The sequence below is a fragment of the Ensifer sp. Root31 genome (assembly GCF_001424825.1).
In the GTDB taxonomy this organism is placed as follows: Bacteria; Pseudomonadota; Alphaproteobacteria; order Rhizobiales; family Rhizobiaceae; genus Ensifer; species Ensifer canadensis.
In genome coordinates this window covers 282152-338369 of record NZ_LMCO01000001.1, presented here as the reverse complement: position 1 = coordinate 338369, position 56218 = coordinate 282152, and the positions used below count along the sequence as shown (strand labels likewise).

The following is a 56218-nucleotide window of genomic DNA, read 5'->3' as shown; positions in this document are numbered from 1 at the left end:
ACAGAAAGGCGGCCGTGTGCCGCGAACTGACCAAGACCTTCGAGGAATTCCGCCGTGGCACGCTCGGCGAACTCAAGGCGTTTTACGACGATGCCGGCGCGGTCAAGGGCGAGATCGTGTTCGTGATCGGCCCGCCGGACGCGCCGCCGGAACCGGAGGCCGCCGACGTTGATGCGCTGTTGACGCGGCTCATCGCCGATATGTCGACCGGCAAGGCGGCGACCGAGGCAGCAAAGCAGACGGGCCTTCCGCGCAAGGAGCTTTACGACCGGCTGCTGGAACTCAAGGGCCGCCATGGCGACTGAAGGGCCGATCGACGCAGGCTTGGGGCTCAGAGGCGCGGTCGGTTCGCCGAGTATCGCGCGGCCCTCTGCCTGATCGTCAAAGGGTACCGCATCGTCGCCATGCGTCATCGCACCAAACTGGGCGAAATCGACATCATTGCGCGGCGGGGTGATCTCATCGCCTGCGTCGAGGTCAAGGCCCGGCGCTCGGCCGACGACGGGGTCTTCGCCGTCACCGGAACGGCGCAGCACCGCATTCGCGCGGCCAGCGATCTCTGGCTCGCACGCCAACCCGATTTCGCCAGGCTTTCCGTCCGTTACGATATCATCACGGTGACACCCTGGCGCTGGCCGCGACACCTGCCCGATGCGTTCTGAACCGGCGCGGGATGAGGGAAAATGATTGCGGTGTTCCGCCCGCATCCCGTCTTGGAACAGATTCGCGAATTTGTAATCGTCCCGACATAAAAGCGTTACCGGCCTGTCATTGAAGGCCACTAGTCCACTGCCATCCGCAACTCGGTGGAGAGGACCAGTCATGTTCAAGAAAATTTCACTCGCAGCTTTCACCCTTGCTTTTTCGGCAACCTCGTCGCTAGCCGCAACCAATATTACCTGGTGGCACGGCATGGCCGGCCGCAACGGCGAGGTCATCAACGAGATCTCGCAGAAGTTCAACGAAGCCCAGAGCGCCTGCGCGCTGACCCCGGTTTCGAAGGGCACCTATGAGGAAGCGCTCGCTTCCGGCATCGCCGCATTCCGCTCTGGCGAACAGCCGAACATTCTGCAGGTCTTCGACGCCGGTGCAGCGACCATCATCAACGCCAAGGGCGCCGTCGTTCCCGCCGAAGATCTGATCATCAAGGCCGGCCACAACTTCGACCGCAATGCCTTCATCGACGGCGTGCGCTACTTCTACGCCGATAGCGAAGGCAAGTTCGTCGGCATGCCGTTCAACTCGTCGGCCCCGATCATGTACGTGAACGACGAAGCCCTGAAAAAGGCCGGCGTCGAAGCACCGAAGACCTGGGAGGAGTTCGAGGCTGCAGCACCGAAGCTGAAAGCCGCCGGCTACATCCCGCTCGTCCAGTCGCAGCTCACCTGGCAGTTCACCGAGAACTTCTTCTCGCGCAACAACATCCAGTTCGCCACCAACAACAACGGCTACGACAGCGTCGCCGACACCAAGCTCAAGGTCACCGATCCGAACCTGGTCATGATGTTCGACAAGCTCAAGGCCTGGAAGGACGAAGGTTACTTCGCCTTTTACGGCGCCGGCTGGAACGACAACCAGAAGGTCTTCGAAGAAGGCAAGGCTGCATTCTGGATCGGTTCGTCCGGTTCGTTCGGCGGCCTGCAGAAGACGGCGCAGATGCCGTTCTCGGCGACGTTCCTGCCCTACTGGAACGCAATCGAGGGTGCCGGCACTAACTCCTTCATCGGCGGCGCGGCACTGTTTGCCATGTCGGGCAAGTCGGACGAGGAAAATAAGTGCGTCGCCGACTTCTTCCAGTTCCTGACCTCGCCTGAAATCCAATACTTCTACCACAAGGCAACCGGCTACGTGGCCATCACCAAGGCAGCCTACGAGCTTGCCCAGAAGGACGGCTACTACAAGGAAAAGCCGGTCGCGGAAGTCGGCATCAAGCAGCTGATGCTGCCGGCCGGCGACTGGTCGAAGGGCTACCGCCTCGGCTTCTACCCGCAGATCCGCGAGATCATGGAACGCGAATACGGCCGCATCTTCTCCGGTGAAACCACGGTCAAGGACGCCTTCGACACGATCGAGAAGGACGGCAACGAGCTGCTCGCCCGCTTCGCCAAGACGGCTGGCTGATCTCGATGACCTCTGGAACGGAAAGCCTCCCCGCACCGCGGGGAGGGACGGGAACGGACGGGCGTCGCTTCGGCGCCCTCCGGCTGTTCGGCGGCAAACCGAAGGACGGCGACGCGACTGCCAAGCGCGTGCAGTTCTCCTCGCCTTACCTGCCCTACCTCTTTCTCGCGCCGCAGCTGGCGATCATCTTCGTGTTCTTCTACTGGCCGTCGATCCAGGCGATCCAGTCGTCCTTTTATCTGGAAGACCCGTTCGGCTTCGGCTCGACCTTCGTCGGCATGGCGAACTACACCGACGTGCTGAAGTCGGGCGAATATCTGGGCATCTCGCGCTTCACGGCGATCTTCACCACGCTCGTCACCTTCTTCGCGCTGTCGATCGGCCTGTTGCTCGCCGTCAAGGCGGATGGGGTCATCCGCGGCAACGCCACCTACAAGACGCTGCTCATCTGGGTCTATGCGATCGCGCCCCCGGTTGCCGGCCTCATCGGCATGATGTTCTTCGACCAGCATATCGGCCCGATCGTCGAGCTTGCCCGCTGGTTCGGCTGGGATATCAAGGTCGGTCTCAACTATTTCGATACGGCTTTTTCGATGATCGTCGTCTCGGTCTGGAAGCAGATCCCTTACAACTTCATCTTTTTCCTCTCCGGCCTGCAGGGTATTCCGGTCGCGGTGCGCGAGGCGGCGGCCATGGATTGCCGCTCGGGCTTCCGCCGCTTCTGGACCGTGATCCTGCCGCTGCTCGCGCCGACCGCCTTCTTCCTTCTGATCATCAATGTCACCTACGCACTGTTCGACACCTTCGGCGTCATCGACGTCATGGTGAAAGACAAGGCGGCGAACAATCCGATCACCCTTGTCTACAAGGTCTACATGGACGGTTTCCGCGGCAACGACCTTGGCGGCTCCTCGGCGCAGTCGGTCATCCTGATGCTCATCGTCTTCGTGCTCACCATCTTCCAGTTCCGCTTCATCGAGCGGCGCGTGCACTACAATTGAGGCGGGGCCGATGTATCGCACCAAGTTTTTCGACCACGTCATCCTCCTCACCGGCGTCTTCATCATGGTGGCACCGGTCGTGGTCGCCTTCATGACGTCGACGCACGAGGCGGCGGATATCCACCGCAACGGCCTCAGCCTCAGCTGGGGCGGCCATTTCGTCGAGACCTACGAGACGGTGCTCACCCGCAAGGGCGGCTTCACCGGCAAGATCACCGGCCTCAACATGATGATGAACTCGATGATCCTCGGCCTCGGCTTCGCGCTCGGCAAGATCGTCTTGTCGATGCTGGCCGCCTATGCGATCGTCTATTTCCGCTTCCGGCTCGCGACCTTCTTCTTCTGGATCATCTTCACGACGCTGCTCCTGCCGCTCGAAGTGCGCATTCTTCCCTCCTACGAGGTGATGAACACGCTGAAGCTGACCAACACCTATACCGGCCTGATCGTGCCGCTGCTCGCGTCGGCGACGGGTACCTTCTATTTCCGTCAGTTCTTCAAGTCGGTGCCGGACGAATTGCTCGAGGCAGCGCGCATCGATGGCGCCGGCCCGTTCAAGTTCTTCATCGACGTGCTGGTGCCGCTGTCGCGCACCATGATGGCGGCGATCTTCATCATCATGTTCGTCTATGGTTGGAACCAGTATCTCTGGCCGACATTGATGACCACGGACGAAGGTTTCTTCACGCTGGTGCGCGGCATCAAGCAGATCCTGCTCGTCTGGGTCGGCTCGAACATCCCCGATTACAACGAGGCCTTTGCTCTGGCGATCCTTGCCATGCTGCCGCCGGTCCTGATCGTGGTGATCTTCCAGCGCTGGTTCATCAAGGGCCTGACGGAAAGCGACAAGTAGACAAAGGAGAGGCGAAGCCGTCTTCGCCGCTTCCTCAAACCGCAATTTACCAACGGAGGCAGCCATGGCGGCCATCACCATCGCCGAGGTCTCGAAGATCTATACCGGCAACGTCGAGGCGGTAAAGTCCGTCTCGATCGATATCGAGGACGGCGAGTTCATCGTGCTTGTCGGCCCGTCCGGCTGCGGCAAGTCCACGCTTCTGCGCATGGTCGCAGGCCTTGAAGGCATCTCGAAAGGCACGGTCAAGATTGGCCCACGCGTCATCAACGAGGTCGATCCGGCTGAGCGCGACATCGCCATGGTTTTCCAGAACTATGCGCTCTATCCGCATATGACGGTCTACCAGAACCTCGCCTACGGTCTGAAGAACCGCAAGACGCCGAAAGCCGAGATCGACGCCCGTGTAGCGGAAGCCGCGCGCATGCTGGAGATCGAGCCCTATCTCGACCGCAAGCCGCGTGCGCTTTCCGGTGGCCAGCGTCAGCGTGTGGCCATGGGCCGCGCCATCGTGCGCAAGCCGGCAGCCTTCCTTTTCGACGAGCCGTTGTCCAACCTCGACGCCAAGCTGCGCGTTTCCATGCGTGGCGAGATCAAGCGGCTGCAGAAGCGCCTCGGCACCACATCGCTTTATGTCACGCACGACCAGCTCGAGGCGATGACGCTGGCCGATCGGCTTGTGGTGTTCAACGGTGGCCGGATCGAGCAGATCGGCCGCCCGCTCGATGTCTACCATCGCCCGGCCTCGACCTTCGTCGCGAGCTTCATCGGCTCGCCCGCCATGAACCTGATCAAGGGCCGCATCGAAGGCTCGCGCCTTTCTGTCGGCACCTACAGGATCGAGCTTGGCGACAGTGCGCCGGTCGAAGGGCCGGTCACCGTCGGCCTGCGCGCCGAGGACCTGCGGCTTGCCGCCGTCGGCGAGGATGCGATGCTGTTTCAGGTCGACTATGTCGAGGAACTCGGCGCGCAACGCCTCGTCCACGGCACCATCGAGGATCAGGCGCTGACCGTGGCGCTTTCTCCCGAAATTCCCTTGTCCGGCGATCTTGCTGTCACGATTGCAACGGGCCGCCTGCATTTCTTCTCGCCCGAGAACGGCAAGCGACTGGAGCGCGGAACGTCTTTCGCCAATACTGCCGAAAGCGCTCGTCCCGTCAGCCTGGAGCCGGCATTGTGATCGAAAAGACTGTCATCAGCCTCACCGTGCCCTCGCAGGAAACCCGCGCCGGTTTCACGGCGATTGAACGTTCGATCGCAGCCCATGATGCCGTGATGGCAGCACTTCCCGAGATGAACAGCATCGAGATCGGCGGCGCGCCGTCGTCGGGCGAGCCGCTTGCCTTTCCGTTTACCATCGCCGCCTGGAACCTGGAGCGCTGCCTGTTTGCGCCGGAAAGTGCCGCGCATCTGGCGGCAACCGACGCGCCGGTCGTGCTGCTCTCGGAAATGGACAACGGCATGGCCCGCACCGGCCAGCGCCACCCGACCGCGGAGGTCGCAGCCACGCTCCAGATGCAATATGCCTACGGCGTCGAGTTCATCGAGCTCGGCCTCGGTTCCGATACTGAACTGGAATTCTGCAAGGACGACTTCAACGAAAAGGGTTTTCACGGCAATGCGTTGATGGCTGCGGTGCCGCTCGGCCGGCCGTTCATGCTCCGCCTCTGGGGCAAACGGCTGTGGTTCATGGATGGCGGCGATCAGCCGCGCGTCGGCGAACGCTTTGCCATCGGCGCGGTGATCGAGACGCAAGCCGGGCCCTTCGTTGCCGTTTCCACCCATCTCGAAAGCGCCACCACGGCGCCCTATCGCGAGCGCCAGGTGAAGGAACTGATCGAGGCGCTCGATGAAGCCTTCCTGGCCTTGCCTGTGCTGATCGGCGGCGACCTCAACACCGGCAACCACGCTGGCGGTGATTTCGAGGCCGAAGGGCTGTTCACCACGAGCGCTGCGCGCGGCTTCACCCGCCATGGCGGGCCGATCGAGCTGATGACGACCCGCCCCAGCCTGATCACGCGCTGGCCGGAGCGGGCGATGAAACTCGACTGGTTTCTGTCACGGGGCTTGAAGATCGGCGAAAGCGGGATCATTCCTTCGCTCGACGCGGACGGCCGTCCGCTTTCGGATCATGATCTCATCACCTGCGTCATCGAGGGCTTTGAATAGCCTTGCCGCTGAAGCGCTCGATGCTTGGCGCTCGAGCCTTGCCTAAGGCGAGTCCGCATTCTACATGTTGCGGGCATTTCTAGAGCGGGATGAGGAAACGTTTGCTCGGTTCTCCGCCCGCATCTCGCTCTAACGTATTAATATCGATCACGTTTATGACCTTGGATCGGACCGCTCCAAGGTCATCGCGATCTAACGGGGATAGGAAGATGGCGAAAATCGTCAATGTCGGGGTCCAGATGGACCATGTGTCGGGCATCAACATCGCAGGTGATTCCACCTTCGCGATGTGCCTTGAGGCACAGGCCCGCGGCTACCGGCTCTTCCACTACACCCCGGAGAAGCTGTCGCTGCGTGACGGCAAGGTTTTCGCCACTGCGCAGCAGATGACGTTGCGCGACGTCAAGGGCGACCACTTCACGCTCGGCGAGCCGGAACGGCTTGATCTTTCGACCATGGACGTGATCCTGTTGCGCCAGGATCCGCCCTTCGACATGGCCTACATCACCTCGACGCATCTGCTCGAGCGCCTGCATCCGAGGACGCTTGTCGTCAACGACCCGGCCTGGGTGCGCAACTCGCCGGAAAAGATCTTCGTCACCGAATTCGCTGATCTGATGCCGAAGACGCTGATTACCCGCGATGCCGCCGAGATCGCGCGATTCCGCGAGGAAATGGGCGACATCATCCTGAAGCCGCTCTACGGCAATGGCGGCGCTGGTGTGTTTCATTCCGCGCGCGACGATCGCAACATGTCGTCGCTGCTTGAAATGTTCGGCCAGATGTTCCGCGAGCCCTTCATCGCGCAGGAGTATTTGCCGGCGGTGCGCAAGGGCGACAAGCGCATCCTGCTCGTCGACGGCGAGCCGGTCGGCGCCATCAACCGCGTGCCTGCCGAGCACGACGCCCGCTCCAACATGCACGCCGGTGGCCGGCCCGAGCCGACCGAACTGACGGCGCGCGAGAAGGAAATCTGCGCCCGCATCGCACCGGCGCTGAAGGAGCGCGGCTTCCTCTTCGTCGGTATCGACGTCATCGGCGACTACATGACCGAAATCAACGTGACGTCGCCGACCGGCATCCGCGAAGTCAAGAAGTTCGGCGGCGCCGACGTCGCCAGCCTGCTTTGGGACGCGATCGAGCGCAAGCGCGCCTAGCGCAGGCGGCGCACGTGTTAGACGACAGGCGCGCGCTGTAGCCACGAGATGCTACCAGCGCGCAGACGCGCTCTGGCCGATCCCGATCGTGGTGCTGATTGGCTGGCGTCCATCACCGAGCTGTTGCAGACGCTCTATGGGAACAGGCTCCCAGCAATACCGTTCCAAAAAGGCCAGCCGAGCGAGTGCTCCCTGGACCGTGATTGGTTGCTTTGTCAGCCTATGCGCGGGCACCCGCGTCGCGTACCGAAGATGATGCGATTGCGTTCGCCACGGCTGCCGATTCCGCGAATTTCAATAATCTCCTGCGACGTCCGGCCGACGCGTGGATTGCGAAGATACCTTTGGGCTTTGTTAAGCGCCTGGCGCGGTGTGCACTGATAGGCTTCCGGCGGTCGGCGGCGATATTGCTGCTCGCCCCAGCCGTCGTCTTCGTCATAGTACCGGGGCTCGTCATAGTAGCGTGGCTGATCACGGTAGCGCGGGCCACCGCCGTCGATATAAATATCCAGATCCTGGGAAGCTGCCGCTCCTACTACGAAGGTGCACGCGATGGTGGCTATCGCACATGTTTTGATCATCCTGATCATAGGGCTCTCCTTTGACTGCCCGAGCATTTTACCGACGGAATCATGAACGGGAGCAAAACGGTTCACTGGACGACAATCACTCCCTGGCCGGTCGGCAGCGTCAAAATCGCCTGACCGTTTTTCCTCGCAAAGTCGTTCCACATCGCGTTTTGTTCCTCGCTGCCGCGGAACGCATAGTCATCGAGAACGATTGTTGCCCCCAGTACGAGATTGTCCCACACTCGTTCGATGCATTCCTTCTCGTATTGCGCGACGTTCAGGTCGATCGAAAGATAGGCAATGTTTCCGAGCGGAACGCCTTCGAGGGTATCGGGCAGCACGCCGCGAATGAGATGTGCATTGGGGAAAGGTGCAAAGTTGCGCTTCGCGACCTCAAAAACGTCCTCGTAGATGCCGGTGTTTCGCTGCGTTGTCAGGCGGCGTTCCACGTCGGTCATGTGCCCGTGCGGGATGCCGCCGAACGTGTCGAACAGCCAGAATTTGCGATCGAGCGCTTCGAAACCGAGATACCGGCACACCGTCATTGACAGAAGACCGGCGTTCACGCCGAATTCCACAAAGTCGCCTTCCAGGCGAAGCGCCCGCGATGCCGCCCAACAGCACGTGTGCGCGCGCCAGCGAACATCGGGAACGCGGCCGCGCTTCCGCCAGGCCTCCCGGTTGCCTTCCTCGGCAATGGTCCATGCTGCTGCAAACTGCGGCTCGTCCATGAACGACGTGTTCTTGTTCGTCGTCCTGAGGCCGTCAGCGGCATACCCAGGCAGCGTTTTGTCTCCATGTAGAAAGTATCGAGTGCGCTTTTTCAGTTCGCGGATGCCAACCATCATCAATCCCCTCTGGAAACATGAGGACTAAGTAGGCGTTCGAATGGCATCGGCAATCCGCCTGTGGCCGCTTGGATCCAAGTTGAGCGCAAGCGGTTGATACGTTTCGAGACCGATTGCGAACGCGCGCCGATGGCCGGCGGGCGATCTCTGGGTTTCAGCACGTCTGGTGACGGTGGGACGGTCGAGCGATGTGCTGCTCAAGCATCTGCGCGACGCAAGGCGTGATGTTCTGTTATTGTTCTTGTTTTTGTGTGTTTTCCGTGCAAGATTTATCGCTGCAACCACCGGGGTTGCGGCGGCATGGCGGGCCGCCCTGGTCGAAGAGGCGGTCATGGTTGCGCGGGTCAGTACGGTTGCATTCCAGGGTATAGAAGGTGTGCCGGTCGACGTTCAGGTGATGGTTGCACCCGGGCGGGTCGGCATGCAGATCGTTGCCTGCCCGACAAGGCCGTGGCCGAAAGCCGCGAGCGGGTGCAGGCAGCCCTTCATGCGTCTGGTCTAGCGCTGCCAGCCAAGAAAGTCACCGTCAATCTCGCGCCCGCGGATCTGCCCAAGGAAGGCAGCCACTTTGATCTCGCGATCGCGCTAGGGCTGATGGCCGCGCTCGGTGCCATCCCCGGCGACGCGCTGAATGGCTATGTGGTGATCGGCGAGCTCAATCTCGACGGTACGGTCGCGGCCGTCGCCGGCGCGCTGCCGGCCGCAATTGGCGCCAATGCGCTCGGCAAGGGGCTGATCTGTCCGGCCGAAAGCGGTCCGGAGGCCGCCTGGGCCGGCGCCGAGATCGATATTCTTGCACCCCGCAGCCTGATCGCCATCGCCAATCATTTCAGGGGCACGCAGGTGCTCTCCCGGCCGGAGCCTGCCATTCGCGCCGGCGCTACCGATCTGCCTGATCTTGCCGATATCAAGGGACAGGAGAGCGCCAAGCGGGCGCTCGAAGTCGCCGCCGCCGGCAACCACAATCTGCTGATGGTTGGACCGCCGGGCTCGGGCAAATCGATGCTGGCCTCGCGTTTGCCGTCGATCCTGCCGCCCTTGACGCCTGCCGAGCTTCTCGAAGTCTCGATGATCCACTCGATCGCCGGCCAGTTGCCGGGCGGCAAGCTGTCCGACCGGCGGCCGTTCCGCACGCCGCACCATTCCGCCACCATGGCGGCGATGATCGGTGGCGGCTTGCGAGCGAAACCAGGCGAGGCATCGCTCGCCCACAACGGCGTTCTGTTCCTTGACGAGTTTCCCGAGTTCCCCCCGCAGGTGCTTGATGCCCTGCGTCAGCCGCTGGAAACGGCGGAATGCATCATTGCCCGTGCCAACCATCGCGTCACCTATCCCGCCGCGATCCAACTGGTGGCAGCGATGAACCCGTGCCGGTGCGGCATGGCGGGTGAACCCGGCCGCACCTGCGCCCGTGGCCCGCGCTGCATGAGCGATTACCAGGCGCGCATCTCCGGCCCGCTGATGGACCGGATCGATCTGCGCATCGACGTACCGGCTGTCAGCGCCGCAGACCTGATCCGGCCGATGGCGGCAGAGGCCAGTGCTGCTGTGGCAAGACGTGTCGCCCGCGCCCGGCAATTGCAGATCGATCGCTTCGCCGCGCTCGGCAGTCGCGAGCCATCCAGCAACGCCCGCTGCTCGACGGCGATGATCGAACGCATTGCCGAACCGGATGCAGCCGGCCTGCAGTTGCTGCGCGACGCTGCCGAAAAACTGAAGTTCTCAGCGCGCGGCTACCACCGCGTCCTGAAGGTGGCGCGTACGCTCGCAGATCTCGATGGCAGCGCGACCGTCGGCCGGCTGCACTTGGCCGAAGCGATCTCCTACCGCATCGCCGGCGAGCGTCTGCAAGCGGCCGCCTGACGGTCGTTGACGGCGTCGGGCAGTCGCCGTCCGCGTTACCTGCAATTGCGGTTTCGGAAGTCGGCGACTTTGCTTTTGTATGCTGCCGCACAATTCCTGACATGCGCATCGACCCAAGTTGGAAACTAACGGGGCAAGTTTGGAGCCTTGCCGCGTCCACTGGGCGCCATGTCTGACTGGCGGAGTCGCGGCGCTCTGCGGCGATGGTCGTCCTTCGTTGCAGGTTCTCTCGAGTGGTCATTGCAACGCTTCTTCCGCGCTTGCCGTCGGCAATAGGCGGAAACGGTCGAGTGCCCTATCTTGATGACGGCACCGGATACTTGCCGCACTGCTCAATTTGGGAGGTTTGTCATGACGAACGGTTCGCTCAGACGAACGGATAGCGCCGAACGTGTGATCGTGGCGTCCGCGCAGGTGGTTTATCTGGCACTGCTTGATCCGAAAGCCGTGACGCGATGGCTGCCCCCGGAGGGGATGACGGGCCATGTCCATGCATTTGAGGCGAAAGAGGGCGGTCGCTATCGCATGGCGCTCGTCTACGATAAATCCGAACATGGCAATCGCGGCAAGACGTCGGATGAGACCGATATTGTCGAGGGGCGCTTCGTCGAGTTGCGCCCGAATGAACGCGTCGTGCAGCAGGTGGAGTTCGAATCCGAAGATCCGGCATTTGCCGGGATCATGACGATCACCTGGGCACCGGAGACGATATCCGGTGGCACCCGGGTGCGTGTAACCTGCGCGAATGTTCCTGAAGGCATATCGCGGGAGGATCACGAGGCGGGTCTTTCATCGACGCTTGCCAATCTTGCTGGTTTCACCGAGCGAAACCCCAGAGCATAGCTTCCTAAAGCATGTCGCGCAAAAGTGTGCAGCGGTTTTGCGATAACGACATGCGCAAAAACAAGAGCTTAAAGCGCAGAAAGCGAATCTGAAAGATCGCGGCGCGAAAAGCATGTCGCGCAAAGTGTTCAGCGGGTTCGCGATCACGACATGCGCAAAAAACAAGAGCTGAAAGGGCAGCAAGCGAATCCTGGAGATCGTGAAGCGCTTTCGAGCGCTTCGAGAAAAAGTACGAAGCGGAATCTCGTCAGAATTCGTAAAAACAAGAAGATAGAGCGCTTTTGCGCCTCCGTTTAAACCGGGACATTCTCAATGAAGAGAACGGATGCCGGTGTTTCAGGCCAGCGACGTGGTTTGAAGGTCCGGTTTGGCGCACGCGGGGCCGGCGGTGACGCCCGCAGTCCAGCAGTGGGCAACAAAAAAGGGCGCCCGAAGCGCCCTTTCGTTTGCACTTTGCAATGATCGGCTTACGCGCCCAGGCCTTCGAACAGAACCGTCGAAAGGTACCGCTCGGCAAAGGATGGGATGATGACGACGATGTTCTTGCCGGCGTTTTCCGGGCGCTGGCCGATCTCGATGGCGGCGGTGAGGGCCGCACCCGAGGAGATGCCGACCGGCACGCCTTCGAGCCGGGCAACGAGCCGGGCGATCTCGACGGCTTCGCCGCTGTTGACGGTGACGACTTCGTCATAGACGCTGGTGTCGAGGATCGCGGGCGCGAAGCCGGCGCCGATGCCCTGGATCTTGTGTGGGCCAGGGTTTCCGCCCGAAAGCACGGGCGATTCCTCTGGCTCGACGGCGATCACCTTGATCGACGGCTTGCGTGCCTTCAACACTTGGCCGGCGCCAGTGATTGTGCCGCCGGTGCCGATGCCCGAGACGAGGATGTCGACGCTGCCGTCGGTGTCGTTCCAGATCTCCTCGGCCGTCGTCTTGCGGTGGATTTCCGGGTTGGCCGGGTTTTCGAACTGCTGCGGGATGATGGCATACGGCAAGGTCTCGACCAGCTCCTGCGCCTTGGCGATCGCGCCCTTCATGCCCTTGGCGCCCTCGGTCAGTACCAGCTCGGCGCCGAACAGCGCCAGCATCTTGCGGCGCTCGACCGACATGGTTTCCGGCATGGTGAGGATCAGCTTGTAGCCCTTGGCGGCGGCGACGAAGGCGAGCGCAATGCCGGTGTTGCCCGAGGTCGGCTCGACCAGTGTCGTGCGGCCGGGAACGATCTTGCCCTGCGCTTCCAGGCTCTCGATCATGGCAACGCCGATGCGGTCCTTGACCGAAGCGATCGGGTTGAAGAATTCGAGCTTGGCGAGAAGGTTGGCCTTCACGCCCTTTTCCTTGGCAAGCTTGTCGAGCCGCACGATGGGAGTGTCGCCGATCGTTTCCGTGATCGAGGAGTAGACGCGGCCGCGGCCGGGCTTGCGCGTGTCAGGCATTAAGTTTCTCCCTTGGGTGTGACGATTTGGTTGTGACAATAGGGGCCATGCCCGTTCTATTCCAGAACGGTAACCGCGACGCGACGATCAGCCGGAGGAAAAACCACCGGCGGAAGCCCAGTCCGGGGAATGTTTTTTCAGGCGGCGCGGGTAGCGATATAGGCGGCGGTGCCTGCCAGCACGCCAGCGGCAACGCGGTTCAGCGCCAGCAATGCCTTGGGCTGTTTGAGCAGCGTGCGCGCCCGTGCGGCAAGCAGGATATAGGGCAGAAGCACGGTCAGCAGCACGAGGAACGTCGCGATCAAAAGCAGCCCGTATTCGCGCGGCCCGATCACCGCAATGTCGATCAGCGTCGGCACCAGCGCCACATAAAACAGCATTGTCTTCGGGTTGCCGAGCGTGACGAATAGGCCCGAAAGGAACGACATCGACACGCTTGCGGATGTCTTCGCCTTGATGTCCTGCGGCAACAGGCCGGCGGTCCAAAGCTTCCATGCGATGTAGCCGAGGTAGAGCACGCCGGCGAACTTGACGATCAGGAAAGCGGTCGTGAAGGTCTGGGCGATCAGCGCCAGACCGAGCACCACGGCGGTCAGGTAAACCATGTCGCCGAGGATCAGGCCGAGCCCCATGAAGAAGGTCTCGCGAAAGCCGGAGCCGAGCGCTCGCGCAACGAGCGCCGTCACGCCGGGGCCGGGAATGATGGCTGCGATGAAGAGAGCGCCGCTATAGGCAAGCAGGGCTGCAAGCGTCATGATCGTTCCTCCCGGGTGGCGACGCCGCTTTTACCAAAGAGCGTCGAAAATGGAAATCGGGATCGGCGGGCGAGCGGCAATTTCGCGACAAAATTGATCGGGTGACAAGTCTGGCGTTGCCCGGTTTTTGGAGATGCGTAGAGCTTTGGGAAATACTCAATAAAGGCGCGCGTTATGCCCGAGATCCAAAACATCATCGGCTTTGCCCTCATTGCTCTCGGCATGGTGCTGACACCCGGGCCGAACATGATCTACCTGATCTCCCGCTCGATCAGCCAGGGGCCGGCGGCCGGCCTGATCTCGCTTGGCGGCGTCGCGCTCGGTTTCGTCGTCTATATGGTCTCGGCGGCGCTCGGCATCACCGCGCTGCTCTTGGCCGTGCCTTTCGCCTATGATGTCCTGCGGCTCGCCGGTGCCGGATATCTCGTCTATCTCGCCTGGCAGGCGGTCAGGCCCGGCGGGCGCTCGCCGTTCCAGATCAAGAACCTGCCGAAGGACGGTCCGCGCAAGCTGTTCCTGATGGGCTTCCTGACGAGCCTGCTCAACCCGAAGGTGGCCGTGCTCTATCTCTCGCTCCTGCCGCAGTTCATCCGCCCGGAGGCGGGCAATGTGCTGGCGCAGTCGATGATCTTCGGCTCGATCCAGATCGCCACCAGTGTCTCGGTCAACGCGATGATTGCGCTGGCGGCAAGTTCTATCGCCGCCTTCCTGGCCGGGCGTCCCCTGTTCATGGTCGTGCAGCGCTGGGCGATGGGCACGGCACTGTTCGGCTTTGCCCTCAGCATGGCCGCCGAAGCGCGCCGTTGACACATGTCGCGCAAAAGTGGGCAGCGGCTTTGCGATCACGACATGCGCAAAAACCAAAGCTTAAAGCGCAGTCAGCGAATCCTACTGCATGTTTCGTTAAATCCTATTCGATTTAGCGATAAAAACATGCAGCCATTCAAAGTGCTACAGCGACCTTTGCGCGTCTAATAGGACGCGCGGCGCTGTAGAGATCGCGACGCGTTTCAGATAAGCGGCCTCTATCGGGCTTCAGGCAATTCGCTGCCGCGCGCCGCTCTACGGCGACACGCGGCGTGGTCTTTCCTATTCGAACACCGGCCGCATGAAGCTGCGCTCGTAGCTGACGATGCAGCGCGTCTTTTCGCCGAAGGCGAAAGCCTCCAGGCATTCCGGGTCCTTGGCCATTTTCCCGCGATAGACTTCATATTCGGCCAGGCTCGGGAAGGTGAAGAGCGCCAGTGCGATGTTGTTTGCGCCCTCGTGCGGCATGAAATAGCCGTGATGGGTGCCGCCGAGCCGGTTGACGAGCGGTATCCAGAGCTTGGCGTAGTGCTCGAACTCGGCCAGCTTGTAAGGGTCGATAACGTATTTCAGATAGCAGGTGATCATGCGGTTCTCCCTTCGCGTCTCCGCTTGATAGGCGAGGGCAGGCGAAGTTTCCAGCCGAGATTCATGCCGGCTGCGGCGACCAGGATGGCGATCGAACCGAAGATCTGGATCGGCTGCAGCGCATGGCCGAAAGCCAGCCGATCGACGACGATGGCAGCGATCGGGTAGATGAAGGATAGCGCCCCGGTCATGTGCGTCGGCAGCCGCTGGATCGCGCCGTAAAGCAGCACATACATGATGCCGGTATGGATGACGCCGACGGCAATCAGGATCGACCACTGTTCGGCGCCGGAAGGTGCCGGGGCGGCAAGCGCCATCGGCGCCAGCATCAGCGTGCCGGTGACCACCTGGATCAACGCGATCAGATGCGGAGGCGTTCCCTTGAGCAACTTCGTCAACAGGGCCGCGATCGCGTAGAAGAAGGCGGCACCGATCGCAAGCGCGATGCCGATCAGGTAATCCTCCGGCGCAAAGCCGCCGCCGGGCTTGGCTGAAATGATCGCCAGCATGCCGGCAAAGGAGATCGAAAGCCAGAACACCTTGGTCGCGGTGATCTTTTCGCCGAGGAACAAGGCTCCGAGCCCCAAAAGCATGAACGGCTGGGTGTTGTAGACCATCGTCGCGATCGAGATCGAGGCATGCGAATAGGCCGCAAACAGCAAGAGCCAGTTGACGACGATGGCGATGCCGCCGGCAATCGACAGGAGCACCGTCCGCCGGGTGAAATGGCGCCGGTCGAGCAGGCCGAGCATGGCCGCGATCGCCACCAGCGTCACCGCGCCGAATACGCAGCGCCAGAAGACGACGCTCGTCACCGGCTGGCCCGACATCAGCACGAACCAGCCGATCGTGCCCGATATCAGCATGGCCGCCGTCATCTCCGCACTGCCTCTTTTAATGTCTGCGCCCATGGCGATCACTCCTCGGTTGAGGCTCCAAGATTAATCGGCCAGAGCGCAGGTTTATATGGAGGATCGCAGGTGTTTCTGCTATTATACCTCATCATCTAAGATGGTTTCGATCTTTTGGCTTATGAGGTTGCCCATGCTCGATGAACTCGATCGCCGCATTCTGGGTATCCTGGCGGCGAATGCGCGCGTGTCGCTGAAGGAGCTGGCGCAGGAGGTGGGTCTGTCCTCGCCAAGTGCCGCCGAACGTTTGCGCAAACTGGAGGAACGCGGCGTCCTCGACGGCTTCACCATCGCCCTCAATCCGGTGAAGCTTGGTTATCCGCTGCAGGCGATCATCCGCGTGCGGCCGATGCCGGGCATGCTGCATATCGTCGAGAAATTGATCCAGGAGACGCCGCAGATCGTCGAATGCGACAAGGTCACCGGCGACGATTGCTTCATCGCCAAGCTGTTCGTGCGCGATATGGGGGAACTGGACACGCTGCTCGATCGCATCGCCGAGAAGGCGCAGACCAATACGTCGATCGTCAAGTCGACACCGGTCAAGCGGCGCTTGCCGCCGCTTATCTGATCCAACGTTTCGAGATCACGCAATTCCGGACGGAAAACCGCTTCGCACTTTTCCTGGAAATGGTCTAGACGCCCGTGGAGCCGAAGCCACCGGCACCGCGTGCCGTGTCGCTGGCGCTGTCGGCTTCCCGAACGCTCACCTGTGTCACTGGCGCGATCACCATCTGCGCAATGCGCATGCCGCGTTCGATGACGAAGTCCTCGTCGCCGAGGTTGACCAGCAGAACCTTCACCTCGCCGCGATAATCGCTGTCGATCGTGCCCGGAGTGTTGAGGCAGGTGATGCCGTGCTTGAAGGCAAGGCCCGAGCGCGGACGGATCTGCGCCTCATAGCCGGCCGGGATCTCGAAGATGAAGCCGGTCGGCACCAGCGCCCGCTTTCCTGGCGCAAGCGTCATCGGCTCGCCGACTGCCACTGCGGCGCGCAGGTCCATGCCGGCAGCACCCTCGGTCTCATAGGCCGGCAGGTCCAACGCCTCGGCATGCGGCAGGCGGATGAAGGTCAAGGCGGGTTTTGTCTGGGGCGTGTGCATGGTCATCGTTTCATAAGCCGGGCGCTCACTGCGCCGGTCAATTGCATAATGAGGGCTGAGCCTGTAAAGACGCCGCAACTCACAGGAATCTACGACATGGCCGAAAGTCTCGCCGAGGCGGTCTCCCGCCGCCGCACATTTGCGATCATCGCCCACCCGGACGCGGGTAAAACCACACTCACCGAAAAGCTGCTGCTGTTCGGCGGCGCCATCCAACTCGCCGGCGAGGTCAAGGCCAAGAAGGATCGCATCCAGACCCGTTCGGACTGGATGAAGATCGAGCGCGAGCGCGGCATCTCGGTCGTCACCTCGGTGATGACCTTCGAATATGGCGGCAATGTCTTCAACATTCTCGACACCCCCGGTCACGAAGACTTCGCCGACGACACCTACCGCACGCTGACGGCGGTCGATGCGGCGATCATGGTCATCGACGCGGCAAAGGGTATCGAGCCGCGGACGCTGAAGCTGTTCGAAGTCTGCCGCATGCGCGACATCCCGATCATCACCTTCGTCAACAAGATGGACCGCGAGAGCCGTGACCCCTTCGAGATCCTCGATGAAGTCGAAGAAAAGCTGGCGCTCGATTGTGCGCCGGTGACCTGGCCGATCGGTCGCTCCAAGACCTTCTGCGGCTCCTATCACCTTGCCGACAACACCGTGCGCGGTGCCGATACGCAGGAAGTGCTGACCAGGGTCAACGGTCCTGAGATGGTGGCTCACCGCCTGCCGGAAAACGAGCGCGATGCTTTCATCGAAGAGACGTCGCTGGCGATCGAGGCCTGCAAGCCGTTCGACAAGAAAGCCTTCCTTGAAGGTCACCTGACGCCGGTCTTCTTCGGCTCGGCGCTCCGCAACTACGGTGTGCGCGACCTGATCAACGCGCTTGGCGAGATCGCCCCGCCGCCGCGCGACCAGGTTGCCGACACGCGCACGGTGCATGCGACCGACGACAAGATGACCGCCTTTGTCTTCAAGATTCAGGCGAACATGGACCCGAACCACCGCGACCGCATCGCCTTTGCGCGCGTCTGCTCCGGCAAGCTGGAGCGCGGCATGAAGGCGCGGCTGTCGCGCACCGGCAAGCAGCTGGGTCTGAGCGCCCCGCAGTTCTTCTTCGCTTCACAGCGCCAGCTGGCCGACACGGCCTATGCGGGCGATGTCGTCGGCATTCCGAACCACGGAACCCTGCGCATCGGCGACACGCTCACGGAAGGCGAACATCTCGTTTTCCAGGGCGTGCCGAACTTCTCGCCGGAAATCCTGCGCCGCGTGCGACTTGAGGATGCGATGAAGGCCAAGAAGCTGAAGGAAGCCCTGCAGCAGATGGCGGAGGAGGGCGTCGTGCAGCTGTTCTCGCCGGAAGACGGCTCACCGGCGATCGTCGGCGTCGTCGGCGCGCTGCAGCTCGACGTTCTGAAGGAGCGCCTGCAGGCCGAATACGGCCTGCCTGTCTCCTTCGAAATGTCGCGCTTCTCTGTCTGCCGCTGGATTTCGGCCGATCAGCCTGGTGACCTCGACAAGTTCGTCACTGCCCGTCGCGGCGATATCGCCCGCGACCTCGACGGCGACCCGGTGTTCCTGGCGCAGGACAGCTTCTCGCTGCGCTATGAGGCTGAACGTTATCCCGCGATCAAGATGGTCGCGATCAAGGAATATCACGTCGCCAAAGCGGCGTGAGAAGGCGGCGTGAACGATGACACTGTCAGCCGGCGGCGTTCGCCGGCTGACCATCGGCCGATCAGAAGGCCGACATGCGCAGCGCCAGCACCAGCTGCGTCACCCTGAGGGTTATGAAGACGTAGATCGCCAAAAGCAGGATCTGCAGCGCCAGGTGCCGGCGCACCTTCGACAGCCTGTGCAGACCATCCGCCAGGTTGAGCAGAAACAGGACTGTGCCGATGACGGAGACGATGTAGCCCGCCACGGCGATGTTGGGCAGGCCCTTGATCTCCAGGCTGCGGCCATTCTCGATCGCATGCATGCCGGCGGCGATCACCAAGGTCGCCATCACCAGGTTGCGCACATGGCGAAAAATCTCTTCGAGCCCGCCATTATCGAACAGCATTCGCCGCGCCAGACCGAGTTTTGATCGCGTACCTTCAGTCATCATCGCCTCTTGCTCGCCGCATGATCCTTAAATCGGGGTCGAGTTAAAGGCGGAACTTTGCGGCAAATTTAAAGAACGGCAGCATCGCGCCCCTTTTGACGTGGGGCGCTGCAGGCTGCCGGGAGGCTGCGATAGTATGACCGGTGGCCTTGCGTCAAAGACTCTCATGTGTGGCAAAGGCAAACCGCGGCGCCGCTCGGCTGAGCAGCATAGAGGTCGGGCGGACATGCCAGGCGGCGGCGATGGCTTCCTCCAATGCGGCAACGAGTTCGGCCACGTCAGCCGCTGCGGTTTCATGCAGCGCCTCCGCGACGATGAGGGCCGACGTGGTCTGCGGGTGGATCGCCGAATAGCCGCTTTGCCGGTTGGTCCATCGGCGCGCATGGGCGCGTCCCTCCGCATCGCGAAAGATCACTTCATCAGGTTCAGGGTGTTCCGTTTCACCGGAGAAGGTTGCATAGACCTCGTCTCCGCCCGCGCGGGTAACCTCGAGATTGCCGGAGATGCGGGAAACGTCGAAGACGGCGATGGGCATGGCAAAGGCCAGCGACACGGCGTTGCACAGGTCGATCAACGGATGGATCGACGGCAGGTCGCCCTCCTTCCTGAACCGGCGCAGCAAGGCTTCGGACGCGCAGCGATACTGCGTCGGCTTCAGTCCCATCCTGGCGAAGGTGCGGCGCCACGCCTGAATTTCCGCAAGTTCGCCTTCGGCGCGCGTTGCAAGAACGTCCCTGGCGATCGCCTGAAACCGCTCGACGGCATCGGCGACCGAAACGTCGCTGCGAATGCCCTCGACGTGGAGCGCGCCGGCTGCAAGCTCGGGAAAATCACGCCAGATGCTGTCTGAATGCTGGAAATGCATGGGATGCCTCGAAGTGGAAGAGATGATGACGGCGTCAGCTCTGCGTTTGGCCGGCAGTCTTGGGCCGGAAATGCGGCATGGCAAGACTGAGGACGGCGACAAGCACGCAGCCGATGCCGGCGAGCTGGTTGATGCTGACGGGTTCGCCGAGAATGACGAAGGCCAGCAGCACGGCGGAGACGGGTGCAAGAGCGGTGAAAACCGAGGCTTCCGTTCCGCTCACCCTGGCGGATCCTGCGTACCAGAGGATGAAGCCGGCAACGGTCGGGACCAGGGCATAATAAAGCACGGCTGCCAGCGACTGCATCGTGACCCCTTGCTGCGACGGCGCTTCGAACAGAGCGGGCACGATGGCGACGGCAACGCCCATGCCGGCCATGATGGTGGACAAGGCGAGAGGTGCGATCGGCGTTCGGATGCGTTTGTTGATCAGGATGAACAGCCCTTCGCAGATCACCGCGCCGAAGACGAGAGTGATGCCGAGCGGCGAATGGTGTGCACCATCGTCGGGCCGAAGCACGATGGTCAGAACGCCCGCTGCCGCCAGCCCGATCGCGACAAGGGTCGAGCGGCTGGGCCGTTCGCCGAGCAGCAGGATGGCGATTCCGGCAGAGACGACCGGTAGAGTGCCGATAACGACGCCGGCATCCGTCGCCGAACTGTAGCGCAACCCGGCAATCAGAAGTGTCGTGTAGCCGACGCTGCCGGCTCCGGCCTGCAAGAGCAGGATCAGCCACTCGCGCCGCTCCAACCTTGGCCAAGGCGTGCCGGTCAGTCGCACCAAGGTGAAGAACAGCGGAAAGGCGACCGCGAAGCGCAAGGCGGTGGCGCTAAACGGCGGTAAGCCGGAAGCGATCAGCTTGCTGGCAATCACCGTGCTGCCGACCGTGATCATCGCCAGCGAGAGGTAGAGGTATCCCTGAATTTTTTCCGTCATGCGGCCACTCCTGCGTTGGCGCGCAGAAAACCTCATCCGGATCTTTCGGTCTTGAACGGAATTGCAGGCGTTAAGGCGTGGCGAGCAAAACTGTGTAGCGATTCTGCATTGACGACATCCGCGAAAACAAGAACGCAAAGCGCGTCTTCAGGTCAATGGAATGCATCGGCATAGGCGCCCGGCGAAATGCCGTACTTGCGCACGAAGATTCGGGTCATGTGGCTCTGGTCGGCAAAGCCGCCTTCCACTGCCGCCTCGGCAAGCGGCACGCCCCGCGCAATCAGCCGCCGCGCCAGATCGATGCGGCGTTGCACGAGATAGGCATGCGGCGTGAGCCCGAAGGTTTTCGAAAAACCGCGCACCACCTGAAATCGGCTGAGGCCGGTTGCCTGCGCAAGGTCGGACAGGGTGATGGCGACGGTCGGATCGTCGTCGATCAGGCTTTGCGCTCTGCGCATCGCCGACGGCACATGTCCGCCATGCGTTTTCCCCTCACGCACGCGCATCACATCGGCCAGCAGCGTCAGGACGTGCTCCTCGCCCTGCATCCCCGTCCGATCGCCATCGGGTGCGGTGATCGCGCTAAAAAGAGCCTGGAAGTGTTTCGACGTTCGCTCATCATGGAAGGCGGGAGCGGTGAATTCTGCACTTCGCGTCCTGCCCTGGCTGATGTCCTCCATGGCGTCGGCGATTGCGGAAGGCTCGAAATAGAGCATCCGCCAGGACCGTCCCGCATCGCCGATCGGCATGCCGTCATGGACCTCGCCGGGGTTGACCGTGATCATGTCGCCGGCGCCGGCTTCCACCATGCCGCGACCGCTCAGCGATTTCTGGGCGCCCTGGTGGATGAGGCCGATGCCGAATTGCTCATGCGTGTGGCGGGCAAACACGTGCCCCGACGCCGCCTCGACGGCCTCGATGCCGCCAATGCGGCCGGGGAATATCGTGAATCGGCCCTTTGCCATCGCCTCGCCTGGTCGGGCACTGGTGGCCCGTCGGATGTTTCAGTTCTTTCTTACACCGGCCGCGCCTTTCCGGCCATGGCGATCGACTGTAACCGCTGCGACGGCCGCAAGGTCGGCGCGACAATGGGCGCAGGCATGGGCTGATGCTTTTGTCCTTCCGGCGTTGCAATCGACGGCCGCATGCTTAAATTCCGCCGTCGAATGACGATGACGACCGGAGATGTGCCGAATGCTGGACCTGCGCGTTCACTTCCTCGAAGCCGATGGAGCCCTTGCACAATGGCGCGAGCAGATCCTCGCAGACGTGCAAGTGACGGCAGAGCGTGTCGGCGGTCGCGTTTCCGCGGCCGACAGGGCTGCGCCCGTCGATGTCATCGTCGAGCGCCGGCCGGGCGAGACGATTCCGGAGCTTGGGTTGTCGGGTGCCTGCTACCGCCGCGGGCTCGTGACGGTCACGCTCGATCCGGACAATCCCAACTTCGCCGCCAGTCTCGCCAATGGCGAGCTGCGAAAGACGCTCACGCACGAACTTCACCATTCCTTCCGCCACGCGATGTGCGGTTATGGTTTCAGGCTGGGAGAAGTCTTGGTCACCGAGGGCCTGGCGGACGCTTTCGACGCCGAGATCAACGGTGGCGATGGCAATCGCTGGAACCACGCTATCCCTGCCGAAGACTGGTTGGGGGTTATCGAGCAGGCCGAGCTGGAGCTCTGGGCCGACGCCTACAACCACAGCGCCTGGTTCTTCGGCTGGAGCAGCCATGGCAACCCGCTTCCCCGCTGGGCCGGTTATTCGATCGGCTATCATCTCGTCAAAGCCTACCTCGCGGCCAACCCGGACGCGCGTCCGTCGCAGATGACCGGAACCCCGGCACCCGAGGTGATCGGCCAAGCCTGGGCACACTTGAAAATAAGGATGACGGCCGAGGCATGACCGGGATTAATCCCTGTCGTGACCGGGCAGTGCACCGACGTCGTTGATCCAGGGCAGGGCGGACGAGCGCCAGATCTGTGATTTCGGGGTGAGCTCACGGCGCTGGTTGATCGTCCCGAGGCGAATGCCGACCTCTTCGGCGTCCTCGTCCGTGCCGGTGGTGTAAACCGGCGAACCGCAGTTCGGGCAGAAGAACTGCAGCCGCTTGCGGCCGTTCTCTGCGGTCTTGACGTAGAGCTTTGGTTCGCCCCCGGTCAGTCGGAAATTCTCGCGGGCCGTGCCGGCCGACACCCGGTAGGCCGTTCCCGTCAGTTGCTGGCAATCGGTGCAGTGGCAGATCGCGACATCGTCCGGATCGATCTCCGCCTCATAGGTCACGAAGCCGCAATGGCATTGTCCGTCGATCCGCATGGCAAAGCCTCCCTGAAAGACCATAACCTAGAGCGTTTCCGTCCTAAACGGAGTCACGGAAACGCTCCATTTTTCGCATTTCCTGAAGGAAAGCCGCTTCGCACTAACGGCTCTGGGGCGGCCCGCATCCGTCCATCCCAGTGCAACGGTACGGCACGGTGCCGTACGGATCGGCGCACACCTAAGGTCCTGATCGGTAGGTGCGCCACGTCGCTCCTAAACGCCGGTAAACAGCCACTCGTGTTCGCGGGCGTTGTGGAACTTCCAGACCCGCTTCGGCCCGGCCATGACGTTGAGATAATAGACGTCGTAGCCGTGCACGGCCGCAACGGGGTGATATCCCCTCGGCACCAGCGTCACGTCCCCGTCTTCCACCGCCATGGTCTCGTCCAGCGAGCGATCGTCGGTATAGACGCGCTGCACGGCAAATCCCTGCGGCGGGTTCAGGCGGTGATAATAGGTTTCTTCCAGGTAGCTCTCGGCGGGCAGATCGTCCTGGTCGTGCTTGTGCGGCGGGTAGGAAGAGGTGTGTCCGCCCGGCGTGATCACTTCGACCACCAGCAGCGACTGGGCGGAGCTGTCGTCCTCGGGCATGATGTTGGTGACATAGCGGGTGTTGGTGCCCTTGCCGCGGGTCAGCTGCGGGTGTGTTCCCGGCTTGATCACCTTGGCCTTGAAACCCTCGCCCCCCGGGGCCGAGCAGATCGCAAGATCGAGATCGGTCGTCGCCGCCACTTGCCAGCGGCTGCCCTTCGGCACGTAGACGGCATAGGGCTGCCCCTCGAACGGCGTCATGCGCTCACCGAGCTCGCCGAAATCCTCGCCATCGACCGAAACCTTCGCCTTGCCCGAAACCAGCACAAGGCAAATTTCCTTGTCGCCCGCCTCGCCCTGCGTCGTCTCGCCCGGCTTCAGCCGATTGAGCGCGAAACCGACATAGGTCCAGCCGGCGCTTTCGGGTGTGACGTTCTGCATCAGGCCGGACTTGGCCTTCGGTTTGACGAGCAGTTTGGACATTTGGCGGTCTCCTGACTTCTTACTTGGCGGCGGCATTCTTGGCCTGCCCCTCACCCTAGCCCTCTCCCCGCAAGCGGGGAGAGGGGATTCTGGAGTGCGCCTGATCTTCTTCGCCTTACGCTGCGAGGGGGGGCGCGGAGCTAGCGGCATTTCCCTTCTCCGCGCGAGCGGGAGAAGGTGGCGGCAGCCGGATGAGGGGCGTTCCCCTCGAACCTGGCAGCCGGATGAGGGGCTGCTAAGCCCGATCGAGCCCGGCTTCCTTGGCAAACGCCTTCAGCGATTTCAGTCCGAGCGACTGATACTCGAAGGGATTGCGCACGGCGGAATCCTGCTCGGCTTCGATCACCAGCCAGCCATCGTAATTGTGTTCGGCGGCGATTTTCAGGACGGGGAGGAAATCGACGCCGCCTTCGCTGTCGCCCGGAACGGTGAAGACGCCGCGGCGCACGCCTTCGAGGAAGGAGAGGCCTTCGCCTTCGACGACCTTGCGCACGGCAGTGCGCACGTTCTTGCAATGGATATGGCGGACGCGGTGCATGCATTTTTTCGCAACCTCGGCCGGGTCGGAGCCGCCGAACCAGGCATGGCCGGTGTCGAGCAAAAGCTTGGTTGCCGGACCGGTGTTCTGCATCAACAGGTCGATTTCCTCGCCGGTCTGGACGATCGTGCCCATGTGGTGATGGTAGACGAGATCGACGCCCTGGTCGGCGCAATATTGCGCGATCGCTTCGAGGTCTGCACCGAATTTCTTCCACTGGTCTGCCGGCAGCACCGGCTTGTCGTTGGCGACCGACTTGGTGTCATCGCCGTGAATGGCGTTCGAGGTCTCGCAGACGATCGCCACCTTGCAGCCATTGTGCTTCAGGAGGTCGAGATGCGGCTGGATCGCCTTCTTCTCTGTCTCGACGTCATGGGTGAGCAGGTTGGTCGAGTGCCAGCCGGAGACGAAGACGAGGTCGTAGGAGGCGAGCTTTGCCTTCAGTGCTTCCGGATCGGAAGGCATCTTGTGGCCCTTCTCGATGCCGTCGAAGCCGATCTTCTGGCAATCGGAGAGGCAATCCTCGAGCGTCAGATGCGCGCCGATCGAATGATCGTCGTCGTTGCTCCAGGCGATCGGATTGGTTCCGTAGCGGATCATGTCTTTCACTTTCTCTTGCGTCATCCGCTTGGGGCGGAAGGTTTGTTGTGTCTCACTCGTACGGCAGGGGAGGGCGACGATGGCTCCTCATCCGGCTGCCGCCACCTTCTCCCCGCTTGCAGGGAGAAGGGATATGCCGCGCTCTCCGAAGTTCCCTCTCCCCGCAGGCGGGGAGACGGTTAGGGTGAGGGGCATAAATGCGCAACGGCGCCCACGTGGACAACGCGGGCGCCGAAAGGGCAATCTCAGCCAAAGCGCTGGGAGGTCAGCGCCTTCTCGTAGCCCTTGCGGGCCTCGTTGACTTCCGTACGGTTGGAAACCTCGGGGACTGCGACATCCCACCAATGGCCGCCTTCGTCGGTGGTGATCAGCGGATCGGTGTCGATGACGATCACGGTCGTGCGGGCTTCGCCTGCCGTTTCCTTCAGCGCCGATTCCAGTTCGGAAATCGAGCCGACCTTGCGGGTGAGCGCGCCCATCGCCGCGGCGTGCGCAGCGAAATCGATCACCGGCAGCTCGACATGGTGCGTGTCGCGCAAGAGGTTGTTGAAGTTGGCACCGCCGGTTGCCATCTGCAGCCGGTTGATGCAGCCGTAGCCGGCATTGTCGAGCAGCACGATGGTGATCTTGGCGCCGAGCATGATCGACGAGGCGATCTCTGAATTCAGCATCATGTAGCTGCCGTCGCCGACCATGACGATGACGTCGCTGTCGGGGCGGGCGAGCTTGGCGCCGAGGCCGCCTGCGACTTCATAGCCCATGGTCGAGAAGCCGTATTCCATGTGGTAGCCGCCGGGCGTTTCCGCCTGCCAGAGCTTGTGCAACTCGCCGGGCAGCCCGCCTGCCGCACAGACGAGGACCGTCTCCGCTCCGCCGCGTGCACGCTGGACCGCACCGATGACCTGTGCGTCCGAAGGCAGCGCCGCATTCGTGGTTGCCGTCGCCTTGTCGGCGGCCTTCAGCCACTCGGCCTTGCCGGCCTTGGCCTTGTCGGTCCAGGCGGTGTCGGCCTTGTGATTGCCGAGCTCGGCGGAAATGCGTTCGAGGCCGATGCGCGCATCGGCGACCAGCGGCAGCCCCTCATGCTTGGCCGCATCGAACGGCTGGACATTGAGGCCGACGATCTTCAGCCCTTCGTTCTTGAACAGCGACCAGGAGCCGGTGGTGAAGTCCTGCAGCCGCGAGCCGACGGCGAGCACGACGTCGGCCGCTTCCGCCAGCTGGTTGGAGGCTGACGTGCCGGTGACGCCGACCGAACCCATGTTGAGCGGATGGCTGTGCGGCAGGGAGGACTTGCCGGCCTGGGTCTCGACAACCGGAATGCCATGCTTTTCCGCGAAGGCGGCCAGCGCCTTGCTGGCTTCCGAATAGAGCACGCCGCCGCCGGCGACGATCACCGGCTTCTCGGCTGCCTTCAGCGCAGCAATAGCAGAGGCGAGCTCATCGGCATCGGGCTCGATGCGGCGCGAAGACCAGACCTTCTCGTCGAAGAAGGCTTCCGGATAGTCATAGGCTTCCGCCTGCACGTCCTGGCAAAGCGAGAGCGTGACCGGGCCGCAATCGGCCGGATCCGTCAAAACCTGCATGGCGCGACGCAGCGCCGGGATGATCTGCTCCGGCCGGGTGATGCGGTCGAAATAGCGCGAAACCGGACGGAAGCAGTCGTTGGCCGAGATCGTGCCGTCGGCAAAACCTTCCACCTGCTGCAGCACCGGATCGGGCCTTCGATTGGCGAAGACATCGCCGGGCAGGAAAAGAACGGGCAGGCGGTTGACGTGGGCAAGGGCTGCCGACGTCACCATGTTCAGCGCCCCGGGGCCGATCGAGGTGGTGCAGGCCATGAAGCGGCGGCGGAAGCTCGCCTTGGCAAAGGCGATCGCGGCATTGGCCATGCCCTGCTCGTTCTGGGCGCGGTAGGTGGGCAGCGTATCCTTGATGCCGTGCAGCGCCTCGCCGACGCCGGCGACGTTGCCATGGCCGAAGATGGCGAAGACGCCGCCGAAGATCGGTACCTTGTTGCCGTCGATGACGGTCATCTGGCGGGTCAGGAACCGCGCCACGGCCTGTGCCATGGTCAGGCGCACGGTCTTCTGGCTCATACTCTGTTTCCTCCTCGTGGCGAAATCGTCCCGTTTCGCCGACTGTATAATTTCTCAGATCGGAATCGAGTTAAGGACTCCGCCGATCCTACGCCGCCTTTGTTTCACCCAGTTGCAGCCAGAGATCCACCAGCGCCTTGAATTTTCCGGCCATGTCGGCGATCGCCTGCTCGTCGGTCATGGTGCCGCCGAGCCAGGCCTTGCTGGCATCGGCAAAGATGGTGCGGCCGACGGCAAAACCCTTGACCGTCTTCGATGTGCGGGCCGCGGCAAAGCCGTCCTTCAGCGCCTCGTAGGGGGCTTCGAGGCCGAGCAGCACGACGCCGCGGCAGAGCGGATCGCGCTTTTCGATGACCGCATCGATCGCTGCCCAGGCGCTGCGGCTTGCCTGCGGCTCGAGCTTCCACCAGTCGGGCTTGAGGCCGGCATCGTAAAGCTCGTTGAGCGCGCGCGGAATGGTCTGGTCGTCGAGCTTGCCGTGTTTGCCGGCGATGATCTCGATCAGGATTTCGCGGCCGACCTTGCGAGCCGCCTCGAAGGCCGAGCGCAGCTTGGCCACCTGCGTCGCTTTCATCTCGGCCGGGTCGTCCGGATGGTAGAAGGACAGCACCTTGATGCAGTGGTCGACCGGCCAGTCGATCAGGCGGCTGCCGAGGTCCTGGCTGAATTCGAACTGCAGCGGCCGCGAGCCCGGAAGCTCGATCGGCTTGCCGATCCAGAAGTCGCGGTGGGCGCCGGCAGCATAAAGCGCGTCGCGGCCGTATTTGTCGTCGATCAACATGCCGAAGCCGGAACGGCCGGCCGCCACCTGTGCCGCCGCCTTGACTGCCAGAACCTTGAAGGCCGGGATGCGGGCAAGTAGCTCCGGGTTGCCGGCGGCCACATCTTCCAGCTGGCTGCGATGGTCGATCGCCAGCGCCATCAACAGCGGGATTTCGCGGCGGCGCGTGGTCGCCCAATGCACGTGATTGATCGCCTCGTCCTTGCGCAGCGCCCGTTCCTTGCTGCCCTTCTCCAGGAAGAACTGCAGCTCGGTCCAGGTCGGGATCTCAGGCGCGCAGAGCAGGCGGGAGACGGCAAAGGCGCCGCAGGCGTTGGCCCAGGTCGCGGAGGTCGCATGCGGTTCGTTCTTCAGCCAGCCGCGCAGGAAGCCGGACATGAAGGCGTCTCCGGCGCCGAGCACATTGTAGACTTCGATCGGGAAACCCTTGCCGACGATGCCGTCTTCGAGGTTATCGGAAATCGGACCGTCATAGACGATACAGCCCATCGGGCCGCGCTTCAGGACGATCGTCGCCGTGGACAGCGCCCGGATCGTCTTCAGCGCTTGCAGCAGGTCGCTTTCGCCCGACGCGATCAACACTTCTTCCTCGGTGCCGACGATCAGGTCGCAGTCGGCGAGAACTGTCTTCAGATGGGCCGAGACGCGGTCGGAGGCGATGTAGCGGCTTTCGCCGGCATCATGGCCGGCAAGGCCCCAGAGGTTCGGGCGGTAGTCGATGTCGAAGACGATCTTCGCGCCGTTTTCCTTGGCGATACGCATCGCCTTGCGCTGCGCCGCATCGGTGTTGGGCTTGGAAAAGTGCGTGCCGGAAACCAGGATGGCCCGCGCCGAACGAATGAAGTCTTCAGAAACGTCGTCTTCGCACAGCGCATTGTCGGCGCAGTTGTCGCGGTAGAACAGCAGCGGAAAGGACTTGTCGTTCTCGACGGCGAGGATGGCGAGCGCCGTCAGGCGCTCCGGGTCGGTTACCATGCCGCGGGTCTCGACGCCTTCGCGGGTCAGCTGCTCACGAATGAAACGGCCCATCTGCTCGTCGCCGACGCGGGTCAAAAGCGCCGACTTCAACCCGAGCCGCGCGGTGCCGACGGAGATGTTGCAGGGGCAGCCGCCGACCGATTTGGCAAAGCTCGCAACGTCCTCAAGCCGGGTGCCGATCTGCTGGCCATAGAGGTCGACCGATGCCCGGCCTATGGTGATGAGGTCGAGCGGCTTTGCTCCCTGTGGCGAAACGTTCTGGCTCACTGCTTCCTCCCCGCGGACGCCTTTGCGGCCCCGACCATTCTCGTTCTGTGGGTGATGCAGGTATGAAACATAAATTCCGGCGTTTCGTCAATATAGAATTTTCATTCTATCCGTTCTATTCCGTCCTCGTCTCTTCAAGCAGGCGGCGACGCTTCTCGGCAATGGCGACTGTCAGCGCCATGGCGAAGGCCATGCTGGCGGAAAGCGAGCGGAAGCCGGCGTGATCCGCCTCGACCAGTTCGAACCAGACCTTGGAAGATTCCGCCAGCGGCGAGAACGCCGAGTCGGTCAGCGACACCACCGGCACCTTGCGCTCGGCAAGCAGCCGCGCCTGGGTGGCGCTTTCGGAGGCGTAAGGCGAGAAGCTGACGGCAAACGCGGCATCGTTCTTGCCAGCCATCGCCAGCATGTCGTCATCGATGCCGGCGGCCGTGCCGACCAGCTGGTATTTCACCTTCAGCTTGCCGAAGGCATAGGCCATGTAGCTGGAGATCGGATAGGAGCGGCGCTTGGCGATCAGATAGACCGTCTCGGCCTTGGCGAGGATGTCGACCGCGCGCTCAAAGGCTTCCGGGTCGACCGAGGTTGCGATGTTGTCGAGCGAGCGGTGGGCGGCGGCGACGAAGCCGTTGAAGATCGAGCCGCTCTCGAGCTTGCTGTGTTCGTTCTCGCTCAGTGCCTTCAGCCGGTCTTCGTAGCCAGGCGTGCGCTCGCGCAGGCGGGCGCGGAAAATCTGTTGCAGGCTGGAGAAGCCCTCGAAGCCGAAGTGCTGGGCAAAGCGCACCAGGGTCGACGGCTGGACGTCGGCCGAGGTGGCGATGCTTGCGGCGGTGCCGAAGGCAATCTCGTCGGGATTGTCAAGCGAATAGGCGGCCACCTGCTTCAACCGTTTCGGCAGCTGCGCCTTTCGCTCCAGAATGACCGCCTTCAGCGCTTCGAAATCCTGCGGGACCTCCGTCGTCGTTTCAGGCGTTGCCATTCTTGTCTGTCTCCAGTCTGACCCGTGTTCTCTAGTGACCTCACACTAATCGAATAGCGGCGGCTGGGATAGAACAGGCATTCCATTTTTTGCCGCCTTTTCCATTCCGACTTTTCGTCAGCCGATCTGGACCCATTCGTTGGTCTTTGCCGATTGATAGGTGGCCGAGAGCACCTTCTGCACCTCATAACCCTCGCGGAAATCGGTCGATGGCGGTTTGCCCTTGGCGATCGCCTCAAGGAACTCGTTCACCTCGATGGCCTTCAGATCATTGAAGCCGATCTGGTGGCCGGGTGCCACGCAGAAGGCGCCGTAGGGCGGATGCTCGGGCCCGGCCCAGATGGTGCGGAAGCCGCGGCTGCGAATATCGTCGCCGGTGGAGTAGACGCGGATCTCGTTCAGGCGCTCCTGCGTGAAGACGATGCTGCCCTTGGAGCCGTAGATCTCGAAATCGTGCTGCATCTTGCGGCCGGTGGCGATCCAGTTGGCCTCGAAGCTGCCGGTCGCGCCGTTTTCGAAGCGCACGAAGGCGCGGGTGATGTCGTCGACCTCGACGGCGCGCATCTCGCTGGCGCCGGCAGAGACGGGGCGCTCAGGGATCTGGATGATGGTTTCGGCAAGCACCGATTTGATCGGCCCGACGAGGTGACGCATGGAGGCGATGATGTGGCTGCCGATATCGGCAAGCGCGCCGCCGCCGCTGGCCGGGTTCAGCCGCCAGCCCCACGGCACCGAGGCATCGGCCATGAAGTCTTCGGCATGGACGCCGCGCATGGAGCGGATCTCGCCGATCTCGCCGCTCTCGATGATGTCCTTGGCGAGGAAGATCAGCGGGTTTTTCAGGTAGTTGAAACCGACCTGGGTCGTGACGCCGGCCTTTTCCGCAGCCGCGACCATTTCGGCACAGTCAGTGACCATCGGCGCCAGCGGCTTTTCGCAATAGACATGTTTGCCATGGGCAATGGCCGCCAACGCCATCTCCTTGTGCAGAAGGTTCGGCGTGGTAATGTCGATGATGTCGATGTCGGGGTCGGTCAAAAGTTCGCGCCAGTCCGCCGTCGCCTTGCGAAAGCCGAGACGCCGGCGGGCGTTTTCCGCGCTTTCGGTGGTCACATCGGCAACCGAAACCAGGTCAAGCTCGAAGGGCAGATCGAACACCCGCGCGGCGATGGTAAAGCCGAGCGCATGCGCCTTGCCCATGAAGCCCGTGCCAATCAGGCCCACACCCAGTTTCTTCTTGCTGCTCATGCCATTCCTCCGGGGTCAACGACCGTGTCGTGGCTCGGAATGAAATGAAATGTGCAAGATTTGTCAACATGGAATATTTGTTCGAAAATATATTGGAGGTCTATGGAGGCGCCTTGGTTGATGTTTCTGTCGAGACAGCGCGATCGGGTGGCCGAGAATACGGTCCCGGCAGAGCCTGGATGAATTTGTTAACGCATTTTTACCATGTTTCGTCGGAACATCGCTCATGGTTAACGAATCGCATCCGTATGAACGGTGCGAAACCGGAGTGATTTCAGCATGTGCCGCTGGGCAGCCTATCGCGGGGAGCCGCTCTATCTCGAGGAACTGGTGACCTCTCCGGCGCACTCGCTGATCGAGCAGTCCCATTGCGCCACGCGGGCAAAGACGGCGACCAACGGCGACGGCTTCGGCATTGCCTGGTACGGCGACCATCCGGAACCTGGGCGCTACCGCGACATTCTCCCCGCCTGGTCCGACTGCAATCTGAAGAGCATTGCCCGCCAGATCCGCTCGCCGCTGTTCCTCGCCCATGTGCGGGCGTCGACCGGTGGCGGCACCCGGCGCGACAACTGCCATCCCTTCGTCTTCGGGCGCTGGTCCTTTATGCACAACGGCCAGATCGGCGACTTCGAACATCTGCGCCGGCCGATGGAGAGCATGCTCGACAACGACCTCTATTCGGCCCGCACCGGCACGACGGATTCCGAACTCCTGTTCCTGCTCGCCATGCAGTTTGGTCTCGACCACAATCCGCTCGGCGCGATCGCCGAAGCGCTGGCCTTCATCGAACAGCTTGCCGAACATCTGGAGCGCCAGGTTCTGGTGCGCTTCACCGCCGCCTTCTCTGACGGCAACGATCTTTATGCGGTGCGCTATGCCTCCGACTGGAAGGCGCCGACGCTCTACGCAGCACCCATGGGCCCGAGCGGCGGTTACTGTCTTGTCTCCGAACCGCTCAACGACGACGACGGCGCCTGGGTCGAAATTCCTGACGGCACGGCCGTGATCGTCGGCGAAAACGGCGTCGATGTCAGGCTGTTCTCGACGCAGGGCGCGCCGGTACGCAAGCACCGTTCGGCCTGAGGCTTTCAGCATATCGGTGGGCAGTGAGCGGCCCCTCATTCGGCTGCCGCCACCTTCTCCCCGTTTTCACGGGGAGAAGGGATACGCCGCACTCGCGCGTTCCTTTTGCTGCGGATGCTTCATCCACACAGGGCACGTTCCCTCGCCCCGCCTGCGGGGAGAGGGTTAGGGTGAGGGGCTTTTTGGCCAGGTACGGCGATTGATCAACCCTGTTCTCTTCGCTCCAGCTCAGCCGCAATCAGCGCCGCCAATTTTTCGGCAACCGCTTCCTTGTCCATCTCCGGCCAGTCGTCGTTGCCGTCGGCCGAGATCAGCTTCACCCGGTTGCGATCGCCACCCATGATGCCGGTTGCCGGCGAGACGTCGTTGGCGAGAATGTAATCGGCACCCTTGCGCTCGAGCTTCGAGCGGCCGTTGTCGGCGACGTTCTCCGTCTCGGCGGCAAAGCCGACGACCAGCTTCGGCCGGTTTGCATGGTGGCCGACCGTCTTGAGGATGTCCGGGTTCTCGGCCAATTGAAGCGGTGGCGGCGCTTCGCCCGGCTTCTTCTTGATCTTGTTGCCGGCCGCACTTGCCACCCGCCAGTCGGCAACGGCCGCGACCATCACCGCAACGTCGGCGGGAAGGGCGGCAAGCACTGCATCGCGCATTTCCTCGGCGCGCTCGACATGGATCACGTTGACACCTGTGGGATCGGGGATCGTCACAGGGCCGGACACCAGCGTCACATCCGCGCCGAGCCTGGCGAGCGCCGCGGCAATGGCGTGGCCCTGCTTGCCCGACGAGCGGTTGGCGATGTAGCGCACCGGGTCGATCGGCTCATGCGTCGGGCCGGATGTGACGACCGCCTTGCGTCCGGCAAGTGGCTTCGCGCCGCCTGCAAGCAGGTTTTCGACGGCAGCGACGATCGCCAGCGGCTCGCTCATCCGTCCTTCTCCGGCCTCGCCGCTCTCCGCCATTTCGCCGGCTTCAGGGCCGATGAAATGGATGCCGTCGGCGGCGAGCGTCGCGCGGTTGCGCCGGGTTGCCGGGTGCGCCCACATCTTCGGGTTCATCGCCGGCGCGACCAGCACCGGACGGTCGGTGGCCAGCAGGATGGTCGAGGCGAGATCGTCGGCATGACCGTTCGCCATCTTCGCCATCAGGTCGGCGGTAACAGGGGCGACGACGATCAGATCGCATTCGCGCGCCAGCCGGATATGGCCGACATCCTGTTCGTCCTCGCGCGAAAACAGCTCGAGATAGACATGCGAGGCGGAAAGCGCGCCGACGGCAAGCGGTGTCACGAACTGTTGCGCACCTGATGTCATGACTGGCCGGACGCTGGCGCCGCGCTCGCGCAGCCGGCGGATAAGGTCCAGGCTCTTATAGGCCGCAATGCCGCCGGAGATGATCAGGAGAATGCGTTTGCCCGACAGTGTCATTGCGTCCCAGCCTTGCGGCCGCCTTCTTAACCGGAGTTCTTTCCGGTTCAGCCATGGTGTTCAACAGCATCCCTTTCGACGGCTTCGCCGGCGGAGGGACGCGGTTGCAGCGACCCTACTTGAGCGTTTCATCGGGCGCAACGTGTCTGGCCGAACGCCACAATTGCAGCCGTGGCGGCGCACGCCTGGAGGGGCGTTCGGCGATCCTTGCGCGCCGGCAGCAGATCACCCGATCCAGATGGCGCGCCTGGCCGCGTTCCCTTTCTAGCGGCGAATATCCCTTGGTATCTCACTGCCGAAGGCGCATAGTGCATCCATCATCGACCGATCGAACGGGCGTCGGTGGCTGAGAGATCGTTACGCTTTCGCCCCAACTGAGGAGATCGCGTGATGCACCCCATCGACGGATTTCGTGGGCGACCGATCCTTCCCGAGGAATTCCCGATGGTTGCCGATGTTTTTCGGGATGCCGTCCGGGTGCGATACCCGGCGCTTGATCGCGAAGAGGGCGAGGCAATCCTGGCCCGACTCATGGACTTGCACCACAGCCGTGTCGAAAGTCGGCTGCCCCTGGTCCAATAGCTGTCGACCTTCGGATCTGCCGTCCTCAGCAGCCAAAACGCGTCGCGGATGCCGCTCCAGATTTCCGCGCGGGCCTCCCGCACCTCATAAGATGACACGCAGGCGATCGCGTGGCCCGGCCCCAACGGCCGTCGGGCATTTCGACGCCAGGGAGAATGCCATGCTTCATACCTTTGCAATGCATATTCGCCGCTATGACTACGCGCTTGCCGCAATCAAGATGTCGCTCATCCTGTCCCTGCTGGTGATCGCGCTGATCACGCTGAACGGTCTCGTCTGGTAATCGTCCAAAGGCGGCACCATCTGCTCCAGACCGGGCGACCACGCTCGTGTGCCGCCCACACTGTGTTCCAACACCATCTCCAATCGATCAGTGCCGAACGCGGCCGGATCTGGCTTCAAAGCAAGCAGAATGCCGGTTGCACGGGCGCCAAGGATGTTTCCAGACTGAGCGGCGACCAAGTGCTCACGGTTCGCGGCGAGCGGCTATGGCATCCTTGCCTTGAAGAAAACACGATCGATGTTATCTTTGCATCGATAGAAATTACCACAGGATACACGCATCGATGGATTTCCACCTGACAGCAAAGCCCACTCTTTTTGCCATCAGGGAAATCCGTATCCATGCCTGTTTCGATCTCGCTCTCCCATCTCACCTGGTCAACGCCTGACGGCCGCAGCCTCTTTTCCGACCTGAGCCTGACGTTCGGCCCGGCGCGCTCTGGCCTTGTCGGGCGCAATGGCGTCGGCAAAAGCACGCTGCTGAAGCTGATTGCGGGAACACTCCAGCCGCAGGCCGGCACAGTCTCGGTCGACGGCAGCCTCGGCATCCTGCGCCAGACGGTGCAGGTCGCCGAACAGGAGAGCGTCGCCGACCTCTTCGGCATTGCCGATGCGCTGGCGCTTCTACGCCGAGCGGAGGAAGGCACCGCCAGCATCGACGAGCTGTCGATTGCCGACTGGACGCTGGAGGCGCGACTGGCCGCAGCGCTCGCTCGCCTCGGGCTGGAGGCAGAAGCGCAGACGCCGCTCTCATCGCTATCCGGCGGGCAGCTGACCCGTGCCAAGCTGGCGGCATTGGTCTTTGCCGATCCCGATTTCATCCTGCTCGACGAACCCACCAACAATCTCGACCGCGCCGGGCGCGAGGCAGTGATCGAGCTGATGGCGAACTGGCGTGGCGGCGCCATCGTCGTGAGCCACGATCGCGAGCTTCTCGACACGATGGATGTGATCGTCGAACTCACCTCTCTCGGCGCCACCAGCTACGGCGGCAACTGGAGCCACTATCGCGAGCGCAAGGCGATCGAACTCGCATCGGCCCGGCACGATCTTGCCGACGCGGAACGACGCCTTGCGGAGGTCGACCGCAAGACGCAGGAGCTCGCGGAGCGCAAGGCCCGAAAGGATAGCGCCGGCCGCAGAAAGCGCGCCAAAGGTGACGAGCCGCTTCTGCTGCTCGATGCGAAGAAGGAGCGCAGCGAAAAGACGGCGGGCGACAACGCGCGGCTTTCCGAGCGGCGACGCGATCAGGCGCTCGGCGATCTTGCCGCCGCCCGCGAACGCATCGAGACCCTCCAGCCGTTTTCGGTCCGGCTGCCTTCGACCGGGCTGCCGCCCGGCCGTGCCGTTCTTCAGGTCGATGATGTCAGCGCCGGTTATATCCCGGACCGTCCGGTGCTCGCCAATCTGTCGCTGACGATTGCCGGGCCGGAGCGGGTGGCGATCACCGGCCGCAACGGTTCAGGCAAGACGACGTTTCTGTCGCTGATGTCAGGCAAGCTTGCTCCCTGGTCGGGTCAGGTTCGGGTTCTGACGGACTTTGCCATTCTGGATCAACAGGTGAGCCTGCTCGATCCGCAGGTGTCGATCCGCGACAACTTCCGCCGGCTCCATCCCGGCGCCGGCGAAAACGCCTGTCGGGCGGCGCTCGCGCGGTTCATGTTCCGCGCCGACGCGGCACTGCAGCGCGTCTCCAGCCTGAGTGGCGGGCAGATGCTGCGTGCGGGGCTCGCCTGCGTGCTTGGCGGCGAGAGCCCGCCTGATCTCCTGATTCTCGACGAGCCGACCAACCATCTCGATATCGATTCCATCGAGACGGTGGAGGCGGGACTGCGGGCTTTCGACGGGGCGCTCATCGTCGTCAGCCACGACGAGGCGTTTCTGGAGGCGATCGGCATAACGCGCCGGATCGATCTGACGACCCCGTCGGCAGGTCGTCGCTCGAACGTTCGTTAAAGGCGGATGATTTCGGGCGGCACGCCGGCAGTGGGCGCTACTGCGCCCATTTCACGTCGCCGGTAAAGGCGATCGTCAGCCAGCGATCGCGCCCGGCCTCGCCGATTTCCGCGCCGATCTCGGCGCGGATCGCATCGAGGCTCGCAAGCGTATCCACCCGGGTTTCGGCCGATCCGATCAGGTAGATCTCGATCAGCCGGGCCCTGCCGACCTTGGCGACGTATGTGCGATAATCGGCAAAGCCGTGGCGGCTGGCGGCATTGCGCGCTGCCTCGCGCACTTTCTCGTCCAGTTCCGCCGGGGCGACTAGGAAGATTTCCTTCAGCGCGGCATAGACGGTCTTCAGCGGAAGCGGGATCAGGCAAAGTGTCAGAACCACCAGAATTGCCGGGTCGGCATAGGGCGTCCAGTCTTCATAGGCGGTGCCCTTCAGCATCGCGGCGACCACGAAAGCAACAAGCAGGGCTGCGGTAATCGTGCCCGACATCGCCCAGGCACGCACATCCAACGCCAGGAATTCCGAGCCGATCGTGCGGTTCGCCCGCCGCCCGTAGATGAACATCACGATGCAGATGACGACGACGACGGCGGCATAGGCGATCGCCCAGTCGAAGGCGAGTTCGCGGCCGCCCGACAGCAGCGAGTCGACGGCGTTGATAAGGGCGTAGAAGGAGAGCGTCGTGAGTAGGCCGGCGTTTAACAGCAGGACCATCGGCTCGATATGCCAGAAGCCCATTTGAAAGCGGCTGCTTTCCCGTGGGATCAGCCGCGTCACTCCCAGCGCCAGCAGCGTCATGGCGGCGTCGACGACGGAAAACACCCCGTCGAACACGATCGACACCGATCCGGACAACAGGCCGAACAGCACGCCTGTCGCGCCGACGACGATGGTGGCGGCGATCGATCGCTTGAGGACGGTTTGTTCGGTGGCGGTGGTCATGATCTTGTATTCACTCCTGTTTCGACGCGGTGCTTAGGCTGTGCCAGTGACGAAATGGTGACGGTGATCACGCAGACGAGGCGATGGTAGCGCTTCCGGTTGGCAAGAAAAAGCGGCGGCAGCGCTGCCCTGCGGCGATCTCGTGTCGCACCAGGGAGGCGATCGATGAGCCCAAGCATGATGATTGTGAACACGAATACCACCCCTGCGTGGGGCAATGCTGCCTCCGGCCCTAGGCGAATTGACCGAAGCGCATGAGATCTCGGCCGACGGCGCTGCCATCGAGCGCATCGGTGCGTGCCGCCTGCGGGCGGGGCGGCGGCATGGAATGGCCGATTGCAAACAGGAGCGCGCTTGCCGCTGAAAGCAGCGCGAACAGCAGGAACATGCCGGCGCCGCCGCTTGCGCCGAGTGCAAGGCCGCCGATGAGCGGCCCAAGGAAATTGCCGACGGTGGACAGTGAATGGGCGCCGAAATAGGTGCCGCGATTGCCGGCATCCTGCCGTCGACCAGCACATATTCCGAGGGCACGACGAGCACCTCGCCGATGGTGAAGAGGATCATCGAGGCGACCAGCATTTCGACGCCGGACGAGGCTGCAAAGCCGATTTCACCAAGCAGGAACAGCAGGCAGCCGAGCGACAGCGCCTTGAGCGCGCCGATCCTTTCAATGACGAAGCGGGCGGGCGTGCTGGCGACGAGCACCGTTGCTGCGTTGGTCGAAACCAACAGCGCGAACAGGGTGACGCCATCCTCGAAGCCGGTGTTGAGATATTGCGACAATGTCACCGACCATTGACCATGAACGGCCAAAAGCAGGGTGCCGCCGATGACGAAGAAGATCAGTCGGCGGTCGCGCAAGGCAGCGACAAGCCCGCGCCAGCCGCCCGTGGTGTTGGACCCCGGTCCCGTCTCGACCGCCCGTCTGTTGCTCGCTTCCGGCACGGTGAAGAACAGCACGAGGCCGAAGGCCGCATGCATGATGCCGGCAATGATGAATAGGGTCGAATAGGCAGCGCCGACCCAGACGCCGATCAACGGCCCGACGGCCCAGCCGGCATTGATCGCCAGATAGCGCCAGGAGAATACCCGCAGGCGCAGATGCGCTGGCGCGGCATCGCTCATCAATGCGCGCGAAACCGGTTCATAGACGGCGGCGGCAACCGCAGAGACGATATGCGCCAGCGCGAAGGCGGCGATCGAGTGCGCCAGCCCGAGCCCCGCCAGCGCCAGTCCGGCCATGAAGAGCGCTATGGTCAGCACACCCGTTCGGCCGATGCGATCGGACAGGCTGCCGGCAAACGGGCTGATGATCGCGCCGAGCAGGGGGCCCGCGCCAATCAGGACGCCGATACCTGCCGGGGTAAGGCCAAAATCCCGCTGCAGGCGGATCGCGAGGAAGGTCAGGCTCATGCCCTTGGCGATCGTCACCACGCCGGAGCCGGCGATGAGAAGCAGCGCCACCAGGCGGCCCGTGCGTTCGGAAAAGGCATTCATCGCAGCACCCGCGGGCTGGGCCGCCGACGTTCTCCGAGGAACGCTGGGCGGCAGGGAGGAGAGGGCAATCTCACCTTCGCGATTACACTCGCCGCGTGTGTTCGGCAAGGGCTCTGGTTGTCGAGACACCGTCGGTCGGCGTGAGCAGGCGGGTTGTTCCGGCGCCTCACTGCCTTTGCCGTGCCCGTCCGCCCGTCGGAGGCACCACCGGCCGGCGCTGGCAGTGGCCGCCGCAGGGGGCTGCCCAAGCTGTGGCTGGGCTTGACCGGTGCCGGCCGCTTGTCAGCCCTCTTTTTGACGATGCTGCCATTCCGCATAGAGCGGTGCCAGGTCGTTATCGTCGACCGGCACATGGCGAAAGCGCATCGACTGTTCGCCAAGGGGTTTTGCCAGTTCGGCATAGACTGCCGCCGTCGACAGCCCGTAGGGTTCGGCGTCGGCATTCGAGTGGGCGTAGGCGATCTCGGTGATGCCGGCCATGCGCATGGCCGCAATGCACATCGGGCAGGGTTGGCCGCTGGCATAGATCGCAACGCCTTCAAGACGGGGAGACCCGAGGCGCTTTGCCGCCAGGCGAAGGGCATTCATCTCGGCATGCGATGTCGGATCGCCGGTTTCAAGCATCTCGTTGACGCCGCTGGCGATAACCTCGCCGTTGCGAACGGCAACCGCGCCGAAGGGACGGCCACCTTTTTCGACATTGGCGCGGGCAAGGGCGACAGCCTCGCCGAGAAAGCGTCTTTCCTGCTTCATGTCCCCTCCGATTTCAACGGGCGCCGGCGGCGGTAAGCAGCTTTTCAATCCGGCCATAGCCGCGCTGCCGGGCGTGGCTCAATGGGCTCACGCCCTCGCCATCGGCAAGATTGACGTTCGCGCCCGCGTCGATCAGCAATCGCACGATCTCCGTATGCTTTTCGCCGCCGGTGCCGAGAATGATGGCTTCGATCAGCGCCGTCCAGCCCAGCCGGTTGACGTGATCGACATCGACGCCCGCCTCGATCAGCGTCTTCACCGTTTCGACGTGGCCGCGTTCTGCCGCAGGGATCAGCGCCGTGCCGCCGTAACGGTTGGTGCTTTTGAGGTCGGCGCCGTTGGCAAGCGTCAGCTTCAGGATTTCGAGATGGCCGCGCGCGCCAGCATAGAGGTAGGGACTGTCCTCGATCTTGTCCTTCGCATTGACATCCGCGCCGGCTTCGATGAGCGCGCGGGCAGCGTCGATGCGGTTTTCGTGTGTGGCGACGAGCAGAGCGGTCGCGCCGCTTGCGTCACGCGCGTCGAGCGTTGCTCCGCGCTTGATCAATTCGCGCAGTTCGGCGGCGTTGCCGGCCGAAGCTGCGGCAATCATTTCCTTTTCAAGCATGGCGGCTCCTGCAGCGGCGGGAAGAAGGGCTGAGGCGAAGAGTGCAATCCCGAGCAGCCACCCGGTCGATGGTGAGTTCATGGGGGTCATTCCAGTCGTTTAGCCAGTCGTATGGTCAGCCGGGCAAACGGCGCCCGGCTGCAGGTTTTACTGCATAACCCCTGAAACCAGCATCAATTTGCGGTGAAGTTCACCTGCGAAATTGAAGCTTCTGAACGCCATGTCTGACGCACGATGCAATAATAAATGACCGCCTTGAGCCGGTCGCTTGTATTTTCAAGGGAGGGGCAGGGCGGACAGACGCGGCAACTCAGAGCATCGATCGGCTGAGACCGCCGTCGACGGGAAGTGCCACGCCCGTGACATAGGCCGCGGGCCGGCCCGCGAGAAATGCGGCGGCAGCGCCGAATTCCGCCGGCGTTCCATAGCGGCCGATTGGAATATCCGCCTGGCTGCGCGCGGCAACCGTGGCGATATCGACGCCTTCGTTCTCGGCGTCCATGCGGTCGAAGCCCAAGGTGCGGTCGGTCGCAAGCCGCCCCGGCAACAGCATGTTGACGGTCACGCCGTCGGCGGCGACTTCGCCGGCCAGCGTCTTCAGCCAGCCGGCAACAGCGCTTCGAAGCGCGTTGGAGGCGGTCAGGCCCGGGATCGGCTCGCGGATGCTGGTCGAAGCGACGGCAATGATGCGGCCGAAACCGCGCTCCCTCATGCCGGGCAGAACCCGGCCGGTGATGCGCATGCCGGCGAGCACCATGGTCTCGAACTGCGTCCGCCAGAACTCCGGCTCGATGGTGGACGCAAGCGACGGCGGCGGCCCGCCGCCATTCAGGATGAGAATGTCGATCGCGCCGAAATCGGCGGCGAGCCGATCGAGCAGCGCGTCGAGGCTTTCGGGCTTGGAAAGATCGAGCGCAAAACCGCGGGCGCTCGAACTGAGCTCTGCTGCGACCTTTTCGGCCGTAGTTGCGTCGCGACCGGTCACCGCGACGGCAACGCCTTCAGCCGCGAGTGCTTCGGCGATGCCGCGTCCAAGCCCCTTGCTGCCGCCGAGCACGAGCGCCTTCTTGCCTGTGATGCCGAGATCCATGACGGTCTACCTTCCCATGCGATTTGCGTTGCTGCTTTTGGAGCCCGGCAGCGACGCGGCGTCAATGGGGTAAGCGGATGGGAACCGGCAATTCGGATGAAGGTGATGAGCGCCAGACGTCGAAAAGCCCGGCCGGAAACCGGCCGGGCCTCGTGTCCCTCGCCCCTTGCTATTATTAACGGCAGATGCGGATACGCTCGTAGTAGACATTGCCGTAGTGATCGTAGCGCCTGACTTTCTTGATGAAGCAATAGGGGCGATACTCGTCGTAGTAGCCACCGTAATAGCCGTCGACATAGCCGATCTGGCCGCTCCAGCCATGGCCGTAGGCGCCGTTGCTGAAGCCGATCGTCACACCGCCAGCCTGTGACGGCGCGGCAAAGGAAACGGCTGCGGTGATTGCGACGGCCGCGGCGATGATGATCTTGCGCATGGTGTTCTCTCCTCCAGGGATGAACTCCCGTCATCCATGGGGAGAAGATCGCATGTCGTCTGCTTATTCGCAGTTCCGGATGGAACATGGTTGCAGCCGGCGGCAGAACCGAAAGCCCTGCCACCTCTTCCTCACCACCCGGACGCATGGTCCGGCCGCGATCAGGCGCGAATGCGCGCCATCGCCAGCACGTCGGCCAGCACGCCATTGCGCAGAGCATAGGCCCTGTGCGTGCCTTCGGGTTCGAAGCCGGTCTTGCGATAAAGCGCGATTGCCGCTTCGTTGTCGGTAAAGACGGTCAGCTCGATGCGGCTGATCCCAAGCCAGTTATCGGCAGCATCGATCAGAGATGTAAGAAGTGTCTTACCGATGCCTTCGCCGCGGTGGTTGTCATCGACGCTGATGCCGAGCACGGCGGAGTGATGCCGGCGCCCCTTATTGCGGTGCAGACCGGCCATGCCGACGATGCGGCCGTCGCGCTCGGCCACGATCACAGTGTTGTCCTCCGACAGGCCCTCCATCCACTTGCGCGTCTGCTCCGGTGTCGAATAGGGCAGTCTGAGCGTGCCGGAGCGGATGCCCGGCTGGCTCATAAGTGCGGCGATCGCTTCCCAGTCGACGACGCGCGCCGCTCGAATCCTGAGTGTCGGGGAGGGGGTGGCTTCGGTCATTGTTTCCTCATCAGCTCGCTGGCACCGAGGAAACAGGACCAAACCCTGCTCGCCTCGGCAGGGTTGGTCGGGGGACAGTCCGTTTAACGCACGTGGTCTCCCGCACACCCCTGGATATGCGTGCAAAGCACCATTGCGATCATCGAACGATTGTCCATGTCGGAACGATAACAAGCGGCAGTGGAATTGCAAGCCGGTTCGGCGACCGGATTGCCGGTGGCGCTCAGGTCACCTGCCAGGCGATATAGACGAGCGTGGCGGCAATCAGCCACAGCGCCAGGCGGCCGGAGCGCGTGTGGCGTGCCTCGGCCTTGCCGATGGCATGCGCCGTCTCGGCGTCGAACCGTAGGCCGTTTTCGCTCATGGCCATGATCTCGCTGGAGAATTTTTCCGTGCGGGCGGCGATTTCCGGTGCTGCTTCGGCCAGACGAAGGGCCGCGTGCAGGCCGTCGCGCAGGTCGGTGACGATGCGCTTCGGTCCGAGATTGTCGCGGATCCACTTGCCGACCACAGGCTCGGATGCTTTCCACATGTTGAAACGCGGATTGAGCGTGCGCGCGACGCCCTCGACGACGACCATGGTCTTCTGCAGCATGACCAGTTCCGGCCGTGTCTGCATGTCGAAGAGCTCGGTCACCTCGAACAGAAGCGTCAGCAGCTTTGCCATCGAGATGGTCTCGGCCGGCTGGCCGTGGATCGGCTCGCCAATGGCGCGGATCGCCTGGGCGAAGCTCGCGGCATCATGATGCGACGGCACGTAGCCTGCCTCGAAATGCACGTCGGCGACGCGCTGGTAGTCGCGGGTGATGAAGCCGAACAGGATCTCGGCGAGGAAGCGGCGTTCCTTCTTGCCGAGACGGCCGACGATGCCCATGTCGACGGCGACGATATGGCCGGCATCGTCGACGAACAGGTTGCCCTGATGCATGTCGGCGTGGAAGAAGCCGTCGCGCAATGTGTGGCGGAGAAAGGACTGGATCAGGGTGTCGCCCAGCGCGTCGAGATCGTGGCCCGCCGCCTTCAGCCCGTCGATATCCGACATCTTGACGCCGTCGATCCATTCCATGGTGACGACGTCGCGGCCGGTGCGTTCCCAATCGACCTTCGGTACGCGAAAGCCGGAATCTTCCTTGGTGTTCTCGCCGAGTTCGGAAAGGGCGGCTGCTTCCAACCGAAGATCCATTTCGATCTTGGTCGTCTGCTCTAGCGTCTTGGTGACCTCGACCGGTTTCAGCCGCCGCGTATAGGGCAGGAAACGCTCCTGCATGTGGCTGACGAGATACATCGCCTCGATATCGGAGGCAAAACGCTGGCGGATGCCGGGGCGGATGACCTTGACGGCAACCTTGTCGGGCCGGCCGTCGCGCATGACGATGGCCGGATGAACCTGGGCGATCGAGGCGGCCGCCATCGGCAGGGAAAATTCGGCGTAGAGGTCTTCGACCTTGCGGCCGAGCGATCCCTCGATCGCGGCCTTGGCTTCGCTTTGCGGAAAGGTCGCCATCTGGTCCTGCAGCAGCGACAGGTCAGCGGCAAATTCCGCGCCGACGACGTCGGGGCGGGTTGCCAGGAACTGGCCGATTTTCACATAGGAGGGGCCGAGGCGTGCAACGGCGCGCGACAGCCGGTCGCTGCGCTCCTCGCCTAGCACCTTGCGGCGGGCGAAAAGCCCGGCTGCCTTCTGGGCGAAACGGGCAAAGGGCGGCAGGTGTTCGGTCGGGACCGCCGAGACGACGCCTTCGCGCACGAGAACCCAGCCGATCCGCACGAGGCGGACATATGCTCCAGCTGTGCTCATAAGATCAGATTTTCCAGCCGGAATGCAGCGCTGCGATGCCGCCGGTGTAATTGGTGAAGGAGACGCGCGAGAAGCCCGCCTCCTTGATCATGGCGGCAAAATCGCGCTGGTTCGGGAACTTGCGGATCGATTCCACCAGATACTGATAGGGCGCTTCGTCGCCGGTGATCAGCTTGCCGAATTTCGGGATCGCGTTGAACGACCATGCATCGTAGAAACGGTCGAGAAGCGGCATCTCCACTTCGGAGAATTCGAGCACCAGCAGTCGCCCGCCGCGCTTCAACACACGATAGGCTTCTTTGAGCGCGACATCGATACGCGGGACGTTGCGGATGCCGAAGGCGATCGTATAGGCGTCGAAGGAATTCGCGTCGAACGGCAGTTCCTCAGCATTGGCCTCGACAAAATCGAGATTGGCCGAAAGCTTCTTCTTTTCCGCCCGTTCCGCGCCGACGGCGAGCATCGAGCCGTTGATGTCGAGAACCGTCGAATGCGCCTTGCGGTCGGAGGCTTCGATGATGCGGAAGGCGATGTCGCCGGTGCCGCCGGCGACGTCGAGCGTCCTGTAGCCCTCGCGGCGCGGCGGATTGAGCGCGGCAATCATCGCATCCTTCCAGGCGCGGTGCAGCCCGGCCGACATCACGTCGTTCATGATGTCGTAGCGCTTGGCCACCTTATGGAAGACGTCGTTGACGAGCGGCTGCTTTTCGCCCGTACCGACGTTGCGGAAACCGAAGGAGGTTTCCATTCCGCCATTGGCCGATACCCGCTGATCCGTCATACGAAGAACTCCACCTGAACCAATTTTTCCGGCACCATAGCGAAATCGTCCGACCCGCGCTATCTCGGGGGCAGGGCCATGGCTGCGGCATAGCGCACCCCTATAGGATAAGTAGCCCGCCAAGGAAATGCCAACGGCCGGGCTTATGGTGGTTAAGAATGCCGGGCGTGTGGTGGTTAAGAAAGAAGGAGACGACGCATGCCGGAACTGCCGGAGGTCGAAACGGTAAAACGGGGTCTGGCGCCGACCATGGAAGGCGCGCTCCTCGTCAGTGCAGAACTGCGTCGGCCGGATCTGCGTTTTCCCTTCCCTGTCAATTTTGCAGCCACCGTTGCCGGTCAGCGCATCGTCTCGCTGTCGCGCCGGGCAAAATATCTGATGATCGATCTGGAGGCCGGTGACGTCATCATTGCCCATCTCGGCATGTCAGGTTCGTTCCGTATCGAACAGGGCGCGCTGCCAGAAACGCCGGACGAATTTCACCACCCACGCGCCAAGGATGAGAAGCACGATCATGTGATCTTCCATCTGGAAGGTGCCGTCGGCCCCGCCCGTGTCATCTATAACGATCCGCGCCGTTTCGGTTTCATGGATCTCGCCCGACGGGACACGGTGGCGGCCCACGCCTTCTTCCGCGCACTCGGGGAAGAGCCGACCGGCAACGCGCTCGACGCCGCCTATCTGGCGGCACGCTTTGCCGGAAAGGCGCAACCGCTGAAGGTAGCCTTGCTCGACCAGAAGAATATTGCCGGCCTCGGCAATATATATGTGTGCGAGGCGCTCTGGCGTTCAGGCCTGTCGCCGCTGAAGCCGGCAGGCGCCCTCGTCGACAGCCAAGGTGGGTCGAAGCCGGAACTGCAGGGCCTGACCGTTGCAATCCGCGAGGTCATTGCCGATGCCATCGCCGCGGGCGGCTCGTCGCTGAAAGATCATATCCAGGCCGACGGATCGCTCGGCTATTTCCAGCATTCCTTTTCCGTCTATGACCGGGAAGGGGAGGCTTGCCGCACGCCGGGTTGCGGCGGTACGGTCGCCCGCATCGTGCAGGCGGGACGCTCGACGTTTCATTGCCCGCGCTGCCAGAAATGAACATCCGGGTCTGGCCGGACCCGACCGCTGACACGAATTCGGAGGAGACGACAATGAGTTACGAGACGCTGCTGGTCGAGACGCGCGGACGCGTGGGCCTGGTCACGCTCAATCGCCCGCAGGCGCTGAATGCGCTGAACTCGACCGTTATGCGCGAGCTTGCCGCGGTGCTGAAAGCGTTCGATGCCGATAACGAGATCGGCGCCGTTGTTGTCACCGGTTCGGAGAAGGCCTTTGCGGCCGGCGCCGACATCAAGGAGATGCAGACGCTGGACTTCGTCGAAAGCTATCTCGGCGATTTCATCGGCGGCTGGGATCAGGTGGCTGCTGCCCGCAAACCGGTCATTGCAGCCGTTTCCGGCTACGCGCTCGGCGGCGGGTGCGAACTGGCGATGATGTGTGACTTCATCATCGCTTCCGAGACGGCAAAGTTCGGCCAACCGGAAATTACCCTTGGCGTCATCCCCGGCATGGGCGGGTCGCAGCGCCTCACCCGTGCCGTCGGCAAGGCGAAGGCGATGGACCTCGTCCTCACCGGACGGATGATGGACGCGACCGAGGCGGAACGCGCAGGACTCGTTTCGCGTGTGGTGGCGCCGGAGAAATTGATGGAGGAAGCGCTGGCTGCGGCCGAGAAGATCGCATCGTTCTCGCTGCCGGCGGTGATGATGGCAAAAGAGGCCGTCAATCGCTCGCTGGAGCTCACGCTTGCCGAAGGCCTGCGGTTCGAACGGCGGCTTTTCCATTCGCTGTTTGCCACTGAAGACCAGAAGGAAGGCATGGCCGCCTTCGCAGCGAAGCGCAAGCCGGAGTTCAAACACAGGTAGATCAAGGGGCGACGCGCAGTTTTCTCCAAATTGCGCGTTGACGGGGCGGCCGTTTCTCGCTATATGCCGCCCTCAGTTTGGAACGCCAAATCTGGGCTTTCCGATAATGCTCCCGAATTGCTTTGATGACAGGTCGCAGTGACCCGGCACGGCGAGGGCGGAGTTCATGTCAGTTTTCGAAGAGAGGCATCAATGGCCAATACAACTTCGGCGAAAAAGGCGACCCGCAAGATCGCACGCCGCACTGCAGTGAACAAAGCCCGCCGGTCGCGCGTCCGTAACTTCGTCCGCAAGGTCGAAGAAGCGATCGCAACCGGCGATCAGGCGGTCGCAGCCGCAGCCCTGAAGGCCGCTCAGCCCGAGCTGATGCGCGCTGCCATCAAGGGCGTGCTGCATTCCAACACCGCTTCGCGCAAGGTTTCGCGCCTTGCACAGCGCGTGAAGGCACTTTCGGCCTAATCCGGCTAATAAAAATCTGTTAATTGAAAGCCCGACCCTTGCGTCGGGCTTTTCCGATTCATACATGTGTCATCACGATGGTTAACCTGCACGACATTTCTCGTGTCAATGCGATGACAGAATTTCTATAGGAATTTCAGAGACTTACGAGAGGTCCTTGGTGATAGGGTGTCTCTGGCTGGGGGTCTTCTGGGCCCGTGATGAGTCAAGCGAATTTTTATTTTTTTTCTTTTTCGCCAGCTAATCAAAGAGCCGAAAATCAAAACCCTTGATTCAAAAGCGATTCTTCCCGGACTCGGATTGCGGCAAGCAAAAGGCAGCATGAGAGTCAACGGGCAGCGCTTAAGGTTGCGTAAAAATCGCGATTGATCTTGCCCATCGATCCTGCCTAAATGCCCTCCACAGGGGACACAGACCATATCTGTAAAGGGAAGTACGGAGGCCATTTCAACGAGATGGTTTCAGGCTTTCTGTTCCCTGTATCAGGGCGGCTCCACGTCGTTCAATCAGACAAGTCGAGAACGAAAAACCGGATGGCCCAACCATTCCGGACGAGGACATTTCGACTTCTGGTTGCCGGTGGCGCCACTGCTCAAAGTCAGGTGCAAGCGGTGCCTGACGAGAGATAGAATCCAGCGCTCGGCTGTCCGCTTCGTACGAGGGTGCGAGACAGTTGTCGGCGAGGAGGAGGATCCGGCACGGTCCAGGGCGGACTGGGGGATTTGTTGACAATGAGGCGCGAGGGGACATCAGCCGGCCGGCAAGGCCTGGCAGATGCGCGTAGCGCGCACCCGGTCGGGAGATGAGGAGCCCGGTTGGATTGCGACTGTGACGTTCGGTGAAGCGGCATGACCTCGATGAGGAAGCCGTGGGTGCCGGACATAAGAGATGGGGCCGGCAGAGATGACGGCGTCTGAACATAATCGGAAGGCGGCAAAATGCGGATGAACTTGGTGACGGCGGCGGGCGCGTTTCAAAAGAACGGCGACGTATTTCAGGCCGGAAGCAATCTATCTCAGGCGGCGGGAGATAAGCACGACATGAGGCATGACGCACTGTTCGAACGAGTGAGTGCGCGTTTGAAAGCCCAGGTCGGTCCCGATGTCTTCGCCAGCTGGTTTGGGCGTCTGAAGCTCCATTCGGTTTCCAAGAGCGTCGTGCGTCTCTCGGTGCCCACGACATTCCTGAAGTCCTGGATCAACAACCGCTATCTCGATATCATCACCCAGATCTTCCAGCAGGAAGACGGCGAAATCCTGAAGGTCGAGATCCTGGTGCGGACCGCGACCCGCGGCGCCCGTCCGGTTTCACAGGAAGAGACGCTGCCGCAGGCAACGGAATCGGCTCCTGCAACGCCCGCACGCCGTCCGACGACGGCGCAGTCCGTGGCTTCGGTCGCAGCCTCTGCGGTTGCCAGCGTTCAGCGGCCGACCCAGGCGCCGCTTTTCGGCTCGCCGCTCGACCAGCGTTACACCTTCGACAGCTTCGTCGAGGGCTCTTCCAACCGCGTTGCGCTTGCAGCCGCCCGCACGATTGCGGAAGCCGGCGCCGGTGCCGTGCGCTTCAACCCGCTGTTCATTCATTCAAGCGTCGGGCTCGGCAAGACCCACCTTCTGCAGGCGATCGCCATCCAGGCGCTGCAGAGCGCCCGCGCTCCACGCGTCGTCTATCTGACGGCCGAATACTTCATGTGGCGCTTTGCCACCGCAATCCGCGACAACGACGCGCTGTCGCTGAAGGAATCGCTGCGCAACATCGACCTCCTCGTCATCGACGACATGCAGTTCCTGCAGGGCAAGTCGATCCAGCACGAGTTCTGCCATCTGCTGAACATGCTTCTCGACTCGGCCAAACAGGTCGTCGTCGCCGCCGACCGCGCTCCTTGGGAGCTGGAATCGCTCGATAGCCGTGTTCGCTCGCGTCTTCAGGGCGGTGTCGCCATCGAAATGGACGGACCGGACTACGACATGCGCCTCGAAATGCTGAAGCGCCGTCTCGACTCCGCTCGTCAGGACGATACTTCGCTGGACATTCCCGGCGATATCCTGAGCCATGTTGCACGCAACATCACCGCCAGCGGCCGCGAACTCGAAGGCGCCTTCAACCAGTTGCTCTTCCGTCGCTCGTTCGAACCGCATCTGTCGATCGAACGCGTTGACGAACTGCTTGGGCATCTCGTCAATGCCGGCGAACCGCGCCGTGTCCGTATCGAGGACATCCAGCGTGTCGTTGCCAAGCATTACAACGTATCGCGCCAGGAGCTGGTGTCGAACCGCCGCACCCGCGTCATCGTCAAGCCGCGTCAGATCGCGATGTATCTGTCGAAGACGCTGACGCCGCGGTCTTTCCCGGAAATCGGCCGCCGCTTCGGTGGTCGCGACCACACGACCGTTCTGCATGCGGTGCGCAAGATCGAGGAGTTGATCTCCGGCGATACCAAGCTCAGCCATGAGATCGAGCTTCTGAAGCGCCTGATCAACGAATAGGCGCGAGATAGATTTACTTTCCGATTGCGAGAAAGGCCCGGGAAACCGGGCTTTTTTCGTTTCAGGCGCCGCGTGCCTGCGCGACGATCCAGGCACGGAATGCTGTGACGGCCGGCCGGTCGAGGGCCGATGGCGGATAGACCAGGTGATAGGCGAGATCGGTGGCGATGCCGGTTGGAAACGGCGCGACCAACACGCCTTCGGCAAGCTCGCGCGAAACCAGCGACAGGCGCACGAGAGCGACGCCATCGCCGGCTCTTGCCGCCTCGATGGCGCCATTGCTGTTGACGAACACCGGACCGCGCGTCGTGTCTATGCCTTCGGCGCCGACGGCCTCCAGCCACAGCTGCCAATCCGACCTCTGAACGTCATACAACAGCACATGGGCCGAAAGATCGGCCGGCGTGGTGAGCGGATGCTTGCGGGCAAGGGCCGCGTTGACGACCGGCACCAGCTCGTCATCGATCAGCCGCTCGCTCGTCAGACCCTCATAGCGACCGAAACCGTGGCGGATAGCGATATCGACGCCATCTGACACGAAGTCGGTCAGCCGGTTCGAGGCGCTGATGCGGATGTCGATGCCGTTGAGACGCTGCTCGAAGTCGCTGATCCTCGGCACCAGCCATTGCGCCGCAAAAGTTGGCGTGCAGCTCACCGTCAGTACCGGCGCGCGATTTCGCGCCGTCAGTTCCTCTGTCGCTTCCCGCATCATCCGGAAGGCGCGGCGCAGCGTCGAAAAATAGGTGCTGCCATCCTCGGTCAGAACCAGTTGCCGCGGCCGTCGCTCAAACAGCATCACACCCAGCGTCTGCTCCAGTTCACGCACCTGCAGACTGACCGCACCAGGTGTGACGCTGAGCTCGCGCGCCGCGAGCGTCACACTCAGGTGTCGGGCCGTGGCCTCGAATGCGCGCAGTGCTGCAAGGGAAGGAAGAGGTGTCATTATGATTTAGCCATACTCAATCATGGAAAGAGAAATGCTCGTTTGTGCAAACACTAACATGCTGACACTATTTATGTAAATCGAAGTCAACCAATATGGTTGTTTCAGATGAAGGCGAAGAACTAAATCATAGGAGGGTATGGAGATGCCGGAAACACTTAAGGCGAAGGTGATGGGACCCGGTGAATGGGCCATGCTGATCACACTGTCCCTGTTGTGGGGCGGCTCGTTTTTCTTCGTCGGCGTTGCGGTCAAGGCGCTGCCGCCGTTCACCATCGTTGCCCTGCGGGTCAGCCTCGCGGCGACGGCGCTTTTGATTTTCCTGCGCTTCACCGGCCGCGCGATGCCGCGCGATCCCCGCATCTGGCTTGCCTTCTTCGGCATGGGTCTGCTCAACAACCTGATCCCGTTTTCGCTGATCGTCTGGGGCCAGACTCATATCGCCAGCGGCCTTGCCTCCATCCTCAATGCCACCACGCCACTCTTCGGCGTCGTCGTCGCCCATCTGCTGACCGACGACGAGAAGCTGACCGCCAACAAGCTCTCCGGCGTGTTGATCGGTTTTCTCGGCGTGGCGGTGATGATCGGGCCTGCAGCGCTCGGCGGGCTCGGCTCGAATGTGCTGGCGCAGTTCGCCGTGCTGGGAGCTGCCCTTTCCTACGCCTTTGCCGGCGTTTTCGCCCGTCGTTTCAAGCGGATGGGCGTTGCGCCCATCGTCACCGCGACCGGGCAGGTCAGTGCATCGAGCATCATGCTCGTGCCGATCGCGCTGCTCGTCGATCACCCCTGGACCCTGACCGTGCCGGGCCTTGAAGTATGGGGAGCGATCATCGGCATTGCCTTGATCTCGACCGCGCTTGCCTATGTGCTGTTCTTCCGCATCCTGGAAACGGCGGGTGTCACCAATCTGATGCTGGTGACGTTTCTGATCCCGGTCAGCGCCATTCTGCTCGGCGCCTTGTTCCTCGGCGAAAACCTCGAGCCCAAGCATTTCTTCGGCATGGTGCTGATCGCCGCCGGCCTCGCCGCTATCGACGGTCGCCTGGTCCGGCGTTTCCGTCGCAAACAAACGGTCGATCCGGATCTCGCCTGCGGCGAAAATATCTGAAATCAGGCAAGCTCATGAACGATCGCGGCGGTGCGCAGGCACCTGCCGCGATCATTGCGTTTGGGCCCGTGATTGCAGGTATTTTTTTTGGCGGTCTTGTCGACTATCTCTTCTCCAGATCGTCCTTGTTACAGGAGCAGGAGAGTTCCAATGCTTTACGCCGTATTTTGTTACAACCAGGAAGACGTCACTGCCAACTGGACCAAGGACGAGGACGACAAGGTCATGCGTGACCTTGCTGCCGTCCAACGCAAATATGGCGATGCCGGCAAGCTCGGGCCGGTGGCGCGGTTGTTGCCGACCACGGCGGCAACGACGCTCCGCCACGCCGTTGGCGAGACCGTCGTCATCGATGGCCCATTTGCCGAAACGAAGGAGCAGCTGCTCGGCTTCTATGTCGTCGATTGCGCTTCACTGGACGAAGCGCTCGATTTCGCCCGCGAGCTCAGTGCGGCCAATCCTGCAGACGGCTCCTATGAAATTCGTCCCCTTGCCATCTACAAGCCAAGTGAGTTTCCCTCATGACAGACACGACCTGGATCGACCTCGCACTTGTTTCCGCTCGGCCGCAGGCAATGGGCGCGCTTCTGCGCTATTTCCGCAATCTCGATACGGCCGAGGAAGCATTCCAGGAGGCCTGTATCCGGGCATTGAAGACCTGGCCGAAGAGCGGCCCGCCGCGTGACCCGGCCGCCTGGCTGATCTTCGTCGGTCGCAACAGCGGCATCGACAAGGTGCGCCGGCAATCTCGCGAGACCGCGTTGCCGCCGGAAGAATTGCTCTCCGATCTCGAGGATCAGGAGAGCGATCTTGCCGAACGTCTCGATGGCTCCCACTACCGGGACGACATTCTCAAGCTCTTGTTTGTCTGCAGCAATCCGGTCCTTCCGGCAACGCAGCAGATCGCGCTGGCGCTGCGCATCGTCTCCGGCCTGTCGGTCAAGCAGATTGCCCGTGCCTTTCTCGTCGGCGAGGCGGCGATGGAGCAGCGCATCACCCGGGCAAAGGCCCGGGTCACCGCCGCCGGCATCGCCTTCGAAACGCCTGACGCGGCCGATCGGTCGGAGCGGCTGGCGGCCGTCGCAACCATGATCTATCTGGTTTTCAACGAGGGCTATTCGGCGATGAACGGGCCGGACAGCGTCTCGGCCGATCTTTGTGAGGAGGCGATCCGGCTCGCGCGGCTGCTCCTGCGGCTGTTCCCCTCCGAGCCAGAAATGATGGGGCTGACGGCTCTGCTCCTGCTGCAGCACTCACGCTCGCGCGCACGTTTCGATGCCGATGGCGGCATCATCCTGCTCGATGATCAGGATCGCAGCCTTTGGAAAAAGCCTCTGATCATCGAGGCGCTGGCCATGATCGACAAGGCGGTGCGCCATCGCCAGCCGGGTCCCTACCAGATCCAGGCCGCGATCGCCGCCTTGCATGCGCGTGCGACGCGCCCGGAAGAAACCGATTGGGAAGAAATCGACCTGCTCTACCAGGCGTTGGAGCGGCTGCAACCGTCGCCGGTCATCACGCTCAACCGCGCCGTCGCAGTGTCGAAGAGGGACGGGCCTGAAGCGGCGCTCGCGCTGATCGAGCCACTTGCCGAAAAACTCGCGGGTTATTTCTACTTCCATGGGTTGAATGGCGCGCTGTTGAAGCAGGCAGGCCGGGTTCGCGAGGCGCGCGTCGCCTTTGACCGGGCGATCGCGCTGGCCACCAATGCCGCCGAGGCCTCCCACATCCGCATGCAGCTCGATCATCTGAGCAAGGATGCGGGCGAGAAAAACCTGGCCACTGAAAAAAGATAAAAAATCTTGTCGGCGGTTGTCGGAACCGTGGCTGCAACTTCGTCCTTGGACTGAACCCGCTGACGGAGAAACAAACAATGACCGTTGTCACTGAAATCAAACCTGCCGACGACCGCGAACTGGTCATCACCCGCCTGATCGATGCGCCCCGCGCGCTCGTCTACCGCTGCTGGACGGATGCCAAGCTGCTGAAGAAGTGGTTCGCGCCTTCGCCGTGGACGACGCCGGAGGCAAAGCTCGAGGTTCGCGCCGGCGGCGCCAACCGCATCGTCATGCGCTCGCCCGAGGGCGAGGACTATCCCAATCTCGGCGTCTATCTCGAAGTGGTGCCGAACGAGAAGCTGGTCTTCACAGACGCCTTCACCGATGCCTGGTCGCCATCCGACAAGCCGTTCATGGTCGTGACCATCACCTTCGAGGACGTCGGGGCCAAGACCCGCTACACCGCACGGGTCCGCCATTGGTCCGTCGAGGATCGCGAAGCCCACGAAAAGATGGGCTTTCACGAAGGCTGGGGCCAATGCGCCACCCAGCTCGAAGGGGTAGCCAGGCAACTCTGATCAAGCCCAGGGCTCGACGGCCGTCGCCCTCGCGCCTGCCACCATCGGGAAGGGAGACCCGCCATGTCCGTGATCGACAACAAGAGTGCCGCCGTCGCCGAAATCCGTACGGTGATCGATGATTGGGCGGATGCCATGAGGGTAAAGGACGCCAAGCGCGTCATCGGCCATGGGACGCCTGATTGTGTCCTCTTTTCGCTGGCGCCGCCGCTGAAGTCGTCCGATGCCGGCGAGGGCGGGCTCGAACAGTGGTTTTCCACCTGGCGTGGACCGCTTGGCTATCGCTTCGAGGATCTCGATATCTCGGTCAGCGGCGATGTCGCATTCGTCAGTATGCTCACCGAACTTTCCGGCGAGAAGATCGATGCCGGGAAAATGTCGGTCTGGTTCCGCCAGACCCTCGGTTTGAAGCGCATGGCTGCCGGCTGGAAGATCGCACACCAGCACGAGTCCGTGCCTTTCTACATGGATGGCAGCCTCAAGGCAGCCGTCGATCTCAATCCGAAATCGACGGTCGACGGGCAAGCGCCGGCGCCGCCACCGATGCTAGGCCCGATCGCCTACCTCTGCGTCGAGGATGCGTACGCGACCGCTGATTTCTACGTCCGCGCCTTCGCCGCAACGGATGGCGGGCGGATGCTCGCCGAAGACGGTAAACGGCTGATGCATTGCCATCTGACGATCAATGGCGGTGCATTGATGCTCAACGATCCCTTCCCGGAACACGGCATGCCCTATGCCGCGCCGCAGGGCGTCGTGCTGCATCTGGTGGTCGAGGACGCGCAATTCTGGTGGGATCGCGCGGTTGCCGCCGGCGCCGAAGTGACGATGCCGCTTGCGGTCGCCTTCTGGGGCGACCTCTATGGCCAGCTGCGTGACCCCTTTGGCATCCGCTGGGGCATCGTCGGACCGGCCAAGAAGACAGACTGAAGAACGATTTGTGACAACGGGAAACGAGGAGAACTCCCCGAATGAACACTGCTCTTGTTATGACGGCTCCGGCTGGAAAAATGGTGATCCTCGGCCGCGTGCTGAGCGGTCTGGTTGTTGCGTTCCTGGCCTTCGACGGAGCGATCAAGCTCGTGCCACTGGACGTGGTGACTGAGACTTTGGCGGTGCTCGGCTATCCCGCCGATGTTGGCCTTGCGCGTCTGCTCGGCGTACTCACGCTTCTGTGTGCGCTGCTCTATGCGATCCCGAGAACGTCGGTCCTCGGCGCCATTCTGCTCACCGGTTATCTCGGCGGTGCCATGGCGACGCATCTGCGCGCGGATAGCCCTCTTTTCACCCATCTGCT

54 protein-coding genes and 2 pseudogenes (2 of these 56 cut by a window edge) are annotated in these 56218 nt (G+C 62.5%); 27 read left to right on the top strand and 29 right to left on the bottom strand.

From position 1 onward, the window contains the following. From rsmI to gshB, 8 genes and pseudogenes are all read left to right on the top strand, one after another. On the top strand, positions 1-305 hold the 3' end of the coding sequence (gene rsmI, locus ASD00_RS01605; protein ID WP_025425615.1) for a 16S rRNA (cytidine(1402)-2'-O)-methyltransferase. The gene continues 625 nt to the left of window position 1, outside the view; only the last 305 of its 930 coding nucleotides appear in the window; its start codon lies off the left edge, out of view; the stop codon is at positions 303-305. A 12-nt stretch (positions 306-317) separates the two neighbouring features. Next, a pseudogene (locus tag ASD00_RS01600) lies at positions 318-662 on the top strand (YraN family protein); the annotation flags it as partial. Between the two features lie 160 nt (positions 663-822). Beyond that, positions 823-2121: an extracellular solute-binding protein gene (locus ASD00_RS01595; RefSeq protein ID WP_025425617.1), complete on the top strand. Its 1299-nt coding sequence runs from the start codon at positions 823-825 to the stop codon at positions 2119-2121. Positions 2122-2126: 5 nt separating this feature from the next. Next, the gene (locus tag ASD00_RS01590) at positions 2127-3122 is read left to right on the top strand and encodes an ABC transporter permease subunit (RefSeq protein ID WP_025425618.1); all 996 of its coding nucleotides are present in this window, start codon (positions 2127-2129) and stop codon (positions 3120-3122) included. Positions 3123-3132: 10 nt separating this feature from the next. Then, entirely contained in the window at positions 3133-3975 is an 843-nt protein-coding gene (gene ugpE / locus ASD00_RS01585; protein ID WP_025425619.1) for a sn-glycerol-3-phosphate ABC transporter permease UgpE, read from the top strand. Positions 3976-4039: 64 nt separating this feature from the next. Next, a complete protein-coding gene (locus ASD00_RS01580) occupies positions 4040-5155 on the top strand; it encodes a sn-glycerol-3-phosphate import ATP-binding protein UgpC (protein ID WP_025425620.1) in 1116 nt (371 codons plus the stop codon). Beyond that, positions 5152-6144, top strand: coding sequence for an endonuclease (locus ASD00_RS01575; RefSeq protein WP_025425621.1), 993 nt, complete (start codon positions 5152-5154; stop codon positions 6142-6144). Before ASD00_RS01580 ends, ASD00_RS01575 begins: the two co-directional genes overlap by 4 nt. Before the next feature lie 209 nt (positions 6145-6353). Then, entirely contained in the window at positions 6354-7301 is a 948-nt protein-coding gene (gene gshB, locus ASD00_RS01570) for a glutathione synthase (protein ID WP_057204313.1), read from the top strand. A 215-nt stretch (positions 7302-7516) separates the two neighbouring features. On the opposite strand, the gene ASD00_RS01565 is transcribed toward gshB, so the two are convergent. Together ASD00_RS01565 and ASD00_RS01560 are read right to left on the bottom strand one after the other, a co-directional pair. After that, entirely contained in the window at positions 7517-7891 is a 375-nt protein-coding gene (locus tag ASD00_RS01565; RefSeq protein ID WP_025425623.1) for a hypothetical protein, read from the bottom strand. Positions 7892-7953: 62 nt separating this feature from the next. Further along, positions 7954-8718, bottom strand: a complete 765-nt coding sequence (locus tag ASD00_RS01560; protein WP_225906194.1) for a TylF/MycF family methyltransferase — start codon at positions 8716-8718, stop codon at positions 7954-7956. A 331-nt stretch (positions 8719-9049) separates the two neighbouring features. Between ASD00_RS01560 and ASD00_RS01555 the strand changes: the two are divergent. Beyond that, positions 9050-10581: pseudogene (locus tag ASD00_RS01555) on the top strand (YifB family Mg chelatase-like AAA ATPase). A gap of 351 nt (positions 10582-10932) precedes the next feature. Continuing rightward, positions 10933-11424: an SRPBCC domain-containing protein gene (locus ASD00_RS01550; RefSeq protein WP_025425625.1), complete on the top strand. Its 492-nt coding sequence runs from the start codon at positions 10933-10935 to the stop codon at positions 11422-11424. A gap of 467 nt (positions 11425-11891) precedes the next feature. On the opposite strand, the gene cysK is transcribed toward ASD00_RS01550, so the two are convergent. Both cysK and ASD00_RS01540 read right to left on the bottom strand, forming a co-directional pair. Further along, positions 11892-12860 carry a cysteine synthase A gene (gene cysK, locus ASD00_RS01545; RefSeq protein ID WP_057204310.1) on the bottom strand — a complete coding sequence of 323 codons (969 nt, stop codon included), beginning with the start codon at positions 12858-12860 and terminating at the stop codon, positions 11892-11894. Between the two features lie 137 nt (positions 12861-12997). Further along, positions 12998-13615, bottom strand: a complete 618-nt coding sequence (locus ASD00_RS01540; protein WP_057204309.1) for a LysE family translocator — start codon at positions 13613-13615, stop codon at positions 12998-13000. Positions 13616-13789: 174 nt separating this feature from the next. On the opposite strand from ASD00_RS01540, the gene ASD00_RS01535 reads away from it, so the two are divergent. After that, on the top strand, positions 13790-14422 hold the full coding sequence (locus tag ASD00_RS01535) for a LysE family translocator (RefSeq protein WP_025425628.1): 633 nt from the start codon (positions 13790-13792) through the stop codon (positions 14420-14422). Positions 14423-14704: 282 nt separating this feature from the next. Here the strand turns inward: ASD00_RS01535 and ASD00_RS01530 are convergent, their stop codons facing one another. Beyond that, positions 14705-15010: an NIPSNAP family protein gene (locus ASD00_RS01530; protein WP_025425629.1), complete on the bottom strand. Its 306-nt coding sequence runs from the start codon at positions 15008-15010 to the stop codon at positions 14705-14707. Further along, positions 15007-15921: a DMT family transporter gene (locus tag ASD00_RS01525; RefSeq protein WP_025425630.1), complete on the bottom strand. Its 915-nt coding sequence runs from the start codon at positions 15919-15921 to the stop codon at positions 15007-15009. Before ASD00_RS01525 ends, ASD00_RS01530 begins: the two co-directional genes overlap by 4 nt. A 133-nt stretch (positions 15922-16054) precedes the next feature. Here ASD00_RS01525 and ASD00_RS01520 point away from each other — a divergent pair, with 133 nt between their 5' ends. Continuing rightward, positions 16055-16492: an Lrp/AsnC family transcriptional regulator gene (locus ASD00_RS01520; protein ID WP_025425631.1), complete on the top strand. Its 438-nt coding sequence runs from the start codon at positions 16055-16057 to the stop codon at positions 16490-16492. Positions 16493-16556: 64 nt separating this feature from the next. Here ASD00_RS01520 and dut read toward each other — a convergent pair whose 3' ends face one another. Continuing rightward, positions 16557-17030: a dUTP diphosphatase gene (dut, locus tag ASD00_RS01515; protein WP_025425632.1), complete on the bottom strand. Its 474-nt coding sequence runs from the start codon at positions 17028-17030 to the stop codon at positions 16557-16559. A gap of 90 nt (positions 17031-17120) precedes the next feature. On the opposite strand from dut, the gene ASD00_RS01510 reads away from it, so the two are divergent. Beyond that, positions 17121-18704: a peptide chain release factor 3 gene (locus tag ASD00_RS01510; protein ID WP_025425633.1), complete on the top strand. Its 1584-nt coding sequence runs from the start codon at positions 17121-17123 to the stop codon at positions 18702-18704. Between the two features lie 61 nt (positions 18705-18765). Here the strand turns inward: ASD00_RS01510 and ASD00_RS01505 are convergent, their stop codons facing one another. The 4 genes from ASD00_RS01505 to ASD00_RS01490 form a co-directional block, all read right to left on the bottom strand. After that, positions 18766-19134 (bottom strand): hypothetical protein, encoded by a 369-nt coding sequence (locus ASD00_RS01505; protein WP_225906196.1) that lies wholly within the window; start codon positions 19132-19134, stop codon positions 18766-18768. 154 nt (positions 19135-19288) lie between these two features. Then, on the bottom strand, positions 19289-19999 hold the full coding sequence (locus tag ASD00_RS01500) for a phenylalanine--tRNA ligase beta subunit-related protein (protein WP_025425635.1): 711 nt from the start codon (positions 19997-19999) through the stop codon (positions 19289-19291). A 34-nt stretch (positions 20000-20033) separates the two neighbouring features. Then, positions 20034-20936 carry a DMT family transporter gene (locus tag ASD00_RS01495; RefSeq protein WP_025425636.1) on the bottom strand — a complete coding sequence of 301 codons (903 nt, stop codon included), beginning with the start codon at positions 20934-20936 and terminating at the stop codon, positions 20034-20036. A 152-nt stretch (positions 20937-21088) separates the two neighbouring features. After that, positions 21089-21901 (bottom strand): AraC family transcriptional regulator, encoded by an 813-nt coding sequence (locus tag ASD00_RS01490; RefSeq protein ID WP_025425637.1) that lies wholly within the window; start codon positions 21899-21901, stop codon positions 21089-21091. 229 nt (positions 21902-22130) lie between these two features. Here ASD00_RS01490 and ASD00_RS01485 point away from each other — a divergent pair, with 229 nt between their 5' ends. Continuing rightward, on the top strand, positions 22131-22835 hold the full coding sequence (locus ASD00_RS01485) for a DUF2268 domain-containing putative Zn-dependent protease (RefSeq protein ID WP_025425638.1): 705 nt from the start codon (positions 22131-22133) through the stop codon (positions 22833-22835). A gap of 6 nt (positions 22836-22841) precedes the next feature. Here ASD00_RS01485 and ASD00_RS01480 read toward each other — a convergent pair whose 3' ends face one another. The 7 genes from ASD00_RS01480 to ASD00_RS01450 all read right to left on the bottom strand — a co-directional run bounded on the left by ASD00_RS01480 (position 22842) and on the right by ASD00_RS01450 (position 31753). Further along, the gene (locus ASD00_RS01480; protein ID WP_025425639.1) at positions 22842-23246 is read right to left on the bottom strand and encodes a GFA family protein; all 405 of its coding nucleotides are present in this window, start codon (positions 23244-23246) and stop codon (positions 22842-22844) included. A gap of 216 nt (positions 23247-23462) precedes the next feature. Then, entirely contained in the window at positions 23463-24263 is an 801-nt protein-coding gene (iolB, locus tag ASD00_RS01475; protein ID WP_025425640.1) for a 5-deoxy-glucuronate isomerase, read from the bottom strand. 235 nt (positions 24264-24498) lie between these two features. Next, positions 24499-25401 carry a myo-inosose-2 dehydratase gene (gene iolE, locus ASD00_RS01470; protein WP_025425641.1) on the bottom strand — a complete coding sequence of 301 codons (903 nt, stop codon included), beginning with the start codon at positions 25399-25401 and terminating at the stop codon, positions 24499-24501. Between the two features lie 245 nt (positions 25402-25646). Next, positions 25647-27500, bottom strand: coding sequence for a 3D-(3,5/4)-trihydroxycyclohexane-1,2-dione acylhydrolase (decyclizing) (gene iolD / locus ASD00_RS01465; protein WP_057204308.1), 1854 nt, complete (start codon positions 27498-27500; stop codon positions 25647-25649). Between the two features lie 88 nt (positions 27501-27588). Then, complete coding sequence (iolC, locus tag ASD00_RS01460) at positions 27589-29526, bottom strand: 5-dehydro-2-deoxygluconokinase (protein WP_025425643.1); 1938 nt, start codon at positions 29524-29526, stop codon at positions 27589-27591. Between the two features lie 115 nt (positions 29527-29641). Further along, on the bottom strand, positions 29642-30505 hold the full coding sequence (locus tag ASD00_RS01455; RefSeq protein WP_025425644.1) for a MurR/RpiR family transcriptional regulator: 864 nt from the start codon (positions 30503-30505) through the stop codon (positions 29642-29644). Between the two features lie 117 nt (positions 30506-30622). Then, positions 30623-31753, bottom strand: coding sequence for a Gfo/Idh/MocA family oxidoreductase (locus ASD00_RS01450; protein ID WP_025425645.1), 1131 nt, complete (start codon positions 31751-31753; stop codon positions 30623-30625). A gap of 279 nt (positions 31754-32032) precedes the next feature. On the opposite strand from ASD00_RS01450, the gene ASD00_RS01445 reads away from it, so the two are divergent. Continuing rightward, entirely contained in the window at positions 32033-32839 is an 807-nt protein-coding gene (locus ASD00_RS01445; RefSeq protein WP_025425646.1) for a class II glutamine amidotransferase, read from the top strand. A gap of 203 nt (positions 32840-33042) precedes the next feature. Here the strand turns inward: ASD00_RS01445 and coaBC are convergent, their stop codons facing one another. Further along, positions 33043-34263 (bottom strand): bifunctional phosphopantothenoylcysteine decarboxylase/phosphopantothenate--cysteine ligase CoaBC, encoded by a 1221-nt coding sequence (gene coaBC, locus ASD00_RS01440; protein WP_025425647.1) that lies wholly within the window; start codon positions 34261-34263, stop codon positions 33043-33045. Between the two features lie 742 nt (positions 34264-35005). On the opposite strand from coaBC, the gene ASD00_RS42220 reads away from it, so the two are divergent. After that, on the top strand, positions 35006-35128 hold the full coding sequence (locus ASD00_RS42220; protein WP_255569781.1) for a hypothetical protein: 123 nt from the start codon (positions 35006-35008) through the stop codon (positions 35126-35128). Positions 35129-35469: 341 nt separating this feature from the next. Then, a complete protein-coding gene (locus ASD00_RS01425) occupies positions 35470-37083 on the top strand; it encodes an ABC-F family ATP-binding cassette domain-containing protein (RefSeq protein ID WP_057204303.1) in 1614 nt (537 codons plus the stop codon). Between the two features lie 37 nt (positions 37084-37120). Here the strand turns inward: ASD00_RS01425 and ASD00_RS01420 are convergent, their stop codons facing one another. The 9 genes from ASD00_RS01420 to ubiE all read right to left on the bottom strand — a co-directional run bounded on the left by ASD00_RS01420 (position 37121) and on the right by ubiE (position 45653). Beyond that, positions 37121-38023, bottom strand: coding sequence for a cation transporter (locus tag ASD00_RS01420; RefSeq protein ID WP_025425651.1), 903 nt, complete (start codon positions 38021-38023; stop codon positions 37121-37123). A 33-nt stretch (positions 38024-38056) separates the two neighbouring features. Next, the gene (locus tag ASD00_RS01415; protein WP_057204302.1) at positions 38057-39520 is read right to left on the bottom strand and encodes an MFS transporter; all 1464 of its coding nucleotides are present in this window, start codon (positions 39518-39520) and stop codon (positions 38057-38059) included. A 282-nt stretch (positions 39521-39802) separates the two neighbouring features. Further along, positions 39803-40273: a nucleoside deaminase gene (locus tag ASD00_RS01410; RefSeq protein WP_025425652.1), complete on the bottom strand. Its 471-nt coding sequence runs from the start codon at positions 40271-40273 to the stop codon at positions 39803-39805. A gap of 13 nt (positions 40274-40286) precedes the next feature. After that, positions 40287-40880, bottom strand: coding sequence for an ankyrin repeat domain-containing protein (locus tag ASD00_RS01405; protein WP_025425653.1), 594 nt, complete (start codon positions 40878-40880; stop codon positions 40287-40289). Between the two features lie 310 nt (positions 40881-41190). Further along, positions 41191-41970, bottom strand: a complete 780-nt coding sequence (locus tag ASD00_RS01400; protein ID WP_025425654.1) for an SDR family oxidoreductase — start codon at positions 41968-41970, stop codon at positions 41191-41193. Positions 41971-42145: 175 nt separating this feature from the next. Further along, entirely contained in the window at positions 42146-42403 is a 258-nt protein-coding gene (locus ASD00_RS01395; protein ID WP_025425655.1) for a hypothetical protein, read from the bottom strand. Positions 42404-42564: 161 nt separating this feature from the next. Continuing rightward, a complete protein-coding gene (locus ASD00_RS01390; RefSeq protein WP_025425656.1) occupies positions 42565-43074 on the bottom strand; it encodes a GNAT family N-acetyltransferase in 510 nt (169 codons plus the stop codon). A 223-nt stretch (positions 43075-43297) separates the two neighbouring features. Continuing rightward, positions 43298-44872, bottom strand: a complete 1575-nt coding sequence (gene ubiB / locus ASD00_RS01385) for a 2-polyprenylphenol 6-hydroxylase (RefSeq protein ID WP_025425657.1) — start codon at positions 44870-44872, stop codon at positions 43298-43300. A gap of 4 nt (positions 44873-44876) precedes the next feature. Continuing rightward, positions 44877-45653: a bifunctional demethylmenaquinone methyltransferase/2-methoxy-6-polyprenyl-1,4-benzoquinol methylase UbiE gene (ubiE, locus tag ASD00_RS01380; protein ID WP_025425658.1), complete on the bottom strand. Its 777-nt coding sequence runs from the start codon at positions 45651-45653 to the stop codon at positions 44877-44879. Positions 45654-45851: 198 nt separating this feature from the next. On the opposite strand from ubiE, the gene mutM reads away from it, so the two are divergent. The 4 genes from mutM to dnaA all read left to right on the top strand — a co-directional run bounded on the left by mutM (position 45852) and on the right by dnaA (position 50514). After that, positions 45852-46742 carry a bifunctional DNA-formamidopyrimidine glycosylase/DNA-(apurinic or apyrimidinic site) lyase gene (gene mutM, locus ASD00_RS01375; RefSeq protein ID WP_057204300.1) on the top strand — a complete coding sequence of 297 codons (891 nt, stop codon included), beginning with the start codon at positions 45852-45854 and terminating at the stop codon, positions 46740-46742. Between the two features lie 53 nt (positions 46743-46795). Then, the gene (locus ASD00_RS01370) at positions 46796-47569 is read left to right on the top strand and encodes an enoyl-CoA hydratase (protein ID WP_025425660.1); all 774 of its coding nucleotides are present in this window, start codon (positions 46796-46798) and stop codon (positions 47567-47569) included. 192 nt (positions 47570-47761) lie between these two features. Then, on the top strand, positions 47762-48028 hold the full coding sequence (rpsT, locus tag ASD00_RS01365) for a 30S ribosomal protein S20 (protein WP_025425661.1): 267 nt from the start codon (positions 47762-47764) through the stop codon (positions 48026-48028). Between the two features lie 938 nt (positions 48029-48966). Continuing rightward, positions 48967-50514 carry a chromosomal replication initiator protein DnaA gene (dnaA, locus tag ASD00_RS01360; RefSeq protein ID WP_081788833.1) on the top strand — a complete coding sequence of 516 codons (1548 nt, stop codon included), beginning with the start codon at positions 48967-48969 and terminating at the stop codon, positions 50512-50514. Between the two features lie 61 nt (positions 50515-50575). Here dnaA and gcvA read toward each other — a convergent pair whose 3' ends face one another. Continuing rightward, complete coding sequence (gene gcvA / locus ASD00_RS01355; RefSeq protein WP_025425663.1) at positions 50576-51460, bottom strand: transcriptional regulator GcvA; 885 nt, start codon at positions 51458-51460, stop codon at positions 50576-50578. A gap of 169 nt (positions 51461-51629) precedes the next feature. Between gcvA and ASD00_RS01350 the strand changes: the two genes are divergently transcribed. The 6 genes from ASD00_RS01350 to ASD00_RS01325 form a co-directional block, all read left to right on the top strand. Next, a complete protein-coding gene (locus tag ASD00_RS01350; protein ID WP_025425664.1) occupies positions 51630-52565 on the top strand; it encodes a DMT family transporter in 936 nt (311 codons plus the stop codon). A 150-nt stretch (positions 52566-52715) separates the two neighbouring features. Then, complete coding sequence (locus tag ASD00_RS01345; protein ID WP_025425665.1) at positions 52716-53090, top strand: YciI family protein; 375 nt, start codon at positions 52716-52718, stop codon at positions 53088-53090. Then, positions 53087-54361: an RNA polymerase sigma factor gene (locus tag ASD00_RS01340; RefSeq protein WP_025425666.1), complete on the top strand. Its 1275-nt coding sequence runs from the start codon at positions 53087-53089 to the stop codon at positions 54359-54361. Before ASD00_RS01345 ends, ASD00_RS01340 begins: the two co-directional genes overlap by 4 nt. A gap of 77 nt (positions 54362-54438) precedes the next feature. Next, the gene (locus tag ASD00_RS01335; RefSeq protein ID WP_025425667.1) at positions 54439-54921 is read left to right on the top strand and encodes an SRPBCC family protein; all 483 of its coding nucleotides are present in this window, start codon (positions 54439-54441) and stop codon (positions 54919-54921) included. A 63-nt stretch (positions 54922-54984) separates the two neighbouring features. Then, positions 54985-55851, top strand: coding sequence for a nuclear transport factor 2 family protein (locus ASD00_RS01330; protein ID WP_057204298.1), 867 nt, complete (start codon positions 54985-54987; stop codon positions 55849-55851). 41 nt (positions 55852-55892) lie between these two features. Continuing rightward, a protein-coding gene (locus ASD00_RS01325) for a DoxX family protein (protein ID WP_025425669.1) crosses the window boundary here: on the top strand, positions 55893-56218 show its 5' portion. The gene runs 97 nt beyond the window's last position; the window shows 326 of its 423 coding nt (coding positions 1-326); it begins with the start codon at positions 55893-55895; its stop codon lies off the right edge, out of view.

Coding starts and splice junctions, on each gene's coding strand:
- ASD00_RS01595 (WP_025425617.1), top strand. CDS start 823: ATGTTCAAGAAAATTTCACTCGCAGCTTTCACCCTTGCTTTTTCGGCA.
- ASD00_RS01590 (WP_025425618.1), top strand. CDS start 2,127: ATGACCTCTGGAACGGAAAGCCTCCCCGCACCGCGGGGAGGGACGGGA.
- ugpE (WP_025425619.1), top strand. CDS start 3,133: ATGTATCGCACCAAGTTTTTCGACCACGTCATCCTCCTCACCGGCGTC.
- ASD00_RS01580 (WP_025425620.1), top strand. CDS start 4,040: ATGGCGGCCATCACCATCGCCGAGGTCTCGAAGATCTATACCGGCAAC.
- gshB (WP_057204313.1), top strand. CDS start 6,354: ATGGCGAAAATCGTCAATGTCGGGGTCCAGATGGACCATGTGTCGGGC.
- ASD00_RS01565 (WP_025425623.1), bottom strand. CDS start 7,891: ATGATCAGGATGATCAAAACATGTGCGATAGCCACCATCGCGTGCACC.
- ASD00_RS01560 (WP_225906194.1), bottom strand. CDS start 8,718: ATGATGGTTGGCATCCGCGAACTGAAAAAGCGCACTCGATACTTTCTA.
- ASD00_RS01550 (WP_025425625.1), top strand. CDS start 10,933: ATGACGAACGGTTCGCTCAGACGAACGGATAGCGCCGAACGTGTGATC.
- cysK (WP_057204310.1), bottom strand. CDS start 12,860: ATGCCTGACACGCGCAAGCCCGGCCGCGGCCGCGTCTACTCCTCGATC.
- ASD00_RS01540 (WP_057204309.1), bottom strand. CDS start 13,615: ATGACGCTTGCAGCCCTGCTTGCCTATAGCGGCGCTCTCTTCATCGCA.
- ASD00_RS01535 (WP_025425628.1), top strand. CDS start 13,790: ATGCCCGAGATCCAAAACATCATCGGCTTTGCCCTCATTGCTCTCGGC.
- ASD00_RS01530 (WP_025425629.1), bottom strand. CDS start 15,010: ATGATCACCTGCTATCTGAAATACGTTATCGACCCTTACAAGCTGGCC.
- ASD00_RS01525 (WP_025425630.1), bottom strand. CDS start 15,921: ATGGGCGCAGACATTAAAAGAGGCAGTGCGGAGATGACGGCGGCCATG.
- ASD00_RS01520 (WP_025425631.1), top strand. CDS start 16,055: ATGCTCGATGAACTCGATCGCCGCATTCTGGGTATCCTGGCGGCGAAT.
- dut (WP_025425632.1), bottom strand. CDS start 17,030: ATGACCATGCACACGCCCCAGACAAAACCCGCCTTGACCTTCATCCGC.
- ASD00_RS01510 (WP_025425633.1), top strand. CDS start 17,121: ATGGCCGAAAGTCTCGCCGAGGCGGTCTCCCGCCGCCGCACATTTGCG.
- ASD00_RS01505 (WP_225906196.1), bottom strand. CDS start 19,134: ATGACTGAAGGTACGCGATCAAAACTCGGTCTGGCGCGGCGAATGCTG.
- ASD00_RS01500 (WP_025425635.1), bottom strand. CDS start 19,999: ATGCATTTCCAGCATTCAGACAGCATCTGGCGTGATTTTCCCGAGCTT.
- ASD00_RS01495 (WP_025425636.1), bottom strand. CDS start 20,936: ATGACGGAAAAAATTCAGGGATACCTCTACCTCTCGCTGGCGATGATC.
- ASD00_RS01490 (WP_025425637.1), bottom strand. CDS start 21,901: ATGGCAAAGGGCCGATTCACGATATTCCCCGGCCGCATTGGCGGCATC.
- ASD00_RS01485 (WP_025425638.1), top strand. CDS start 22,131: ATGCTGGACCTGCGCGTTCACTTCCTCGAAGCCGATGGAGCCCTTGCA.
- ASD00_RS01480 (WP_025425639.1), bottom strand. CDS start 23,246: ATGCGGATCGACGGACAATGCCATTGCGGCTTCGTGACCTATGAGGCG.
- iolB (WP_025425640.1), bottom strand. CDS start 24,263: ATGTCCAAACTGCTCGTCAAACCGAAGGCCAAGTCCGGCCTGATGCAG.
- iolE (WP_025425641.1), bottom strand. CDS start 25,401: ATGATCCGCTACGGAACCAATCCGATCGCCTGGAGCAACGACGACGAT.
- iolD (WP_057204308.1), bottom strand. CDS start 27,500: ATGAGCCAGAAGACCGTGCGCCTGACCATGGCACAGGCCGTGGCGCGG.
- ASD00_RS01455 (WP_025425644.1), bottom strand. CDS start 30,505: ATGGCAACGCCTGAAACGACGACGGAGGTCCCGCAGGATTTCGAAGCG.
- ASD00_RS01450 (WP_025425645.1), bottom strand. CDS start 31,753: ATGAGCAGCAAGAAGAAACTGGGTGTGGGCCTGATTGGCACGGGCTTC.
- ASD00_RS01445 (WP_025425646.1), top strand. CDS start 32,033: ATGTGCCGCTGGGCAGCCTATCGCGGGGAGCCGCTCTATCTCGAGGAA.
- coaBC (WP_025425647.1), bottom strand. CDS start 34,263: ATGACACTGTCGGGCAAACGCATTCTCCTGATCATCTCCGGCGGCATT.
- ASD00_RS42220 (WP_255569781.1), top strand. CDS start 35,006: ATGCTTCATACCTTTGCAATGCATATTCGCCGCTATGACTACGCGCTT.
- ASD00_RS01425 (WP_057204303.1), top strand. CDS start 35,470: ATGCCTGTTTCGATCTCGCTCTCCCATCTCACCTGGTCAACGCCTGAC.
- ASD00_RS01420 (WP_025425651.1), bottom strand. CDS start 38,023: ATGACCACCGCCACCGAACAAACCGTCCTCAAGCGATCGATCGCCGCC.
- ASD00_RS01415 (WP_057204302.1), bottom strand. CDS start 39,520: ATGAATGCCTTTTCCGAACGCACGGGCCGCCTGGTGGCGCTGCTTCTC.
- ASD00_RS01410 (WP_025425652.1), bottom strand. CDS start 40,273: ATGAAGCAGGAAAGACGCTTTCTCGGCGAGGCTGTCGCCCTTGCCCGC.
- ASD00_RS01405 (WP_025425653.1), bottom strand. CDS start 40,880: ATGCTTGAAAAGGAAATGATTGCCGCAGCTTCGGCCGGCAACGCCGCC.
- ASD00_RS01400 (WP_025425654.1), bottom strand. CDS start 41,970: ATGGATCTCGGCATCACAGGCAAGAAGGCGCTCGTGCTCGGCGGCAGC.
- ASD00_RS01395 (WP_025425655.1), bottom strand. CDS start 42,403: ATGCGCAAGATCATCATCGCCGCGGCCGTCGCAATCACCGCAGCCGTT.
- ASD00_RS01390 (WP_025425656.1), bottom strand. CDS start 43,074: ATGACCGAAGCCACCCCCTCCCCGACACTCAGGATTCGAGCGGCGCGC.
- ubiB (WP_025425657.1), bottom strand. CDS start 44,872: ATGAGCACAGCTGGAGCATATGTCCGCCTCGTGCGGATCGGCTGGGTT.
- ubiE (WP_025425658.1), bottom strand. CDS start 45,653: ATGACGGATCAGCGGGTATCGGCCAATGGCGGAATGGAAACCTCCTTC.
- mutM (WP_057204300.1), top strand. CDS start 45,852: ATGCCGGAACTGCCGGAGGTCGAAACGGTAAAACGGGGTCTGGCGCCG.
- ASD00_RS01370 (WP_025425660.1), top strand. CDS start 46,796: ATGAGTTACGAGACGCTGCTGGTCGAGACGCGCGGACGCGTGGGCCTG.
- rpsT (WP_025425661.1), top strand. CDS start 47,762: ATGGCCAATACAACTTCGGCGAAAAAGGCGACCCGCAAGATCGCACGC.
- dnaA (WP_081788833.1), top strand. CDS start 48,967: ATGCGGATGAACTTGGTGACGGCGGCGGGCGCGTTTCAAAAGAACGGC.
- ASD00_RS01350 (WP_025425664.1), top strand. CDS start 51,630: ATGGGACCCGGTGAATGGGCCATGCTGATCACACTGTCCCTGTTGTGG.
- ASD00_RS01345 (WP_025425665.1), top strand. CDS start 52,716: ATGCTTTACGCCGTATTTTGTTACAACCAGGAAGACGTCACTGCCAAC.
- ASD00_RS01340 (WP_025425666.1), top strand. CDS start 53,087: ATGACAGACACGACCTGGATCGACCTCGCACTTGTTTCCGCTCGGCCG.
- ASD00_RS01335 (WP_025425667.1), top strand. CDS start 54,439: ATGACCGTTGTCACTGAAATCAAACCTGCCGACGACCGCGAACTGGTC.
- ASD00_RS01330 (WP_057204298.1), top strand. CDS start 54,985: ATGTCCGTGATCGACAACAAGAGTGCCGCCGTCGCCGAAATCCGTACG.